This is a genomic window from Mycobacterium shunyiense (assembly GCF_058270035.1).
In genome coordinates this window covers 56574-114244 of record NZ_JBZDPT010000019.1, presented here as the reverse complement: position 1 = coordinate 114244, position 57671 = coordinate 56574, and the positions used below count along the sequence as shown (strand labels likewise).

General features: G+C 66.6%; 53 protein-coding genes and 1 tRNA gene (2 of these 54 cut by a window edge). 32 read left to right on the top strand and 22 right to left on the bottom strand.

All coding sequences use genetic code 11. The features are described from left to right. The 4 genes in view from AC4ELS_RS12620 to AC4ELS_RS12605 are tightly spaced (each overlapping or abutting the next) and all read right to left on the bottom strand, a layout consistent with a single transcriptional unit that may run on beyond the window. A protein-coding gene (locus tag AC4ELS_RS12620; protein WP_499047616.1) for an MCE family protein crosses the window boundary here: on the bottom strand, window positions 1-17 show its 5' end (the start). Its footprint begins 1036 nt before the window's first position; the window shows 17 of its 1053 coding nt (coding positions 1-17); its start codon is at window positions 15-17; the stop codon falls past the left edge of the window. Next, window positions 14-1435, bottom strand: coding sequence for an MCE family protein (locus AC4ELS_RS12615; protein ID WP_499047614.1), 1422 nt, complete (start codon window positions 1433-1435; stop codon window positions 14-16). The genes AC4ELS_RS12620 and AC4ELS_RS12615 overlap by 4 nt, the downstream gene beginning before the upstream one ends. Beyond that, window positions 1432-2289 (bottom strand): MlaE family ABC transporter permease, encoded by an 858-nt coding sequence (locus AC4ELS_RS12610; protein WP_088305613.1) that lies wholly within the window; start codon window positions 2287-2289, stop codon window positions 1432-1434. The genes AC4ELS_RS12615 and AC4ELS_RS12610 overlap by 4 nt, the downstream gene beginning before the upstream one ends. Continuing rightward, window positions 2286-3098, bottom strand: a complete 813-nt coding sequence (locus tag AC4ELS_RS12605; RefSeq protein ID WP_499047612.1) for an MlaE family ABC transporter permease — start codon at window positions 3096-3098, stop codon at window positions 2286-2288. The genes AC4ELS_RS12610 and AC4ELS_RS12605 overlap by 4 nt, the downstream gene beginning before the upstream one ends. Window positions 3099-3415: 317 nt before the next feature. Between AC4ELS_RS12605 and AC4ELS_RS12600 the strand changes: the two genes are divergently transcribed. From AC4ELS_RS12600 to ppnP, 3 genes are all read left to right on the top strand, one after another. Beyond that, window positions 3416-5200, top strand: coding sequence for a hydroxysqualene dehydroxylase (locus tag AC4ELS_RS12600; RefSeq protein ID WP_499047610.1), 1785 nt, complete (start codon window positions 3416-3418; stop codon window positions 5198-5200). Window positions 5201-5243: 43 nt separating this feature from the next. Beyond that, on the top strand, window positions 5244-6188 hold the full coding sequence (locus AC4ELS_RS12595; protein ID WP_498885825.1) for a CobW family GTP-binding protein: 945 nt from the start codon (window positions 5244-5246) through the stop codon (window positions 6186-6188). 61 nt (window positions 6189-6249) lie between these two features. Next, complete coding sequence (ppnP, locus tag AC4ELS_RS12590; protein WP_135359581.1) at window positions 6250-6531, top strand: pyrimidine/purine nucleoside phosphorylase; 282 nt, start codon at window positions 6250-6252, stop codon at window positions 6529-6531. 19 nt (window positions 6532-6550) lie between these two features. Here ppnP and AC4ELS_RS12585 read toward each other — a convergent pair whose 3' ends face one another. Further along, entirely contained in the window at window positions 6551-6877 is a 327-nt protein-coding gene (locus AC4ELS_RS12585) for a hypothetical protein (RefSeq protein WP_499047607.1), read from the bottom strand. Window positions 6878-7151: 274 nt separating this feature from the next. On the opposite strand from AC4ELS_RS12585, the gene AC4ELS_RS12580 reads away from it, so the two are divergent. Then, complete coding sequence (locus AC4ELS_RS12580) at window positions 7152-7634, top strand: TspO/MBR family protein (protein ID WP_499047605.1); 483 nt, start codon at window positions 7152-7154, stop codon at window positions 7632-7634. A 6-nt stretch (window positions 7635-7640) separates the two neighbouring features. Here the strand turns inward: AC4ELS_RS12580 and menJ are convergent, their stop codons facing one another. Further along, window positions 7641-8897, bottom strand: coding sequence for a menaquinone reductase MenJ (menJ, locus tag AC4ELS_RS12575; RefSeq protein WP_448443676.1), 1257 nt, complete (start codon window positions 8895-8897; stop codon window positions 7641-7643). A gap of 21 nt (window positions 8898-8918) precedes the next feature. Here menJ and grcC1 point away from each other — a divergent pair, with 21 nt between their 5' ends. Both grcC1 and htpX read left to right on the top strand, forming a co-directional pair. Next, window positions 8919-9926 (top strand): nonaprenyl/(2E,6E)-farnesyl/geranylgeranyl diphosphat synthase, encoded by a 1008-nt coding sequence (gene grcC1 / locus AC4ELS_RS12570; protein ID WP_499047603.1) that lies wholly within the window; start codon window positions 8919-8921, stop codon window positions 9924-9926. A gap of 74 nt (window positions 9927-10000) precedes the next feature. After that, complete coding sequence (htpX, locus tag AC4ELS_RS12565) at window positions 10001-10885, top strand: zinc metalloprotease HtpX (RefSeq protein ID WP_064886798.1); 885 nt, start codon at window positions 10001-10003, stop codon at window positions 10883-10885. 24 nt (window positions 10886-10909) lie between these two features. Here the strand turns inward: htpX and AC4ELS_RS12560 are convergent, their stop codons facing one another. Together AC4ELS_RS12560 and AC4ELS_RS12555 are read right to left on the bottom strand one after the other, a co-directional pair. Further along, window positions 10910-11713, bottom strand: a complete 804-nt coding sequence (locus AC4ELS_RS12560) for a HEAT repeat domain-containing protein (RefSeq protein WP_448443673.1) — start codon at window positions 11711-11713, stop codon at window positions 10910-10912. A 101-nt stretch (window positions 11714-11814) separates the two neighbouring features. Then, window positions 11815-13980, bottom strand: coding sequence for a SulP family inorganic anion transporter (locus AC4ELS_RS12555; RefSeq protein ID WP_064886843.1), 2166 nt, complete (start codon window positions 13978-13980; stop codon window positions 11815-11817). A gap of 476 nt (window positions 13981-14456) precedes the next feature. On the opposite strand from AC4ELS_RS12555, the gene AC4ELS_RS12550 reads away from it, so the two are divergent. The 4 genes from AC4ELS_RS12550 to AC4ELS_RS12535 all read left to right on the top strand — a co-directional run bounded on the left by AC4ELS_RS12550 (window position 14457) and on the right by AC4ELS_RS12535 (window position 17758). Next, entirely contained in the window at window positions 14457-15230 is a 774-nt protein-coding gene (locus AC4ELS_RS12550) for a response regulator transcription factor (RefSeq protein ID WP_003883610.1), read from the top strand. Between the two features lie 7 nt (window positions 15231-15237). Beyond that, on the top strand, window positions 15238-16752 hold the full coding sequence (locus AC4ELS_RS12545) for a sensor histidine kinase (RefSeq protein WP_064886799.1): 1515 nt from the start codon (window positions 15238-15240) through the stop codon (window positions 16750-16752). 122 nt (window positions 16753-16874) lie between these two features. After that, window positions 16875-17189 carry a hypothetical protein gene (locus AC4ELS_RS12540; protein WP_064886800.1) on the top strand — a complete coding sequence of 105 codons (315 nt, stop codon included), beginning with the start codon at window positions 16875-16877 and terminating at the stop codon, window positions 17187-17189. A 53-nt stretch (window positions 17190-17242) separates the two neighbouring features. Further along, a complete protein-coding gene (locus AC4ELS_RS12535; RefSeq protein WP_064886801.1) occupies window positions 17243-17758 on the top strand; it encodes a hypothetical protein in 516 nt (171 codons plus the stop codon). Between the two features lie 3 nt (window positions 17759-17761). Here AC4ELS_RS12535 and AC4ELS_RS12530 read toward each other — a convergent pair whose 3' ends face one another. Together AC4ELS_RS12530 and AC4ELS_RS12525 are read right to left on the bottom strand one after the other, a co-directional pair. Continuing rightward, complete coding sequence (locus tag AC4ELS_RS12530) at window positions 17762-19201, bottom strand: APC family permease (RefSeq protein ID WP_499047601.1); 1440 nt, start codon at window positions 19199-19201, stop codon at window positions 17762-17764. 18 nt (window positions 19202-19219) lie between these two features. Beyond that, a complete protein-coding gene (locus AC4ELS_RS12525; protein ID WP_499047600.1) occupies window positions 19220-20365 on the bottom strand; it encodes a zinc-binding dehydrogenase in 1146 nt (381 codons plus the stop codon). 116 nt (window positions 20366-20481) lie between these two features. Between AC4ELS_RS12525 and AC4ELS_RS12520 the strand changes: the two genes are divergently transcribed. Beyond that, window positions 20482-21111: a helix-turn-helix domain-containing protein gene (locus AC4ELS_RS12520; RefSeq protein WP_499047597.1), complete on the top strand. Its 630-nt coding sequence runs from the start codon at window positions 20482-20484 to the stop codon at window positions 21109-21111. Between the two features lie 54 nt (window positions 21112-21165). On the opposite strand, the gene AC4ELS_RS12515 is transcribed toward AC4ELS_RS12520, so the two are convergent. Further along, a complete protein-coding gene (locus AC4ELS_RS12515) occupies window positions 21166-22191 on the bottom strand; it encodes an NAD(P)H-dependent glycerol-3-phosphate dehydrogenase (protein WP_499047595.1) in 1026 nt (341 codons plus the stop codon). A 54-nt stretch (window positions 22192-22245) separates the two neighbouring features. Further along, complete coding sequence (locus AC4ELS_RS12510; RefSeq protein ID WP_499047841.1) at window positions 22246-23466, bottom strand: MFS transporter; 1221 nt, start codon at window positions 23464-23466, stop codon at window positions 22246-22248. Between the two features lie 97 nt (window positions 23467-23563). Between AC4ELS_RS12510 and AC4ELS_RS12505 the strand changes: the two genes are divergently transcribed. The 16 genes from AC4ELS_RS12505 (at window position 23564) to AC4ELS_RS12430 (ending at window position 40293) form a co-directional block, all read left to right on the top strand. Continuing rightward, entirely contained in the window at window positions 23564-23932 is a 369-nt protein-coding gene (locus AC4ELS_RS12505) for an ArsR/SmtB family transcription factor (protein ID WP_499047593.1), read from the top strand. Between the two features lie 477 nt (window positions 23933-24409). Next, entirely contained in the window at window positions 24410-25279 is an 870-nt protein-coding gene (locus AC4ELS_RS12500; protein WP_064886806.1) for an MlaE family ABC transporter permease, read from the top strand. Between the two features lies 1 nt (window position 25280). Continuing rightward, a complete protein-coding gene (locus AC4ELS_RS12495) occupies window positions 25281-26138 on the top strand; it encodes an ABC transporter permease (protein WP_064886807.1) in 858 nt (285 codons plus the stop codon). After that, a complete protein-coding gene (locus AC4ELS_RS12490) occupies window positions 26139-27656 on the top strand; it encodes an MlaD family protein (protein ID WP_499047591.1) in 1518 nt (505 codons plus the stop codon). It abuts the gene before it with no gap. Continuing rightward, window positions 27653-28708: an MlaD family protein gene (locus AC4ELS_RS12485; RefSeq protein WP_499047590.1), complete on the top strand. Its 1056-nt coding sequence runs from the start codon at window positions 27653-27655 to the stop codon at window positions 28706-28708. The genes AC4ELS_RS12490 and AC4ELS_RS12485 overlap by 4 nt, the downstream gene beginning before the upstream one ends. Next, window positions 28701-29774, top strand: coding sequence for an MlaD family protein (locus tag AC4ELS_RS12480; RefSeq protein WP_498885811.1), 1074 nt, complete (start codon window positions 28701-28703; stop codon window positions 29772-29774). Before AC4ELS_RS12485 ends, AC4ELS_RS12480 begins: the two co-directional genes overlap by 8 nt. Further along, window positions 29771-30889, top strand: a complete 1119-nt coding sequence (locus AC4ELS_RS12475) for an MCE family protein (RefSeq protein ID WP_499047588.1) — start codon at window positions 29771-29773, stop codon at window positions 30887-30889. The genes AC4ELS_RS12480 and AC4ELS_RS12475 overlap by 4 nt, the downstream gene beginning before the upstream one ends. Continuing rightward, a complete protein-coding gene (locus tag AC4ELS_RS12470) occupies window positions 30886-32151 on the top strand; it encodes an MlaD family protein (protein WP_499047586.1) in 1266 nt (421 codons plus the stop codon). Before AC4ELS_RS12475 ends, AC4ELS_RS12470 begins: the two co-directional genes overlap by 4 nt. Further along, window positions 32148-33398 carry an MlaD family protein gene (locus AC4ELS_RS12465; RefSeq protein ID WP_448443655.1) on the top strand — a complete coding sequence of 417 codons (1251 nt, stop codon included), beginning with the start codon at window positions 32148-32150 and terminating at the stop codon, window positions 33396-33398. The genes AC4ELS_RS12470 and AC4ELS_RS12465 overlap by 4 nt, the downstream gene beginning before the upstream one ends. Before the next feature lie 25 nt (window positions 33399-33423). After that, window positions 33424-34110 (top strand): Rv1363c family protein, encoded by a 687-nt coding sequence (locus tag AC4ELS_RS12460; RefSeq protein WP_499047583.1) that lies wholly within the window; start codon window positions 33424-33426, stop codon window positions 34108-34110. A gap of 9 nt (window positions 34111-34119) precedes the next feature. After that, complete coding sequence (locus tag AC4ELS_RS12455) at window positions 34120-34932, top strand: DUF3298 domain-containing protein (protein WP_499047581.1); 813 nt, start codon at window positions 34120-34122, stop codon at window positions 34930-34932. Between the two features lie 147 nt (window positions 34933-35079). After that, window positions 35080-36111, top strand: coding sequence for an ABC transporter substrate-binding protein (locus AC4ELS_RS12450; protein WP_499047579.1), 1032 nt, complete (start codon window positions 35080-35082; stop codon window positions 36109-36111). Then, window positions 36108-36926 (top strand): ABC transporter ATP-binding protein, encoded by an 819-nt coding sequence (locus AC4ELS_RS12445; RefSeq protein WP_498885800.1) that lies wholly within the window; start codon window positions 36108-36110, stop codon window positions 36924-36926. The genes AC4ELS_RS12450 and AC4ELS_RS12445 overlap by 4 nt, the downstream gene beginning before the upstream one ends. Next, window positions 36919-37776, top strand: coding sequence for an ABC transporter permease (locus AC4ELS_RS12440; RefSeq protein WP_499047577.1), 858 nt, complete (start codon window positions 36919-36921; stop codon window positions 37774-37776). The genes AC4ELS_RS12445 and AC4ELS_RS12440 overlap by 8 nt, the downstream gene beginning before the upstream one ends. A 7-nt stretch (window positions 37777-37783) precedes the next feature. Further along, window positions 37784-39127: an LLM class flavin-dependent oxidoreductase gene (locus AC4ELS_RS12435; protein ID WP_498885796.1), complete on the top strand. Its 1344-nt coding sequence runs from the start codon at window positions 37784-37786 to the stop codon at window positions 39125-39127. Continuing rightward, window positions 39124-40293, top strand: a complete 1170-nt coding sequence (locus tag AC4ELS_RS12430) for an MFS transporter (protein WP_498885794.1) — start codon at window positions 39124-39126, stop codon at window positions 40291-40293. The genes AC4ELS_RS12435 and AC4ELS_RS12430 overlap by 4 nt, the downstream gene beginning before the upstream one ends. Before the next feature lie 51 nt (window positions 40294-40344). Here the strand turns inward: AC4ELS_RS12430 and AC4ELS_RS12425 are convergent, their stop codons facing one another. Next, window positions 40345-40836 (bottom strand): YajQ family cyclic di-GMP-binding protein, encoded by a 492-nt coding sequence (locus AC4ELS_RS12425; RefSeq protein WP_463791023.1) that lies wholly within the window; start codon window positions 40834-40836, stop codon window positions 40345-40347. A 200-nt stretch (window positions 40837-41036) separates the two neighbouring features. Here AC4ELS_RS12425 and AC4ELS_RS12420 point away from each other — a divergent pair. Both AC4ELS_RS12420 and AC4ELS_RS12415 read left to right on the top strand, forming a co-directional pair. Beyond that, window positions 41037-41119, top strand: a tRNA-Tyr gene (locus tag AC4ELS_RS12420). A gap of 321 nt (window positions 41120-41440) precedes the next feature. Further along, window positions 41441-42649, top strand: coding sequence for an RtcB family protein (locus AC4ELS_RS12415; protein WP_498885792.1), 1209 nt, complete (start codon window positions 41441-41443; stop codon window positions 42647-42649). Window positions 42650-42665: 16 nt separating this feature from the next. Here AC4ELS_RS12415 and AC4ELS_RS12410 read toward each other — a convergent pair whose 3' ends face one another. Both AC4ELS_RS12410 and AC4ELS_RS12405 read right to left on the bottom strand, forming a co-directional pair. Then, window positions 42666-42890, bottom strand: a complete 225-nt coding sequence (locus tag AC4ELS_RS12410) for a hypothetical protein (protein WP_498885790.1) — start codon at window positions 42888-42890, stop codon at window positions 42666-42668. Between the two features lie 134 nt (window positions 42891-43024). Beyond that, window positions 43025-44926, bottom strand: a complete 1902-nt coding sequence (locus AC4ELS_RS12405) for a DUF7159 family protein (protein WP_499047576.1) — start codon at window positions 44924-44926, stop codon at window positions 43025-43027. Window positions 44927-45109: 183 nt separating this feature from the next. Between AC4ELS_RS12405 and AC4ELS_RS12400 the strand changes: the two genes are divergently transcribed. Further along, window positions 45110-46771, top strand: a complete 1662-nt coding sequence (locus AC4ELS_RS12400; RefSeq protein WP_499047574.1) for a DUF7937 domain-containing protein — start codon at window positions 45110-45112, stop codon at window positions 46769-46771. On the opposite strand, the gene AC4ELS_RS12395 is transcribed toward AC4ELS_RS12400, so the two are convergent. From AC4ELS_RS12395 to AC4ELS_RS12385, 3 genes are all read right to left on the bottom strand, one after another. Beyond that, on the bottom strand, window positions 46768-48426 hold the full coding sequence (locus tag AC4ELS_RS12395) for a PE-PPE domain-containing protein (RefSeq protein WP_499047572.1): 1659 nt from the start codon (window positions 48424-48426) through the stop codon (window positions 46768-46770). The genes AC4ELS_RS12400 and AC4ELS_RS12395 overlap by 4 nt on opposite strands. A gap of 206 nt (window positions 48427-48632) precedes the next feature. Further along, window positions 48633-50276, bottom strand: a complete 1644-nt coding sequence (locus AC4ELS_RS12390; protein WP_499047570.1) for a PE-PPE domain-containing protein — start codon at window positions 50274-50276, stop codon at window positions 48633-48635. A 268-nt stretch (window positions 50277-50544) separates the two neighbouring features. Next, complete coding sequence (locus AC4ELS_RS12385; RefSeq protein WP_499047568.1) at window positions 50545-51258, bottom strand: TetR/AcrR family transcriptional regulator; 714 nt, start codon at window positions 51256-51258, stop codon at window positions 50545-50547. A gap of 313 nt (window positions 51259-51571) precedes the next feature. Here AC4ELS_RS12385 and AC4ELS_RS12380 point away from each other — a divergent pair, with 313 nt between their 5' ends. Next, the gene (locus AC4ELS_RS12380; RefSeq protein ID WP_499047565.1) at window positions 51572-52492 is read left to right on the top strand and encodes a cutinase family protein; all 921 of its coding nucleotides are present in this window, start codon (window positions 51572-51574) and stop codon (window positions 52490-52492) included. Between the two features lie 4 nt (window positions 52493-52496). Here AC4ELS_RS12380 and AC4ELS_RS12375 read toward each other — a convergent pair whose 3' ends face one another. The 3 genes from AC4ELS_RS12375 to AC4ELS_RS12365 all read right to left on the bottom strand — a co-directional run bounded on the left by AC4ELS_RS12375 (window position 52497) and on the right by AC4ELS_RS12365 (window position 54513). Further along, entirely contained in the window at window positions 52497-52781 is a 285-nt protein-coding gene (locus tag AC4ELS_RS12375; RefSeq protein ID WP_064956997.1) for a hypothetical protein, read from the bottom strand. Between the two features lie 15 nt (window positions 52782-52796). Further along, window positions 52797-53900 carry an inorganic phosphate transporter gene (locus AC4ELS_RS12370; RefSeq protein ID WP_436971721.1) on the bottom strand — a complete coding sequence of 368 codons (1104 nt, stop codon included), beginning with the start codon at window positions 53898-53900 and terminating at the stop codon, window positions 52797-52799. A gap of 166 nt (window positions 53901-54066) precedes the next feature. Further along, window positions 54067-54513, bottom strand: a complete 447-nt coding sequence (locus AC4ELS_RS12365) for a hypothetical protein (protein ID WP_064887922.1) — start codon at window positions 54511-54513, stop codon at window positions 54067-54069. A 145-nt stretch (window positions 54514-54658) separates the two neighbouring features. Between AC4ELS_RS12365 and AC4ELS_RS12360 the strand changes: the two genes are divergently transcribed. Beyond that, window positions 54659-55801, top strand: a complete 1143-nt coding sequence (locus AC4ELS_RS12360) for a DUF7159 family protein (protein ID WP_499047561.1) — start codon at window positions 54659-54661, stop codon at window positions 55799-55801. Here AC4ELS_RS12360 and AC4ELS_RS12355 read toward each other — a convergent pair. Continuing rightward, window positions 55785-57671, bottom strand: the 3' portion of a protein-coding gene (locus AC4ELS_RS12355) for an SNF2-related protein (protein WP_499047559.1). Its footprint extends 60 nt past the window's final position; the window shows 1887 of its 1947 coding nt (coding positions 61-1947); the start codon falls outside the window, past its right edge; the stop codon is at window positions 55785-55787. The two genes, AC4ELS_RS12360 and AC4ELS_RS12355, sit on opposite strands and share 17 nt — an antisense overlap.

Below are 57671 nucleotides of genomic sequence, written 5' to 3'. Positions count from 1 at the left end.
CGTCCGTTCCGGTTCATGAGACCTGCACCTCCGTGCCGCGTACCAGCGGGCCCAGCATCAGTACCGTGGCGATGTTCGGTTGCGTAGAGGGGGCGCCGGCCGGGGGCACGAGTTCGTCCTGCAGTACTGCCAGGGCATGGGCCTGACCGTCGGCGTCGACGACCGCGGAAGCCGGTGCCGCGGCGACTGCCTCGGCGGGAAGCGGCTCCGTGGGTATCGGCGCGGACTGCGGCAACCCGGGTCCCGGCGGCAGATACGAGTGCGTCGGCAGGTGCGGAGCCGGGGCCGTGAACGGCGTGACCGGAAGGTCGGCGGCCGGGCGGGCCAGCACGTCGGCGGGCTGATCCGGAACCTGGCCCGACGGAGCCGATTCGGCGCAGCGGGCACCTTGGGTGGCGCCGTAGACCGGACAGTCCTGCATCGAGTACGGCATCGGTCCGGCGAAGGTCGCCACGGCGGTGATGCTGAACTTGCCCGTCGCGAACACCTTGGCGCCGGCCTCACCGAACGACTGCGCGCCGGCCAGGGTGTCGACCAACCCCAGCGGTTGGGCGGCCGTGGTCGCCATGATCTTGCCTGCCGCATCCACCACGGTGATCAACTGCTCGCGGTGATCGGCCATGAACGAGGTGAGCACCGAGGAGAACCGGGCGAAACCGTCGATGGCCGAAGCGAACTTCTTCTGGTCGTCGACCATCCGGTTGGACACCGACGTCGCTGCCGACAGCGTCGAGATGATGTCGGGGGTGGCGGTGTCCAGCGAGGCCATGACGTCCCGGAATTGCGGTGTGGTGTCGAGGAATCGCACCAGTGACGGCGTCAGCACCTGCGCGCTGGCGCTCAGATTGTCGATCGTGGAACCCAGTTCGGTACCGCGGTTGCGCAGCGACTGGCTGATCGCGGTCAGGGCCGTCTGCATGCGCTCGGGCTTGATCTGTGAGAACAGGTCGACGATCTTGGTGAACACGTCGTAGAGGGCCATCGCATCGGGGCTGTCGTCGATCGACACGACGTCGCCGGCCTTCAGTCCCGTCGCGGACCGGTTGCCTTTCGGGTCGACGAGTTGCAGGTAGATGTCGCCGAAAAAGGTGCGGGGCACGATTCGCGCGACGGCCGAGGACGGGATGATGCCGAGGCTGTCGGGCTCGATCGCCAGTCTGACCCGGGACGTGTGGGTGCCCGACTCGATCTCGGCGATGCGCCCGACGTTCACGCCGTGGTAGCGCACCGGGGATCCGCCGGTGATGAGTCCGGCCGACACCGGAACGCCCACGAACACATCGGCGCTGCGTTCCAGATGCCCCGATGCCCGGGCCACCAGCACCGACGCCACTGCTACCGCCACGGTGGCGGCGGCGAGGCCGCGCAGGGCCAGTCGGGCTCGGCTGGGTTCCGAATACCTGCGTCGCCTGCCGAATCGTTTGAGGCGCTTCACATTCCCATCCCGGGGATCTCGGGGACCAGGCCCCACAGCGCGAAGGTGAGCAGCACGTCGAGGATGCCGACCGCCAGGATCGCGGTGCGCAGGGCCCGGCCGGCGGCCTGCCCCACCCCGGCGGGTCCACCCGAGGCGAAGTAGCCGTAGGTGCAGTGCACCAGGGCGACGACGATCGCGAAGACGACGGCCTTGATCCCGGAATAGAGCAGGTCCCGGGGTCCGAGGGCCAGGTGGAAGAAGTAGTCATAGGTGCCGGGGGAGGCGCCGTTGAAGATCACCACCACGGTCCGGGTGGACAGGTAGCTGGCCAGCAGGCCGATCATGTAGATCGGGATGACGCAGACCACCGAGGCCAGCACGCGGGTGCCGACCAGGTAGGGGATCGACCGTAGTGCCATGGCATCGAGCGCGTCGATCTCGTCAGAGATCCGCATGGCCCCGATCTGCGCGGTGAAGCCCGTCCCGACCTTGGCCGCCAACGCGATTGCCACCACGACCGGCGCCAGCTCGCGGGTGTTGGCGATCGCGGCCAGCATGCCCGACAGGGTGTTCATCCCGACCAGGTCCAGGCCGCGCTGGGTCTCGACGCCCAGCATCATCGCCGCAGCCAGCGACATCGCGAACACGATGCCGATGGTGCCGCCGCCGGAGAGCAGGGAGCTGGTGCCGAAGGTGACCTCGCCGATCTGTCCGAGAGTGTGCTTGCGGTAGCGCACCAGTGCATACGGCAGTGAACCGAGGACCTTGGCGTAGAACGTGACGTGCTGACCGGCGACCGCCAGCGCGTCGTACCCGGCGACTGCGGGTCGCGAGATCCGGTGCAGGGCAGCGCTGCTGGAAAGCGCGGTCATCGGTAACTGCCCACGGCCGGAACCACCACGGTGTACAGCGCGGACATGGTCGTGTTCAGGATGAAGACCAGGGCGAAGGCCAGCACCACGGCTTCGTTCACCGCGTTGGCCACGCCGCCGGCACCGCCCTTGGTGTGCAGGCCCTTGAAGGTGGCCACCAGGGTTGCGGTGAGGCCGAAAACAGCCGACTTGATCAGTGCCATAACGAAATCCGACACCTGGCCGTACTGACTGAACGTGGCCAGGAACGTTCCGGCGGGCAGGTGCTGCACGCTGATGTGGTACAGGTAGCACGCCATCACGCCGCCGAAGGTGACGATCGAGCACAGGGCCAGGGCCACGATGACGGCGGCGACCAGGCGCGGTGCGACGAGGCGCTCGATCACGTCGAGACCCATGACCTCCATCGCGTCGATCTCCTCGCGGATGGTGCGCGATCCCAGGTCCGTGCAGATCGCCGAACCGGCCACGCCGGCCATCATCAGCGCGCACACCAGGGCCGCGGCCTGGCCGACGATGATGAACGCCACCACGGCGCCCGAGTAACCGCCGGCGCCGATGCGCCCGGCCAGCTCGCCGACCGACACGGCGATGAACACCCCGATCGGCATCATCAACAGCAGGGCCGGGCCGGTGCACACCCGGCCGATGAACAGGGTCTGGTTGACGACTTCGTCGAGCACCAGGCGTCGGTGTACCACCGCGGTGACGACGCTGACCAGCGCCTGCACCGAGAAGCCGAGCACGTAGCCGCCCTGGACCAGGACGTCCCGAACGGGGCCCTTGGACGCCGGTAGCTCGTAGGTCATCGAGTTCCTTCCCCGCTTGTCGTGGCATGCGCGGGGCCGACCGGTGACCACCGGCTGTGCTGGAGCACGTTTCGACCCCCCGGTCGTCTGTGGAGCATGTCACATTTCGGGACGCGTTCGCAAGAATTAAGTGAATGGTCATTCTCGAGTCGCGAGGGCCTGTCTTGTGAGGTCTCGAACGGTGAGAGGCCCGAGTTTGTGATCAAGAGATCGCCTTACTGTCGCGTGAATTCAACTCGGCGTGTCGGACGGGGCCCGCAGCAGAATCACGATTAACTTAGCGCCCACAGGGGTTGCCGAACTGAGGCGGTGTCGGTATGTCGGGTGGGGTTGGGGAACGTCACATATCGCGGAGGTCATTTCTGGCCGGAACGGCCACGGCCGGCGTGGCCGCGGCGGCGCTGAGCAGGCCGCCAACCGCGCGCGCCGCACCGGGTTCCACGGTCGCGATCTTCGGTGCCGGGGTGGCAGGCCTGACCGCCGCGCACGAATTGGCGGAGCGCGGGTACCGGGTCACGGTGTTCGAGCGAAAAGCGTTGGGTGGCAAGGCTCGGTCGATTCCGGCGCCGTCTCCGTCGGGCAGCCCGCTGCCGGCTGAGCACGGCTTCCGGTTCTTCCCCGGCTTCTACCGCAATGTCACCGACACGATGCGGCGCATTCCTTTTGCCGGCAACACTTTCGGTGTCTGGCAGAACCTGACCCGGGCCACGTCGTATCTGCACTCGGGGTTGGGGCGGGCGGATCTGACGATCCCACTGCCGTTTCCGATCCCGACCCTGCCCAATCCCATCACCCCCAAGGCCTTCACCGAGTCGGTGGCCGCTGTGTTCCAGACGTTGTTCCGGTTGCCGCCGTTGGAGGCGGTGTACGCCGCGCAGAAACTCGCGGTCTACGTCACCAGCTGCGACGAGCGCAAGCTCGGCCAGTGGGACAACATGACCTGGGAGAAATTCATCGGGGCGGACCACAAGAGCAAGGAGTACAACCGCTACCTGGCCGACGGCATCATCCGGAACCTGGCCGCGTCCAAGTCCAAGGACGCCAGCGCCCATTCGATCGGGCTGGTCGGCGAGGCCTCGGTGTGGTCGATCCTGCTGCTGGGCAACGACATCGACAACAAGGGATTCGACCGGGTGCTCAACGGCCCCACCAGCACCCAGTGGATCGATCCCTGGGTGGCCCATCTGCAGTCGCTCGGGGTGACGTTCCGGCTCGGGCAGGCGCTGGCGCGGCTGACTCCCAACGGCAGGCACATCGCATCGGCCACGGTCGTGGACGGCAACGGGGTGGCCCAACCGGTGGTCGCCGACTGGTACATCTCCGCCGTGCCGTGCGAAAAACTCGCGGCGGTGCTGACTCCCGACGTGATCGCCGCCGATCCCAAGCTGGCCTCGGTGGCGGCGTTGCGCACCGAGTGGATGAACGGTCTGATGTTCTTCCTGCGCGAGCGCGTCGACGTCACCAAGGGGCATGTCAACTACGTCGACTCCGGGTGGGGGCTCACCTCGATCAGTGAGGCCCAGTTCTGGAAGCGGCCACTGACGACCTATGGGGACGGCACAGTCAAAGACTGTCTGTCGGCCATCATCTCGGACTGGAGCACGCAGGGAAACTTCAACGGGCTCAGCGCCAGGCAGTGCACGCCGCCGCAGATCGCCGCTGAGGCCTGGGCGCAGATCAAGGCCCATCTCAACGACACCAGCATCGTGGTGACGGATCAGATGGTGCATTCATGGTTTCTCGACCCGTCGATCATCGACTCGGGCACGCCCAATGTGCGCAACGACGAACCGCTGTTCATCCAGGACCCCGGGTCGTGGGCGCGCCGGCCGGAGGCCGTCACCGGGATCGACAACCTGTTCCTGGCCGGTGAGTGGATCAAGACCGACCAGAACGTCACCACGATGGAGGGGGCCAACGAAGGCGGCCGCTATGCCGCCAACGGCGTGCTGCTCGCCTCGGGTTACGCGGGTCCGAAGGCCAACGTTCTCGGGTTGTTCCAGGCACCGTGGTGGGCGCCGTTCAAGGCCGCGGACAAGGCGCGGTACCGGGCCAGGCTGCCCCACGCGTTCGACATCGCCGACACCCGCTGGCCGACCTGACCCCCTTACTGAAAACAATTCTCAATAAACCTACGATGGCTCGGTGACGTCGTCCACCGGATCGGTACCCGTGCTGGCGGTCGCCGGGCATCTCGGCTCGGGCAAGACCACGCTGCTCAACCATCTGCTGCGCAACAGCCGCGGCGTCCGGATCGGTGCGCTGGTCAACGACTTCGGCGCGGTCAACATCGACGCCATGCTGGTGGCGGGGCAGGTCGATGCGATGGCGTCGCTGTCCAACGGTTGTATCTGCTGTGCGGTCGACGGCGAGGAAGTCGGCGAGATGCTGGGCAAGCTCGCGGCGGTCAAACCGCGGCTGGATCTCATCGTCGTGGAGGCCAGCGGCGTTGCCGAACCGGCTTCACTGGCCCGCACCATCGTCACCGTCGACGATCCCCGCTTCCATTACGCCGGCCTGGTTCTGGTCCTCGACGGCCTGCAACCCGACCTGAGTCACGGGCTGCCGGTCGCCGATCTGGTGGTGCTCAACAAGGCGTCCTCATGCACCGACGTCGACGGCCTGCTCGCACAGATCCGCCAGTTCAGTCCCCGGGTTCCGGTGCTGCCCACCGACTTCGCCCGCATCGACCCCGAGCTGCTGATCGACCCGCCGGAGCGGACGCCGCAGGCCCAGCTGTCCTTCGACGAGCTGTTGCACGACGAGCACGATCACGACCATGCCGAGTATCAGAGCGTCGATTTCCGCACCGATGCCGCGGTCAACCCACGCCTGTTCATGGAGTTTCTGCGGGACCGCCCCGCTGGTCTCTACCGCGTCAAGGGCTTCGTCGACTTCGGCGCCCAGCGCTTCCTGCTGCAGCTGGTCGGCAGCTCGCTGCGTTTCGAGAAGCGGCGGGCGAGCGGCACCGAGTTGGTGCTGATCGGCACCGGGATGGACCCGTCGGCGCTGCGGGCCGGCCTCGAGCGGTGCACCAGCGAGCCGGCCGACGAGAACGCGATGCTCGGGGTGCTCAAGTACGTGGTGTAGCCGGCGGCGACGGTTGTCCGTCCGGTTATCCTGGCCGCTCACCCGAATTCAAGGAGCCGCATTGTTCAAGGTCAACGAGTACTTCGGCGGCGACGTCGCATCGATCGCCTTCACCACGCCGGAGGGAAACGCGACCGTGGGCGTCATGGCCGTCGGCGAGTACGAGTTCGGTACTTCCCAGCTCGAGATCATGAAGGTGGTCTCTGGCGCGCTGACCGTCAAGTTGCCCGGCAGCGAGCAGTGGGAAACCTTCGCGGCCGGAACGAAATTCACCGTGGCCGCCGACAGCAAGTTCCAGGTCCGCGTCGAGGCGGAGACCGCCTACCTGTGTGAGTACCGCTGACGCTGGTTCACTCGGCCGCTCATCCGGTGCGGCCGCGGAATCTGCTGTGCAGCCTCTGCTTTGACACGCCGAGGACCCTGCCGATCTGTGCCCACGACAAGCCGGCCCGGCGGCCGGCAAGGATCGCCCGTTCATAGCGAGCCTGGGCCCGGGCGAGATCGTCGCGGGCAAGTCCCAGTGCGTGCACGCGTGTCCCGATCGACAGGTCCCAGACAGCTTCGGCTGGGCTGTCGGGTGCAACGGGTTCGTGTGCGGCCATCTCTCGCTCAAGCTGCTCCTGCGAGCGTCGGAAGTACTCCTTCAGCTCAGGATCGTTCGCCCACCACGGCGCGCTCGTGTCTCCCATGGCCGGAGTATGCCGAGCAGTGGGGACATCTTTCCCGCCCGTGCGAACGTCAAGTTTTTTGACGATCTTGGTGGGCACCATGTGTGGAGGGGGAGGCCGGGTGTGGTTGCCTCTCCGGCCGACACGTCTAGAGCAACTTCGTCAAAGTTTTTGACGTTCTTGGCGGGCACCATGTGTGGAGGGGAGGCCCGGCTGTGGTTGCCTCTCCGACCCACAGTTCCTAAGCAACTTCGTCAAACTTTTTGACGGCGGGGAATCCGGGTATGTACACCCCATGCGACCGATCACTCTGGCCAAGACGGCCACCGCGGCATTGACCACTGCGCTCGTCGGCGGCCTGGCCAGCCGGCCTGCCCAGTCGCATTGGTACGAGCAGCTGCGCAAGCCGTCCTTTCAACCTCCGCGACAAGCCTTTCCGATCGTCTGGCCGATCCTGTACACGGGTATCGCGGTGGTGTCGGCCCGCACGATCGACCGGTTGCGCACCGAGGGCCGCCACGACGAGGCTCGCGACTACACGGTGGCGCTGGCCGGCAATCTCGCCGTCAATGCCGCATGGTCGTGGGTGTTCTTCTCCCAGCGCAAGCTCGGCGCCGCGGCCGTCACCGCCGCGGCACTGACCGCCAGCAGCGCCGATCTGACCCGTCGTGCGGTGCAGGCCCAGGGTGCGCCCGGCGCCATCCTCACGCCCTATCCGTTGTGGTGTGCCTTCGCCACCGCGTTGTCCACGAGGATCTGGATGCTCAACCGCAAGTGAGCGCGATCAGCTGAACGGCTTGCGCTGATCCAGGCGCCGCGACGCCAGGCCCGCACCCCGCCACACCCGCGCGACCCAGTCGTCGTCCTCTTCGGTGACCAGGTTGCCCATCACCCGAACGGCGATGTTCATCAGGAACGACGAGCGCACCGCGAGCGGTCCGGACGCCGGCAGGAACCGGGGCAACGTGAGCAGCAGGGCCAGCCGTCGGGCGATTGAGAAGCCTTGGGCGTAGTGGTCCTGCAACAGTGCGGGCCAGGCATGTGAATAGTCGCCGGAGCCCAGCAGTTCGGCCGCCAACCGGCCGGTTTCCAGCCCGTAGTCGATGCCCTCGCCGTTGAGCGGGTTGATGCACGCTGCCGCGTCGCCGACGAGCATCCAGTTGGGCCCGGCCACCCCGGACACCGCGCCGCCCATCGGCAGGAGCGCCGACAGCGCGGCCCGCGGCTCCCCGGAGAATCCCCATTCCTTGCGGCGCAACTCGGTGTAATACGACAGCAGCGGCCGCAGGGCCGCGTGGGCGGGACGCTTGGCGGTCGCCAGGGCTCCCACACCGATGTTCACCTCACCGTTGCCCAGCGGGAAGATCCAGCCGTAACCCGGGAGCACCTGGCCTTCAGGGGAGCGCAGCTCCAGATGCGAGGTGATCCACGGCTCGTCGGCGCGCGGCGTGGCGATGTAGCCGCGGATAGCCGTGCCGTACACGGTTTCCTTGTGCCAGGTGCGGCCCAGCACGCGGCCCAGAGTGGAACGCGCGCCGTCGGCCACGATCAGATGATTGCAGCCGATCGTGGCTCCGTTGTCGAGCTGGACGGATTCGACGTGCCCACGTGAGTCATGGCTCACACCAACGACTTTGGCGCCCAGACGCATCTTGGCGCCGTCGTCGGCGGCGACCGATCGGATCCGGTCGTCGAGTTCGGTGCGCGGGACCGCGCTTCCGGTGGACGGGAACGACGGCCCGGGCCACCGCACTTCGACGTCGGCGCCGAATCCCGACATCCGCAGGCCGTGGTGCCGGATCCGGGTGTCGAGCCACGGCCCCATGCCGAGCCGTTCCAGTTCGGCAACCGCTCGCGGCGTCAGCCCGTCGCCGCAGGACTTGTCCCGCGGGAACTGCGCCGCGTCGATGACCAGCACGTCACGACCGGCTCGAGCCGCCCACGCGGCGGCCGCCGACCCGGCCGGTCCCGCGCCGACGACGACCACGTCTGCCTGTGTAAATCCCCGGGTCGCTGCGCTCCTGCCCGCCGGTGCATCCATGTCCCCCAGTATGTTGGACGAATGAGGACACCAGCGACTGTGGTGGCAGGCGTTGATTTCGGGGACGCGGCGTTCGCCGCCGACGTCCGGGACAGCGTCGCCAGGATCGAACAACTGATGTCTGACGAGCTGGGCAAAGCCGACGAGCTCATGGCAGAGGCGGTCCAGCATCTGTTCCAGGCCGGCGGCAAGCGGTTCCGTCCGCTGTTCACCGTGCTCTCGGCGTCGCTGGGCCCCCGGCCCGACGATCCGGACGTCGCAATCGCCGGTGCGGTGATCGAGCTGGTGCACCTGGCGACGCTGTATCACGACGACGTCATGGACGAGGCCCAGATGCGGCGCGGGGCACCGAGTGCCAATGCCCGGTGGGGCAACAACATCGCGATCCTGGCGGGTGACTATCTGTTCGCCACGGCCTCGCGGCTGGTTTCCCGGCTGGGACCGGACGCGGTGCGTGTGATTGCTGACACATTCGCCCAGTTGGTGACGGGCCAGATGCGTGAGACCCGCGGTGCGGCCGAGCATGCCGACTCCGTCGACCATTACCTCAAGGTGGTCTACGAGAAGACCGCCTGCCTGATCGCCGCCTCGGGGCGGTTCGGCGCGACGTTCTCGGGCGCCGATGCCGAGCAGGTCGAGCGGCTGCACCGGCTGGGCGGGATCGTGGGCACCGCGTTCCAGATCTCCGACGACATCATCGACATCGACAGCGATCCGGATGAATCGGGCAAGGTTCCGGGCACTGACCTGCGCGAAGGGGTGCACACCCTGCCGGTGCTGTACGCGCTGCGTGAGTCGGGTCCGGATTCCGACCGGCTGCGCGAGTTGCTGGCCACACCCGTCGAGCGGGAAGAGGACGTGGCCGAGGCGCTGACCCTGCTGCGCCGGTCGACCGGGATGGCGCGCGCGAAGGAGACGGTGGCCGAGTACGCGGCGCAGGCCCGTGACGAGCTGGCCAGCCTTCCATCCGGGCCCGGGCGTGACGCATTGGCCACCCTCGTGGACTACACGGTCAACCGTCACGGCTGATTCCGGAACCACGGACGGTAACTGAGCGTTTAATCAGCGATGGTTGCCGAGTAGTTGCCTAGGAGGAAACTGCGATGACGTGGAACCCGCACGCAAACCGAATCAAGACATTCCTGTTGCTGGTCGGTTTTTCGGCGCTGATCGTGTTCGTCGGTTCGTTGTTCGGCCGCAACGTGATGTACCTGGCGGTGCTGTTCGCCGTCGGCATGAACGTCTACGTGTACTTCAACAGCGACAAGATGGCGCTGCGCGCGATGCACGCGCAGCCGATCACCGAGGTGCAGGCGCCCGAGATCTACCGGATCGTCCGGGAGTTGGCCACCACGGCGCATCAGCCGATGCCGCGCCTGTACATCTCCGACACCGCCAACCCCAACGCATTCGCCACCGGCCGCAACCCGCGCAACGCCGCGGTGTGCTGTACCACCGGCATTCTGCAGCTCCTCAACGAGCGTGAGCTGCGCGCGGTTCTCGGCCATGAGCTCTCTCACGTCTACAACCGCGACATCCTGATCTCGTGCGTGGCAGGCGCGATGGCGTCGGTGATCACCGCCCTGGCCAATATGGCCATGTTCGCGGGGATGTTCGGCGGCAACCGTGAGGGTACGAATCCGCTGGCGATGCTGCTGGTTTCACTGCTGGGCCCGATCGCGGCCACCGTGGTGCGGATGGCGGTATCCCGCCAGCGCGAGTACCAGGCCGACCAGTCCGGTGCTGAATTGACCGGTGATCCACTGGCATTGGCGTCGGCGCTGCGCAAGATCTCCGGTGGCGTCGAAGCGGCACCACTGCCTCCGCAGCCCCAGCTGGCCGATCAGGCGCATCTGATGATCGCCAGCCCGTTCCGGGCCGGCGAGCGTATCGGCAAGCTGTTCTCGACCCACCCGCCGATCGACGACCGCATCCGTCGCCTGGAGGACATGGCCGGCTATGGCGGGTCAACTCCCGGCCGCTTCTAGTCCTTCGCCGTTGAGCGCCTGAAGCTAGGCGAGTCGCTCCATCGCGCGCCGTGCGTACTTGCGGACCTCTGCATGCTCGGAGCCGACATACGGTGCGACGAGGTCTCGGACCCCGGCGGCTTTCATCTGGATCAGGGCTTTGAGGGCGAATGCCGTGTACGGGCTGTCCAGATAACCGACCGCCAGAGCGCGAGCCTCATCGGTTTTCACCTTTCCCAGATAGCTCACCAGCCAGCTCCGGCCGGCCATGTCGATGGGTTCGGCCAGCAGTTCGACGATCTGGGCGAAATGCCTTGCCGTGGCGACGAATGACAACGTCGACAGCGCAGCATCCTGTGCCCCGCGGGTAAGCGGAGGTTGGTGGCGGATCTGGGTCAGCATCAAGTCGACGATGTGCTGCTTGCCCTGGGCGGCGCGGTCGTGCAGGTTCCAGATCAGCCCGATCCGGATGATGTTGCGGTGATGGGTTTCCTCACCCGGGATCCGGGCTTCCAGATGGGTGAGCCAGTCAACGAAGACCGGAATGGCGGACGGCGCGGTGGTCGCCTTGAAGTGCCCGATTGTGTAGCAGCGGACGCCGACTGCGGCCAGGTCTTCCATCAGCCTGTGGTCAAATCCGTGCTGCCCGTCGACGTATCGGGCAGGCAGGTGGTCTCGCCAGTCGTCCCCGTCTGGAACATCCCACCCCTTGAGGACGGCGGGGGTCGCGCGTGGCGGTGTCGGCTGGGGCCGCGGTGGCAGCGTCGGTGGTCGACCGTCACTCTTGGACTCGACCGCGCCGATGGCGTCGCGCAGCTGCGCGATGATGGCCTGCCGATCCGCCCCCATGAAGTCACGATAGCCAAGTCCGCAAACGCAACGAGCGTGCGCGAACTGCTGGTCGAACAGCAGACGCGCACGCTCGTTGCGCAAGCCGGAGAGAACGCCCCTTATGCGGCGTCGGCGAGGGTCTCGATGTGGGTGGGCGTCACCCGCAACACGCCGGCGCTGGCGATGTCGTAGAACAGGCCGATGACGTTGACGCGACGGGCCAGCGGGTGAGCTTGCAGCGTCTGCACCTGCACGGCGATGTTGACCATCGACAGCTGATCGACCATGCCGAAGCCTGCCTCTGCCGCTGACTGCGCCACCGGGTGGCGGCCGTCGTCAAACGCCTCGATCGACGGATTGCCATGGGCCAGCCACGATTCCAGATGCTTGTCGCCCGCGTCGGTCTTGCCGAGCATCGCGGTCATGGCACCGCAGCTGGAGTGTCCGCACACCACGATCGAGCTGACCTCGAGCTTGTCGACGGCGAAGGCGATGGCCGCCTCGATCGACGCGTCGGCTTGGCCGGCCGGGATCATGTTGCCGACGTTGCGCACGGTGAACAGATCACCCGGCCCGCTGCTGGTGATGACGTTGGGCACCACCCGCGAATCGGCGCAGGTGAGGAACAGCGTCTCGGGCCGCTGGGCGTGCACCAGCTCCTGCATGTGCGGGCGCAGCACCGGGGCGGTGCGACGGTGGTAGGCGGCCAGGCCGTGCAGGACTGAGGACACCTCCTCGCGCTGCCACGAGCTCCACGGCACCACGCCGGAACGCTTGTCGAACGGCGTGAAGCCGCGCATCGGCGGCCCGGCCACCGCGCTGGCCATCTCGACGGCGCCGACATCGTGGATGTCGACCGTGCCGCCGGTGGCCACGTGCTGGCGCTGCCACTCTTCGATCGTCTCGTGAGCGGCGTGGTCGATGAAGTCGACCGACAGCTCGACAGTCACCGACGAGCCTGTCGGCACCTTGCCCAGGGCGCTGGTGAGCGTCGGAAGGGACAGGAACGTGCAGGAGCCTTCGATGGCGACGCGCCAGGTGTTCTCGCCGGTGGATTCGGACACGATGTTGGTGCGCACCACCCGCCACACGGTCAGTGCGACCGCCAGCGCCAGACCGATCAGCACACCTTCGAGCAGGTTGAGGAACACCACACCCGCTGCCGTGACGGCGTACACCGCGAGATCACCTGTGCGCCTGGCAGTTTCGATGTGAGCACGCTTGACCAGCTGGCAGCCGATGACGATCAGGAGGCCGGCGAGTGCGGCGGTCGGGATCATCTGGGCCAAACCGGCGAACGGCACCGCGAAGATCAGGATCCAGACGCCGTGCAGGATGGCCGAGGCGCGGGTGCGGGCGCCGGCGGCGACGTTGGTCGAGCTGCGCACGATCACGCCGGTGACGGGCAGGCCGCCGATGGCGCCCGAGACCATGTTGGCCGTGCCTTGGCCGATCATCTCGCGGTCGAAGTTGGTGCGCGGTCCGGTGTGCATGCGATCGACCGACACGGCCGACAGCAGACTCTCGACGCTGGCGATCAACGCGATGGTGAGGACGCCTGCGGCGAACGCGCCCCAGTTGCCGTCGGGCAGGCTGGGCAGGGCCAGCGCGTCCAGCAGGGAGCCGTTGATCTGGATGCGGGTGACGTCACCGAACGTCGGCAGCAACGACAGTGCGGTGACGCCGACGATGGCCACCAGCGGACCGGGAACCTTCTTGATCGGGGCAGGCACCCAGCGCCACCCCACCAGAATCGCGATCACCAGTGCGCCCAGGATGACGCCGTGGCCGTGGGCGTTCATCAGCTGACCTGGCAGTTCGGTGACATTGGCCCAGGCGGAGCTGTTGGAGCTGCCGCCGAGCAGCACGTGGATCTGCTGCAGGGCGATGGTGATGCCGATGCCGGCCAGCATCGCGTGCACCACGACGGGGGAGATGGCCAGTGCGGCGCGTGCCACCCGGCTCAGTCCGAAGAGGATCTGGAGCACGCCGGCGCACAGGGTGATGGCGCAGGTGACGGCCCAGCCGAACTGCGAGATGAGCCCGGCGACCACCACGGTGAGGCCGGCCGCGGGGCCGCTGACCTGCAGCGGGGACCCGCCGAGGGCGCCGGCGAGGATGCCGCCGACGATCGCGGCGATGATCCCGGCGAGTACCGGGGCGCCGGAGGCCACAGCGATGCCCAGGGACAACGGCAGGGCGACCAGGAACACCACCAGCGAGGCGGGTAGGTCGTATCGCAGAACGGCCCGGGCCCGTTCTGCGAAATCAGTCGTTTGCTGCATTGCACTCCTCCGTGTGGAGATGGTCATGCGCGGACCCGCCGCGTTGCAGGTCCGCGCAAAGTTATTGACGCCGTTGTCGGTGAACAACTTCGAAAGGTGTTGGAGCACAGCGCGACACAAGCCGGCGGAGTTCAGATGTAGCTCGGCAACACCCAATTGCTATGGGCGAGAGTATTTATCGCTGTAAGCAGGCGCAAGGCAGTTTGTGCCATGCATAGAGAACCCAAATGTTTCATTGGTGTGTCATTCGGTGAATATGACTGGTGTGCAGGGAAAACCGTTTGTCGCATGAGGGGGTGCGGCACCGATTGTTCACCAAATTGTTTCGAAAAGATATGTATTGCACCGAATCTCGGCTGGATCACGATTTCATATGAAGGTGATGTGAGTCATAGGGGTCGGTGGGTGAACGGCATTCCCTTAGAACTCCATATGAACTCCGTGACAACGGTCTGTGTACTCCGCACAATGGAAACATGACGACGATGTCCGTTTCCCCCCGTGCCCAGCAACCGCGCCAGGCCATCCTCGGACAGTTGCCGAAGATCCATCGCGCCGACGGATCTGCGATTCGCGTACTGCTGGTCGACGATGAGCCGGCGCTGACCAACCTGGTCAAGATGGCCCTGCACTACGAGGGCTGGGAGGTCGACGTGGCCCACAACGGCCATGATGCCGTAGCCAAGTTCGACGAGATCGAACCTGACGTCGTGGTCCTCGACATCATGTTGCCCGATATCGACGGGTTGCAGATTCTGCAGCGGGTCCGTGAGGCCGACGGCTACACGCCCACGCTGTTCCTGACCGCCAGGGATTCGGTGCTTGACCGGGTATCCGGCCTCACCGCGGGCGCCGACGACTACATGACCAAACCGTTCAGCCTCGAGGAGCTGGTCGCCCGGCTGCGCGGGTTGCTGCGCCGCTCCAGCCACACCACACCGCCTGCCGACGAGACCCTCAAGGTCGGTGACATGGTGCTCGACGGGGCCAGCCGAGAGGTCACCCGGGGCGGTGAGCCGATCAACCTCACCGTGACGGAGTTCGAGCTGCTGCGCTACCTGATGCGGAATCCGCGCCGTGCGCTGAGCCGTGCCGAGATCCTCGACCGGGTGTGGAACTACGGGTTCGGCGGAAAGTCCAGCATCGTCGACCTCTACATCTCCTACCTGCGCAAAAAGGTCGATACCGACCGCGAACCGATGATCCACACCGTGCGTGGCGTCGGCTACATGCTGCGCCCGGCCTCGTGACCCACTGATGCCGCCCAGGCGTTGGGGGCCGCGCTCACTGCGCCGGCAATTGGTACTGGGCGTCAGTGCGCTCGTCACCGTGGTGCTGTTCGCCGTCGGCGCGTTGTCCGTGTACAGCTTGCACACCTATGTGACGACGATGAGCGACACCGAGGTGTCGCGGTCGTTGGCAGCGTTCAGCCATTCCCTTGAGAAATGGCGGGAGAGCCGTACCGATCACGAGCTCGCGTCAGACACCGAGGCGCTCACTGCGTTCGTCGGACAGGCTCCGGGCAACCTGATCGCGGTGCTGCACGACGGCGAGGTGATCCAGTCGGCGGTGTTCTCCGACGGTGAGCCGCACCCCGCGCCGGCAGCGGTGACCGCCGCACTCGACCAGTACGACTGGACCGACGAGCAGCCGCGCACGGTGAAGCTTCCGGTGTTGGGCTCCTACCGATTGGCCAGTCAGCCTGCAGGGAACGGCGACATGCTGGTCTCCGGGGTGTCGCTGGACAGCGCCAACATGGTGATCGCCCGCAAGACGGTGACCGTCGGGGTGATGATCGTCATCGCCCTGATCGTCACCGCGTTGGGCACGGTCGCGGTGGTGCGCTATGCACTGCGGCCGTTGAGCCGGGTGGCTGCCACTGCGGCCAAGGTGGCGAAACTGCCGTTGGACGGTGGCGATCACCGCATCACGACACGGGTGCGGGACAAGGACACCGATCCGGACACCGAGGTCGGCCTGGTGGGGGACACGCTCAACCAGCTGCTGGCCAATGTCGACAGCGCGCTGGCCGCGCTGGCCGAGTCCGACCGGCGCACCCGGCAGTTCCTCACCGATGCCAGCCACGAGCTGCGCACGCCACTCGCGGCGATCCAGGGCTATGCCGAGCTCACCCGGCAGGACAGCGCGAACCTACCGCCGACCACCGAATACGCCCTGGCCCGCATCGAGGCCGAGGCGCGACGGATGACCGGGCTGGTCAGCGACCTGCTGCTGTTGTCGCGGTTGAGTGAAGGACAGGAATTGGAGACCGACGACATCGACCTGAGCGATCTGGTGGTGGACGCGATCAACGACGTGGCGGTGGGCGCACCCGAGCATCACTGGGTGGCCGAGCTGCCCGACGATCCGCTCTGGGTGCGCGGGGACCTCGCCCGGCTGCACCAGGTGATCAGCAATCTGTTGACGAATGCCCGGATACACACGCCGCCTGGTGTGACGGTCGCCATCGCGTTGACCGAGGCCGGAGAATTCGCAGAATTGACGGTCACCGATGACGGCCCCGGAATTGATGCCGAATTGTTGCCGAATCTATTTGGCCGGTTTGTCAGGGCGGATAAATCGCGGTCGCGGGAATTGGGTAGCACCGGGTTGGGGCTGGCTATCGTGGCCTCGATCGTCGAGGCGCACCAGGGGACCGTCGCGGTCGCCTCAAAGCCTGGTCGCACGGTGTTTACTGTGCGGATCCCCCTCGCTACCGACGTCGCCCCGGAGACGGTCGCCGCCCATGCGAAAAATATGAATCGGGCCTGAATATTCTTTGACGGCCGAGCTGTATGCGGTAATTCGTATGTGTTCAATATGAGTTGATGGACCCTGGTGAAATGGCTCTTTAGGCTGGAACTACCTCAGCAAGAGAAAGGCCAGGTAATTCAATGGTGAACATCTGGAAAACTGTTGCCATCGCCTCCGTGGGAGCCGGTCTGGCATTGGGCGCGCTGGCAGCCCCGGCCGCCGCGGCGCCCGGCGGCACAGGGTCGGCGCAGCAGACGATCAAGCAACTGGAGGACGAGGGCTACCGCGTCATCCTGTCCCGCGTCGGCAGCGGGTCGATCAATGACTGCAACGTCAAGGCGGTCCGTCCCGGCCGCGACATCACCGAACTCAAGGCCGCGCCGCGGGGCAACACCGAGGAGCGTGTCCGCTACACCACGGTCTACGTCGACCTCGCCTGCGGTCAGGACAAGTAGCCCCCAGCCCCGGAGCGGTGGACCGTTCTATCGCCCCGGGTTAGGGTGGCGGCGTGCTGAGCAGAGTGGTGATTGGCCTGGTGAGCGCCGCGGGAGCGGCAGTGATGAGCGTGCCCGGTGCCGCACTCGCGGAGCCCGATCCCGCGCCTGCCGCCCCCAACGTCAACGCGTACGCACCGGTCAAGACCTCCGAATACGCGGTGATGGACAAGACCTGGTACGCGTTCAGCGTCCCTGAGGGCATCACCTGCGTGATTCAGCGCAACGGCAGCTACGGCTGCAGCGGACCGATCCCCGCCGCGCCCAACGGGGCCAACCTGGTCAGCGGCGGGCCGGGAGTACCCGGGTTCGCCAGTTCGCCGGCCCCCGTCTTCGCCGTCGTCGAGAACCCCAAGCCGTTGCCGCCCAATTCGCGGCTCAGCTATCAGACGGTGAGCTGCGGCACCGACGGGGTGACCACCTCATGCATCGACGGGCGCAATCAGGCGGGCTTCGTGATCAGCCCGGCGGGCAGCTTCGTCATCGGTGAGCAGGAGTCGGACTTCAAGCCCACCTTCCAGATCGGCTGAGGCTCAGCCGATTCCTTCGAGCGTTTCCATGTCGCTGGTGCCGATCTTCGCGATCACTTCCGGTGACCGTCGGCTCAGAATCCAGTACCAGGCCAGTGCGGCGGCAACGGTCGCCAGGAACAACCACGGGATCACGTTGAGCGGGTAGGCCGGCACCGGATACACGTTGGCGTAGAACACATATGCCATTGATCCGATGGCCAGCGCGGCGGCCGGCCAGACCAGCGGAACACGGACCTTGATGCTGCGCAGGAACACCACGGCTGCGATCGCAGCTGCGGCGTAGGCCACCATGTAACCGTAGGTCCCGTAGGTGTCCACCCAGGTCACGACGTCCATCGCGTCGACGCCTGCCAGGTACAGGACCACCGGCACCGCGATCACCAGGGGGCTGACTGAGATCAGCGCACGGTGCGGGGTCAGGTGCGTCGGGTGGGTCCGGCCGATCGCCGACGGAACCACACCCTCCTTACCCATCACGTACAAGATGCGGCCGATGACGTTCATCGGAGCGACCACCACGGCGAAAAACGATGCGGCGATACCGAAGTTGAGGATCGGATTGAACCAGCCGGGCATGCCGACCAGGGTCGCGAGATCGTTGAGCGGTTGGGCGGATTCGCCGAGGTCGGGTCCCAGCGCGGCCACCTGGGTGTAGGCGGCGAAGACGTACAGCACACCCACGCCTGCGGCGCTCCACATGATGGCCCGCGGCACCGCGCGGTAGGGATCCCTGGCTTCGCGGGCCAGGGCGTCGGCGCTGGAGAATCCGACGAAGCCCAGGATCGCCAACACCATGCCCACCGCGATACCCGACGGTTTGGCGCCGGTCAGGTCGAACTGGTCGGCATCGAAAGCGCGCGCCCCCAGGTGCACCAGGGTGAAGATCAGCAGCAGGATGATGATGGACACCGAAACCAGTTCCAGCACAAGCGAAACCCGCGCCGAGAGCCGGATGCCGCGGATGGTGAACAAGGTGGCCAGCGCACCCAGAACGGCGGCCAGCACGATCTGCGCGGCCACTCCGTGGATCGGAATACCGAGTTGGTTGAGCAGGGTGGCGGTGTAGGCGACTGAGCCGCTCAGTGAACCCGCGGCGATGCCGAAGCATCCTATGATCAGGCTGACGCCGGTCAGGTAGGCGCCGAACGGTCCCAGTGCGGTCGCGGCGTAGCTGTACAGCGAACCCGCGCTCGAACGGCGCTTGGCGAACTGCGAGATGCAGTAGCCCACCGAGAGGATGACGACGGTGGCCAGGGCGAAAGAGACCCAGGTGCCGTTACTGGCGGTGGTGTAGATGGCGGCGGCGGTGAACGCGATGACGGCGCTGGGCGCGATGTTGGCGATGGCCTGCGCGGCCAGTTCGCCGCCGCCCATCACCCCGCGGCGCAGGCCCGCATCCCCGGTCGGGGTCTCGGCCCGGGTCTGAAGATCTTCAGTCACTTGGGATCTCGATTCTTCTCAGGCGTTCGGGACGAGGAGTTGGCGCAGTGCGTGGCCGGCGGCCAGATCGTCGAGGGCGTCGGCGGCTTCGGCCAGGGGGCGCCGGGCGGAGATCATCGAGGCCAGGTCGAGGTTGCCCGCCATCACCTCGTCGACCAGCTGCGGGATGTCGTGCTCGGGAACCGCCGAGCCGTAGTTGGAGCCCAGGATCCGTTGATCGGCCTCGGCCAGTGCGAGCGGGTCGAAGCTGGCCCGCTCACCGGCAGGCGGGAGCCCGACGATGACGGCGGCCCCGCCGAGGCCCAGTGCCGCGATGGCCTGCTCGGTGGTGGCGATCTTGCCGATGGCGTCGAAGATGTAGTCGTATCCGTCGGGCAGCACCTCGCGCAGGGCTGCCACGACGTCCTCGACCGCCGAGGCGTCGACAGTGTCGGTGGCACCGAGTTTGCTTGCCAGGTCCAGCTTTTCGGCTACGACGTCGACCGCCACGATGCGTGAGGCGCCGGCCAGCCGGGCGCCCTGGACACAGGCCAGACCCACCCCGCCGCAGCCGATCACCGCGACGGTCGAATCGGGTTGCACGTCGGCGGTATTGCGCACTGCGCCCACTCCGGTGGCGATCGCACAGCCCACGATCGCGATGTCTTCCAGTGGCGCATCGTTGCGGACCTTGATCGCGCCGCTGCGGGGGACCACGACCTGCTCGGCGTAGGAGGACACCCCGAGGTAGTGGTGGATCTGGCCGCGCTCGTTGGACAGCCGGGTGGTTCCGTCGTACAGGGTGCCGCGGGTGGCCACGACCGATGCCACCAGCGCGCACTGGGCCGGGCGGCCGGCCTGGCAGGCGCGGCATTCGCCGCAGCCGGGTACCCAGCTGAGCACCACATGGTCGCCGGGTTCGAGGTCGTCGACGCCGGGGCCGACGGCGGTGACCACGCCGGATCCTTCGTGTCCCAGAACCACCGGCGCCGGGACGTCCCAGGCTCCGGTGGTGACGTGCAGGTCGGAGTGACAGACTCCGGCGGCCGCGATCCGGACCTGCACCTCGCCGGGGCCGGGGGCGGCGAGGTCGACATGTTCGATGCTGATCGTTCCGTTGCCGTCGAGGACGGCGGCCTGGATGCGCGTCGACTCGCTGGTGGGTTCGGTTGCAGGTGCAGACACCGCGTGCCTTTCTGTGCTTTGGGGGCACCGCCTACGTGTAGGGTTCAATGCCATAAAACAATGGCTGTGTTTTACACCACTAAACGAACGGTCGTCAACAGGAAGGGGGAGCCTCAGTGGCGGACGGGGGCCAGACCGGCACGGAGACCGGTATGGGGCGGGCCGGGGCACGGCTGCGTGAGTTCCGCGGTCAGCGCGGATTGAGCCTGACCGAGGTGGCCGCCCGGGCCGAGGTGACCAAGGGCTTCTTGAGCCTGGCCGAGCGGGGGATGACCAACGTGTCGGTCCCGGTGCTGATGCGCATCTGCGATGCCTTGGAGATCGGCATCGGTGATCTGTTCGAGTACCCCTCGGCGCCCGTGGTGCGCAGCGGAGCCGGTGCGCCGCTGGAGATGGGCGGACACGGGGTCAGGGAAGAGTTGCTGACCCCGAAGACCGAACACCATGTGCAGGTGATGCACACCATCATGCGGCCGGGCGGTGGTTCGGGAGGGGCCTACCGGCTCGATGCCGCAACGATTTTCGTCTACGTGCTCAAGGGCGGGCTCAGCATCACCGTCGAGGGCCAGACCACGTTGCTCGACACCGGCGACAGCATGACCTTCGGTGCGACCCAACTGCATGACTGGCACAACCCGACCGACAACGAGGCCGAGGTGCTCTGGACCATCGCCCCGCCGGTCGGGGCCGAGGACTTCCGCGCAGCGGTGCGCGGCGTCGAGCCTGGTTCCGCGAAAGTGACGTAGAGGTCGAAGGCAAGCGACCGAGAGCGACCACGGCGTCCCTCTCGGCGCAGAACATCAGAACCCGGACCCGTGCACCTCGTGGCCGGGCTTCTCGATCATCAAGCCGTAGTAGGCGTCCTCGACCTTCGCGCCGTGGTTGATCACCGCGTCGACCTCGCGGGCGATCGGCATGTTGAGCCCGTATTTGTCGGCGAACTCCATGATCACGCTGGCGGCCTTGACGCCCTCGGCGACCTGATTCATCGACGCGATGATCTCGTCGACGGTCTTGCCCGCGCCCAGCTGCTCGCCGACGTGGCGGTTGCGGCTGCGCTGGCTGGTACAGGTGACGATGAGGTCTCCCATGCCGGCCAGGCCGGCGAAGGTGTCGCGGTGCCCGCCCATCGCCTCGCCGAGTTTGGACATCTCGCGCACCGCGCGGGCCATCACCATGGCGCGGGTGTTCTCGCCGATGCCCAGTGAATAGCCCATGCCGACGGCGATGGCGTAGACGTTCTTGAGCGCCCCGGCCATCTCCACGCCCACGACGTCGTCGGTGGTGTACGTGCGAAACCGCTTGGTGCGGAACAACTGCGCCAGGTTGGCGGCCAGGTGCTGATCGGGCATGGCCAGCACGGCGGCGGCGGCGTAGCCTTCGGCGACCTCGCGGGCGATGTTCGGCCCGGCAAGGATCCCGGCCGGATGTCCGGGCAACACCTCGTCGACGATCTCGCTCATCCGTTTGTTGGTGCCCTGCTCCAAACCTTTGACCAGGGAGACCACCGGCACCCAAGGGCGCAGTTCACGGGCCAGTTCGGTGAGTACCCCGCGGAAGCCGTGCGACGGCACGCCCATCACGATCACGTCGGCACAGTTGGCCGCTTCATTGAAATCGTTGGTGGCCTTGAGGCTTTCGGGCAGCGCCACCTCGTCGCCCAGATACCGCGAGTTGCGATGGTTGTCGTTGATGTCCTTGGCGGTGTCCTCCGAGCGCACCCACTGCAGGGTTGGTCCGCGCCGTGCGCAGATGGAGGCGACGGTGGTGCCCCAGGATCCTCCGCCGAGGACGACGACGTTGGGTTCGCGTTGCGCAGGTGCCATGGCGATCAGCGTATTGCCGAGACGCGGTAGCTGAGCGCAAGTTGCCGAACTGGGTCAGCCGGTGCCGGCGCGACGACGACTCAGTGCGCCGACGGCCGCGGCGGCCAGGCAGGCCACCGACACCGCGGCGGCGAACCACGGGAAGACCGTGGCCAGGTCCCAGCGGGTGGCGGCCCAGCCGGCCAGCAGCGTCGGGACGGCCATCGCGGTGTAGGCCAGCAGGTAGAACGCGGACATGGTTTCGCCGCGCTGGTCGGCAGGCACCACGTGGGACAGGTGCCGCAGCGATCCGCCGAACCCGAGCCCGAACGTCGCGCCGAGCATTGCTGCCGCGACGAACACCAGGGGCCAGGAGTGGGTGACCAACACCGGAACCGTCAGGGCCAGGGTGATCGCCATGCCCACGTCGCCGATGATCGCGGCGCGATGGGCCGGGACACGGGTGGCGGCCAGCTGGGCCATCGCCGCGGAGAACGCAGTGATCGCGACGACTCCGCCGCCGAACACCAGGTTCTCGATGTGGGTCTGGTGCGCGGCCAGAGACGGATACAGCGAGAGCAGCACGCCCAGCACCGACCATGACGCCATCGCGCCGAGTGCGGCGAACCAGAAGTCCGACCGGATCTCCTTGGCCACAGCGGGTTTGGAGATCCGGATCGGTCCGGTGGAGCGGGCGGTGTGGGTTTCGCGCAGCGCGAGCACGCCGACGCCGACCAGAACGCAGATCACCGCCACCACGGCGTAGGGGGTGCGTAGCGGGTGTGGCGCGTATTGCGCCAGCACGGCGGATCCGATGATGGCCACGGTCATGCCGATGTTGAATGCGACGCCGCTGAGCTGTCCCGAGCGCACGCCGCGATGTGGCCGCAGGTCCAGCAGCGCGGCGGCGGAGACCACCACGATCGAGCCGACGGCTGCGCCGTGGATGGTGCGGGCCAGGAGGAGCAGGGCCATGTTGTCGGCCACCAGGAAGACGCCGAGTCCGACGATCATCGCGATGAGGGCGGCCACGAGCACCGGCTTGCGGCCGATCACATCGGAGATGCGGCCGGACACGAGCACTGCGGCCAGGGCGGCCAGCGCGTACACCGCGAAGACGATGGTGGTGGCCAGCGGGGTGAGATGCCAGGCGGTTTCGTAGATGCCGTACAGCGGGGCGGGGAGGCCCGAGACTCCCAGCGCCACCCCGCTGAAGATGAGCAGCAGTGGATAGGCCCAGCGTTGGCCGTGCTCGACTTCGCGCCCGAGGGCGTTCTCCGCCGAAATCTGCGCCATCGCCACTCCCCGTCCGGTAGGTTCGATGCTCATCGAACCTGGCCGAGCCTACGCTGGGTTTGACGTTCATCAAACTTGTTTCTGGCGGGGGACACGCATGGCAGATGCTCCGACGGTCGAGGCGCCGTGTCCGGTGGGCACGTTGCCTCAATTGCTGGCTGCTCTGCAGGACCCTGTGCGGCTCGAGATGGTGCGTCGGCTATACGACGCCGGTGAGCCGGTGAAATGTGCGGGGCTCTATGACGGCATCAACAAGTCGACGGCCACCCACCACTTCAACATCCTGCGCGACACCGGCCTCACCGAGCGGGTGATCAGTGAGGGTCACGTCTATCAGCGGTTGCGCGCGCATGATGTGGACGCCGCCATGCCCGGTCTGCTGTCTGCGATCGTGGCGCAGGCGAACCGGGAAGCCGGTACGGCCGAGATGTTGCGAAACCCGACTGACATCGCCCGTAGTCAGTAGACTTCGGCGCGGGCGGTGAGCCAGGCGGCGGGACGCCCATCGTCGGCAAAAATCCGACAGCATTTCCACCCTTTCGACACGATCGGCAAAGTTAACGGCCATACCGGACACTGATTCCGCAGCGAGTTCGTTTGTGCGGCGCGAATCCTCGGTCGGTCAGAGCGCGGCACTTGCGTCGGCGTCAATGCCGATCGCCCTCGCAATGGCCTGAATGCACTGTATTTACACGTGATACAGGAAGTGACAAGGCATCGTCCGCACGTTCGAGTGGTGGTGGCTGCGTGACGTCGGCGGCGGGTGGTTTGCCGGAAATTGATGAGCCCATCTCGCTAAGTGAATGATAATTCGGCAAAACGTTGACGGGGATCGAGTCTCGACGTTACGGTGCCATCCAATGCGAGTTATTCGGCCGAGAGCGGCCGTACCTCGGTTTGGGGAGGGTTGATCTTTGCTGGTTCTGCTGCTTAATGAGAGAGGATGACGGCGCCGCCTGAGAGCGTGACCGATGGGGTCGAACCGGAGCGGGGAATCGACGCCATCGAGAATTGGGCCACCGGTTATGCCCGGCGTCATCCGCTGGCGTCGCTCGCCACGGTCGGGGACCAGTTCGTGCTCGGCGTCCGCACCGTCCAGATCCTGTTCCTCGACCTTGTGACGGGCCGCTTCCAGTGGCAGGAGTTCATCCGGCAGGGCGCGTTCATGGCCGGCACCGCCGTGCTGCCCACCGTGCTGGTGGCCTTGCCGATCGGCGTCACCCTCTCGATCCAGTTCGCGCTGTTGGCCGGACAGGTCGGCGCGACGTCACTGGCCGGCGCGGCCAGTGGCCTGGCGGTGATCCGGCAGGCCGCGTCACTGGTCGCTGCGGTCCTCATGGCGGCTGCGGTGGGTTCGGCGATCACCGCCGATCTGGGCTCGCGGACCATGCGTGAGGAAACCGACGCCATGGAGGTCATGGGTGTCTCGGTGATTCAGCGGTTGGTCGTGCCGCGCTTCGTCGCCGCCATCATGATCGGCGTGGCGCTGACCGGGGTGGTGTGCTTCGTCGGCTTCCTGGCCAGCTTCCTGTTCAACGTCTATTTCCAGAACGGCGCCCCCGGCAGCTTCGTGGCAACCTTCGCCTCGTTCGCCACCACCGGCGACATGATCGTGGCTCTGGTGAAGGCGGTGATCTTCGGCGCCATCGTCGCGGTGGTGTCGTGTCAGAAGGGATTGTCGACCAAAGGTGGGCCCACCGGTGTGGCGAACTCTGTGAATGCGGCGGTAGTGGAATCGATTCTGTTGCTGATGGTGGTCAACGTGGCGATAAGCCAGCTCTACATCATGCTGTTCCCCCGGGTCGGGCTGTGACGTGACGGCCTCGGCATTCGTTCCGCCGCTACTGGCGCCGTGGGTCCGGCTCTACCGGCGGGCCTCCAAGCCGGTCATGCGGCTGGGCCACATGATGGTGTTCTTCGTCCGGGCGCTGACAGCGGTACCGATCGTGCTGCGGCACTACCGCAGTGAATTCGTCCGGCTACTCTCCGACATCGCCTGGGGCAACGGCTCACTCGTGGTCGGCGGCGGCACCATCGGGGTCGCGGTCGTACTGGGCATCACGATGGGTGCACTCGTCGGTATCGAGGGCTACAACTTTCTCGATCTGCTCGGGCTCGGTCCGGCCACCGGCATCATCTCGTCGTTGGTGAACACCCGCGAGCTGGCACCGATCGCGGCGTCGCTGGCCTTCGCGACGCAAGCCGGTTGCCGGTTCACCGCGCAGCTGGGCTCGATGCGCATCGCCGAGGAGATCGACGCACTCGATTCCATCGCGATCCGTCCGATCCCGTATCTGGTCACCACGCGGCTGATGGCTGCGGTGATCGCCGTGATCCCGCTCTACGCGCTCTGTCTTGCCGTCAGCTATCTGACCACCCAGTTGGTGGTCTTCCTGATCAGCGGCGGTTCGACCGGTTCCTATCTGCATTACTTCAGCCTCATGCTGTCCGGGCAGGACATCCTCTACTCGGTGCTGAAGGCAGTCATCTTCGTGTGGATCGCCTCCACGGTGCAGTGCTACTACGGGTTCTACGCCTCGGGCGGACCGGTAGGGGTGGGTGTGGCCGCCGGTCACGCCATGCGCGCCAGCATCACCGTAGTGGTGATCGTCAACATGCTGCTCACCATGGCGCTGTGGACGGTCGATTCAGGAGCGAGGTTCGGCGGCTAGATGGGTAACTCGCTGGAAATGGATGGTCGGGGTCCGTCCGACCGTCAGTTGCTCGGCTGTGGAGCCGCGGTACTCGTTGTGGCAGCGCTGGTTTCGACATTCCTTCTGGTGAAGGCCACCGGGAAGCTGGACGACCGGGTGCCGGTGGTGGCGGCGCTGGTCAACGTCGGCGACGGTCTACCGCAGCGGTCCGACGTCAAGTACCACGGCGTGCTCGTCGGGATGGTCGACGACGTCGTCCCCGCCGCCAACGGCGACCCGAACTTCGTCCACATCGACCTCAAACCCGAGTACGCCGGGTCCATCCCGAACACGGTGACCGCACGCGTGGTGCCCAGCAACGTCTTCGCGGTGTCGTCGGTGCAACTCGTGGATGGCGCCGGCGGGCCGGCAGATGGTTCGAGTCCGGGCACCGCCATTTCCGCGGGCGCCCAGATCCCCGAGGACACCGAGCTTCCCACGGTGTTGTTCCAGACCACGATCAGCAAGCTGCGCGACGTACTCGCCGCCACCGGGCGTGGCCGTGAGGACAAGACAGTGGGGATCTTGGCGGCGGTGAACGCCGCGACCGAGAACCGCCGTAACGAATTGCTCACCAGCGGGGCGCAATTGAACCGGTTGATCGATCAGCTCGACGCGGTGGTCGCGACGGAGCCCGGCCCCACCACCGTCTCCGCTCTGATCGACGCCACCCAGGGCCTGCAGCAGACCGCGCCGGATCTGCTCGACGCCCTGCACAAGGCGGTGGAGCCGATGCGCACGCTGGTCGAGCAACGCTCGCAGCTGAACACGATGATCAACGGCGGGATCCACACCGTGGGGACCACCCACACCGCGCTGGACAACCACACCGATCAACTGGTCAAGACCACGTCGAACCTGACCCCGGTACTGGGCGTGCTGGCGGACACCTCGAACAACTGGGTGCCGGCCTTCGTCAAGCTCAACCAGCTGTCGGGCAAGTTCTTCGATCACGTGTGGATGCCCGAGAACGACTTCGGCAACATGCGGGTGAACCTTTCGCTGACACCGAGCTACGCCTACACCCGTGCCGACTGCCCGCAGTACTCCGGGCTCAAGGGTCCCAGCTGCTTCACCGCCCCACTGGTGCCGACCCGCCCGTCGCTGCCGGATGTGTTGCTTCCGGAGAACTATCAACCGCCGGCGGATCTGCTGCCGCCGCCCGGAACGGCGTTGGGCGCCAACGGGAATCTGGTTGCGGTCGGCCCGCCGTTGGTCAACCCGAACCCCGACCTTTCGGATCCGAATCCGCCGCTGCCACCGTGGATGCCGCCGGCCGGGCCGGTGCCGGGGACGGCGAACCCCGCACTCATGCCGACGCCGCCTCCGCCGGTGCCGCTGTCGCCGATCGCGCCGGTGGCACCGCGACCGCCCGGTTCACCGCCGGCGGCGTCGGTCCCCGGGTCGGCTCCCGCACCCGGTGCAGCGTCGGCACCTGACGGTCCACTGCTGCCCGCCGAGGCGCCGCAACCAGTTTCAGGAGAGGGAGGCCGATGAAGTACCGCGGGGCAATGATCGGCCTGTCGCTTTTCATGGTGGTCGCGCTCGGGTTGACGTGGCTGGTGTACGTCACGCTGCGCCGTGATGTGGCCGGTAAGACGGTGCCGTACGCCGCACTGTTTTCCGACGTGTTCGGCCTGCGTGAGGGCGACGACGTCCGGATGGCCGGCGTGCGGGTCGGGCGCGTCGAGAAGATCGAACTGCAGGGCGCGTTGGCCAAGGTGTCGTTCGTGGTGCAGGACAACCAGCCGATGTACGGCCGGACGGTCGCCTCGGTGACCTACCAGAACATCGTCGGGCAGCGGTATCTCGGCCTGTCGCTGGGCAATATCGGTGATCCGGGCCCACTTCCGGCCGGCAGCACGATCCCGGTCGATCAGACCGATCCGTCGTTCGACGTCGGGGCCCTGCTCAACGGCTACGAGCCGCTGTTCAGCGTGCTCAATCCCCGCGACGCCGACAATCTCACCAAAGGCGTCATCGCCTCGCTGCAAGGCGACAACTCCTCGATCGTCGCGCTCGTCGACCAGACCTCGCAGTTGACCGATTCCTTCGCCGGCCGGGATCAGGAACTCGGAGAGGTGATCAACAACTTGAACGCGGTGGCCAAGAACCTGGCGCAACACAACGACAGCCTGGACGAGGTGATCACCCAAACCCGCGGCATGGTAGCCACATTCGATGCTCGCCGGCCCGAGATGGTGGACTCCCTGGGTTCCATCTCCAAGGTGGTGCAGCAGCTGTCGTCCATCAGTGACCAGGTGTATCCGTCGCTGAACGAACTAGTGACCCGGCAGCCCGGGTTCGCCGCACACATGGTGGGGATCGAACCGCAGCTGGCTTTCACCGGCGCCAACTTGCCGTTGCTGCTCAAGGGATTCGCCCGGATGACCAACGAGGGTGCCTACGCCACCACCTATGCATGCGATCTGAACGCGACGGGATTCTTCCCTGGTCTCAACGACGTCACACCGATCATCGTCGACGCGGCCACCCCGGGGAACAAGGCGCAGTACACCCCGAAATGCAGGAACATGGCCAATGGTTGATCAGCTGACGAAGACCGAGAATCCGCCGGCGCCGAAGAAGCCGAAGAAGAAGCGGCGTCCCCTGGAGAGCTACAACCGGACGTGGCTCGGGATGATGGCGATCGCTGTGGTGACCGTGCTGATCGGGGCGATGCTGATCGTCAAGGTGGCTGATGTCGGTTACCGGCAGTACACCGCGCGCTTCCAGCAGGCTGCTGCGCTCAAGGCCGGCAACCCGATCACCGTCGCAGGCATGCCGGTGGGCGAGGTGAGGAGCATGAAGCTGGCCGGTGACCACGTCGAGGCCAAGCTCAAGGTGCGCGACGATGTTCCGCTCGGACAGGACTCCCGGGCAGTCATCAAGATCACCACGATCCTGGGATCTCGCTATCTGGCCCTGCAGCCGGCGGGCACGGGTTCCTTGCCCGACAACACCTTCGACCTCACCCATACCGAGGTGCCCTACGACCTGCAGGAGGCGTTGGGCGATGTCACGACCACCTTCGAACAGGTCGACTCCGACAAGTTCGCGCAGACACTGGGCATCCTCGGCAAGCAGATGGAGGGTCTGCCTGCGGTGGTGCCCAAGGCACTGGAGAACACGCACACGCTGGCGACCATCATCGCCGACCGACGCGACCAACTGGGCTCCCTGCTGGAGACCACGGATCTGGTCGGTAACACGCTGCGTCGCCAGCAGGCCACGATCGGCAACCTGGTCGACCAGGGCAACGACCTGGTCGGCGAGTTCGTCATGCGCCGGGCCTCATTTCAGGCCATGCTCGCGGCCCTGACCAATCTGGTCCAGACGCTGACCGGCATCGTGATCGACGACCGGCCGCAGCTCGAGCAGCTGCTCACCAACCTCCGCGACCTGTCCAACATGCTGGGGCAGCATGACGATCTGCTACGCAGCACGCTGCAGTCCGGCCCGGTGGCCCTGCGCGGGCTCGCCAACGCCACCGGCAACGGCAACGCCGGGGAGATGCACGTCGGCAACGGGCTGCTGATCGACTCCTGGATGTGTGCGATCAGCGGCCGGGCCAAGCAGTTCAACATGATCCAGTACTACAAGGACTGCCAATGAGCGTGTTCAGGAGCAAGATCGCCGCGCTGTGCGTGGCCGGTGCCGTGCTGGTCGCGGCGGTGGCCGGCGCGGGCTGGTGGTTTCTGAAAAATCGGACCGGCACCATCACCGTGACGGCGCAATTTGACAGTGCTGCAGGCCTTTACGAGGGAAACACGGTAGCGGTGCTCGGTATGCAGGTGGGTCAGGTCACCAAGATCACGCCCAAGGGCAATTACGTCGAGGTCGAGTTCACCGTCGACAAGGACGTTTCGGTCCCGGCTGATGCGCAGGCGGTCACCATCTCCAACTCGATTCTCACCGACCGCCAGATCGAGCTGACCCCGGCTTACCACGGTGGGGCCACGCTGCAGAATCACGACACGATCGGCCTGAACCGAACCAAGACACCCGTCGAGTTCGCCCGGGTGCTGGATGTGTTGGACAAGTTGTCCTCGTCGCTGAAGGGCGACGGCAAGGGCAACGGACCGCTGGCCGATGTCGTCAACGCCAGTGCGGCGATCGCCGACGGCAACGGGCAGCAGATGAAGGACGCCCTCGGTGAACTGTCGGACGCGCTGCGGCTCAGTTCGGATCGCGGAGCGGTGACCCGCGACCAGCTCACCACGATCGTGCGGAACTTGAGCTCGTTGTTCGAAGCCGCCTCCCGCAACGACGCCACGTTGCGGGAATTCGGTTCGTCAGTGCGCCAACTCAGCCAGATCCTGGCCGACGAGAACTTCGGCAGCGGCACCACCGGCAAGAAGATCAACGAGGTGATCACCCAGGTGGGCGAGGTATTGCAGACCCACCGCGAAGAGGTGAAACAGATTGTCCTCAACGGCAATACCGCGCTGACCACGACGGTGGACCAGCGGCGCGACCTCGCGGAGTTCCTCGATCTGGCCCCGTTGACGCTGGACAACATCTACAACATCGTCGATCAGAACAACGGCTCGGCGCGGGCACACGTCCTGGTGGACAAGGTGCTGTTCGACTCGCAGACCGTCAAGGAGGTCTGCAACATGATGGGACTGCGGCAGCTCGGCTGCAGCACCGGAACGGTGCAGGACTTCGGTCCCGACTTCGGGCTTTCCTACATGCTCGACGGCATGGCGGCGATGGGGCAGCGATGAAACGACCGTGGCGTAAATACGTTCTGCCGGTGGTGATGACGGCATGTCTGGCCGTGTCGGGATGCGCGTCCGAAGGCCTGGCCAGCCTGCCGTTGCCGGCACCCGGTGTCGGTTCTGGCGGCTACCGGCTGACCGCGGTGTTCTCGAACGCCTTGAACCTGCCGGCCAACGCCAAGGTGAAGTTGGCCGGTGCCGACGTGGGTGAGCTCGAGTCGATGGTGGCCAAGGACTACACCGCCGTGACCACCCTGCGCATCATGGACGGGGTCCGTCTGCCCCACGGCACCACCGCCGAATTGCGTTCGGCGACACCGCTGGGCGACGTGTTCGTCTCGGTCAGGCCGCCGAGCCCAGTCGACGCGAACGCGCCGCTCCTCAAGAACGGCGACACCATCGGTCTGGACGACACCCGCGCCGCCGCGACCGTGGAATCACTGCTGGGCTCGGCGGCGATCCTGGTCAACGGTGGCGCCGTGCGCAACTTCACCAACATCATCAACGGGATGGGCAAGGCCACCGGTGATCAGGGTCAGGCGTTCGGCAATCTGATCGCCAAGACGAACCACACGCTGGGCACCCTGAATGCGCGCTCCGACCAGCTGTCGACCGCCATGACCGAGACCTCGCGGCTGTTGAAGCAGATCGACGAGAAGAACCAGACCGTCAGTGAGTTGATGGATGCCGCCGGGCCGGCCACCGACACACTGGCCGAGCACACCACCCAGATCGCCGACCTGATCACCCAGATCGGCGACACCTCTGCGCAATTGCGCAAGTTCCCGTCGATCGCGGGTACCGACACCAGCGGGCGCAGCGTGATCGCCGATGCCAACAAGGTGGCGGGCGCGTGGAACGATGTCGCGCTGTCCCCGGACGCCTCGCTGTACGCGCTCAACCGGCTGATGCCGCCCCTGGTGAAAGCGACGTCCGGCAGCGGCCTTTCGGTGCGCGCCAGCATCGACCGGCTGGTTCTGGGATCGATTCCCGATATCGGGTTCGGCGGTGATCCCGGATTGCACGGCCCCAAGCGTTACAACTGGCATCAGCTGGTCGGCTCGCTGCAGTACACGTTGTTGCGGCTGCAGGAGCGCGTCGTGGGTCGTGGCCCTTCGGTACCGCAGATGCCGGTGATTCCCAGCCCGACCGAGCCCGGTGAGATCGTCCCGGCACCCGCGGCTCCTCCGGAGCCACCCCCGGGTGAGCCGCCGGCTGCTCCCGCTGAGCCACCGGCGCCGGTGCCGGCGGCGGAGGTGCCGCGATGATCAACTCACTGGCCGACTTCGTCGTCGGCGTGGTCCGGGCCGGGTATCGGCGTCGCGCCTGGCTTTCGGCCGGCGCGCTGGTGATGACCCTGGTGGTGGCCGGCGCCTACCTGATGATCGGGGCGCTGCGGGTCAAGCCGTTCGACTCGAGTTACCGCATCACCATCGAGCTTCCGGAATCCGCCGGCCTGCTGCCCAACCAGGACGTCACGTTGCGCGGCGTGCGGGTGGGGCGGGTGGAGCGACTCAACATCACACCCGCCGGGGTCAGCGCGGTCGTCAACGTGAATTCGGCAGTCTCCATCCCGAAGTCCAGCGATGTCCGGGTGTCCGGATTGTCACCGGCCGGTGAGCAGTACATCGATTTCGCGGCCAACACGGCAGACGGCCCGTTCCTCACCGACGGCAGTGTGATCGGTCTGGGCAAGGCCACGGTGCCGGTCAGCCTGGCCCAGCTGCTCGCCGACGCCGACGGCGCACTGGCCCAGGTCGATACCGCCAAGCTGGAAGTGATCCGCCGGGAACTGAGCATGTCGCAGGCTGGGCCGGGCAAGCTCAAAGACGTCATCGACGGCGGCACATTCCTGCTGTCCACCCTGGATTCGGTGCTGCCCGAGACGGTGAGCATGCTGCGCAACAGCCGCGTGGTGTTCAACCTGATGTCGGAGAAGAACGCCGGGATCGCCGTCGCGTCGGACAACCTCGACTCGTCGTTCGACGGGATCAACAAGATGCGTGAGGGCTTCCGCCGGCTGACGAATCAGACCCCTGGAGCGTTGAACTCGGTCGACAACCTGTTCACCGACAACTCCGACACCATGGTGCAGTTGCTCGGGAGCCTCGCCAGCACTTCGCAATTGCTGTATCTGCGGGTGCCCGCCTTGAATGCACTGTTCCCGAACTACCGCACCTCGGTGCTCGACGCGCTGGGCAGCGTCATGCACGACAACGGGCTGTGGGCAACGGCTGACATCTATCCGCGCTATACGTGTGACTACGGGACACCGCGCCGGCCACCGGCGTCGGCCGACTATCCGGAGCCCTACATGTACACGTATTGTCGCGACGACCACCCCGGTGTGCTGGTTCGTGGCGCCAAGAATGCGCCGCGTCCGGCAGGTGACGACACCGCGGGCCCGCCGCCCGGGGCCGACCTCGGGCGCACCACCGACCCGACACCCAAGGGGCGCTACACCATTCCCACGCCCTACGGCGGCCCGACCCTGCCGATCGAGCCGCCCCGCTAATCCACCCAACCTCACCCCAAAGGAGATGACGGTGACTGTGACCACGGACAAGAAGACCGACGACGATCAGACCGAGACCGTCGACGACGCGATCGGTATCGAAGAGACGGCCGAAGAGGTCGCTGATTCTGACACCGAGTCAGACGCCGAGACGGAGGCCGACGAAGAAGCCAAGGACGAAGACGAGGCAGAAGAGGCGGCAGAGCCCGAATCTTCGGACGCGACGTCACGGGGCCGGCGCCGCTGGGCGCTCGTCGGGGTCGTGGCCGTCGTCGTCGCTGCATCCCTGGCGCTTTCGGGCTTCCTCGGGTGGCAGCTGTGGCAGACCAAGCAGGTGGCACAGGCCGGCCAGCAGGCGCAGGATGCCGCGGTCAACTATGCCCAGGTCTTGACGAGTATCGACTCCAACAAGGTCGACGAGAACTTCAACCAGGTCCTGGCCGGTGCCACCGGTGAGTTCAAGGACATGTACTCGCAGTCGAGCATGCAACTGCGCCAACTGCTCATCGACAACAAGGCCACCGCACACGGCGTGGTGGTGCAGTCGGCGGTGCAGTCGGCGAGCAAGGATAAGGTCGTCGTGTTGTTGTTCGTCGACCAGTCGGTGGCCAACAGCACCGTGCCCGATCCGCGGATCGACCGCAGCCGCATCAAAATGACGATGGAGAAGGTCGACGGGCAGTGGCGGGCAAGCAAAGTGGAACTTCCCTGAGGTATTGACATGTTGCGCATCGGCAAGCTGATCGGCGCGGTGGCCGTGGTGGCAGGTTCGGCGGTGGCCATCACGGTCGCCCCGTCCGCCGCGGCCTCGGCGGCAACGTTCTGTGACGAACTGGCCGGACAGTGGGACGGGCAGGCCTGCCACACGTCGGTGACCTCGGACCGGAAGGCGGTTCGGGACATCAAGCTGGCGCTGCCCGGCGACCTGGTGGAAAACCCCGTCATCCGGCAGTACCTGACCAACCTGATGAACAACTGGCGCAACGCCGCGCAGAAGATGGCCCATGACAGCTTCGGTGAGGAGCAGTTCGAGATCTTCCAGCACGGCGACGCGACGACGGCTGTTTTCCACGAGATGTACTCCGGCACGGTCGGTACCGACGCGCTCTCACACCCGAACGCGCCCATCGTCAGCGACGCCTACCGCACCTTCACATTCGCCGGTGGGAGGCAGGTGCAGCTGGCCGACCTGTTCAAAGCGGGCATCGACCACCGGGCTGAGATCCCGCGCCTGGGTGAACCGTTCATCGTCGCGGCGCTCGATGCCGCGCCGCCGCCGCACCAGCCCGGCACCTACCCGTTTACCCCGGACCGCTGGACCCCGAACAACGTGTACTCGGGCGGCTACAAGGCCTGGGCGCTGACCCAGGACGAGCTCATCCTCTACATGCCGGACTATCCGGTCGGCCGTGACTCCCCGGTCGATTTCACCCCGGGCCGGATGCAGTGGTCGATGGACGGCGGCACAGTGCAGGCGCACATCCCGCTCTCCGCGCTCGCCCCGGTGCTGCAGCCGCAGTACGGCGGCGCCTGACCGTCAGGCCGGAAGCCGTCGAGCCTTTCGATTCTTCGCGAGGCTAAAGGGTTACCCGACCCCGATTTGTTGCCACCATGAGCCGCACCAATCAGTGCGACTCCATGGGGGGCAACGGCCATGCGCCTAATCAGTTCGGTACTCGCGATGCTCAGTGCACTCGTGCTGGTACTGACCGCGTGTGGCTCGTCCGGTGAGTCCGCGCGCACCGAAGACGGCAAGACAGTGGTGCGCTATCAGGGCTGGGCCGGAGAGGTTCGATTCCAGGAACTGGCCGAGGACCTCGGCTACTACGACAAGATCAAGCTCGATTGGGTGGGGAACACCACCAGCGGACCACAGGACATCCAGTCGGTGGCCACCGGCGACATCGACGTGGGTGAGGCGTTCAACGGCGCGGTGGTCAAGCTCAACGCCGCCGGCGCCCCGATCACCTCGGTGCTCAGTTCCTACGGCGCCGACGAGGGCGAATACACCGGGTACTTCGTGTTGGAGAACAGCCCAATCCACTCGGCGCGCGACCTCATCGGCAAGAAGGTCGGGATGAATACCCTTGGTGCCCACCATGAATTCCTCACCCGGGAATGGCTGGCCAAGGAGGGGCTGACCAACGACGAGATCAAGACCGTGACCCTCACCGTGGTGCCGCCGGTCAACACCGAGCAGGCACTGCGCGAGAAGCAGATCGATGTCGCGGCGCTCAACGGGATCTGGCGGGAGACCGCCCAGGAGCGCGGCGGGATCCGGCCGCTGTTCACCGACAAATCACTGTTCGGGGCGTTCAGCTACGGCACCTATGTGGTCCGTGACGATTTCCTGGCCAAGAACCGGGACGCAGTGGCCGATTACGTCCAGGGCACCGCGCGGGCCATCCGGTGGACCCAGGTGACCCCGCGTGACGAGGTGGTCGCCAAGTTCCGCGAGATCATCGACAAGCGCAAGCGCAACGAGGACACACAGTCGATCGAATACTGGCGCAGCTCAGGTATTCCGGTGCCCGGCGCGGTGATCGCCGAACGTGAGCTGCAGACCTGGATCGACTGGCTCGTGCGCAATGGCGAGCTCAAGGAGGGGCAGTTGAAGGCCAAGGACCTCTACACCAACGAGTTCAACCCGTACGCCAACGGAACCTATCCCGACGGCAGCGGTCCTGATGGGAAAGCGTTGGCGCACAAGTGAGTACCCACTCCGAGGATGCGTCACCCAAGCTGAGCCTGCGGCACGTGACCAAGCAGTTCGCGATCCGTGGTGAGAAGACCCACTTCACCGCGATCCAGGACATCAGCATCGATGTGGCGGACGGTGAGTTCCTGGTGCTGGTCGGCCCGAGCGGCTGCGGCAAGTCGACGCTGCTGGACCTGTTGGGCGGACTGACCCGGCCGACGTCGGGGGAGATCCTGCTCGACGGCACACCGGTCACCGGTCCCGGCCTTGACCGCGGCATCGTCTTCCAGCAGTACGCCCTGCTGCCGTGGCGCACTGCCCGGAAGAACATCGAATTCGGCCTGGAGGCGAAAGGGTTACCGACGGCCGAGCGTCGGCGGCGGGCCGAGGAGTATCTCGAGCTGGTCGGGCTGCAGGGCTTCGCCGATCGCTACCCGCACGAACTGTCCGGGGGGATGAAGCAGCGCGTCGCGATCGCCCGCAGCCTGGCGTTCGACCCCGAGGTGCTGCTGATGGACGAACCGTTCGCCGCGCTGGATGCCCAGACCCGGGAATCCCTGCAGGATGAGCTGCTGCGGATCTGGCAGGCCACCGGCAAAACCATCCTCTTCATCACCCATGGAATCGACGAGGCGCTGTATCTCGGCCAGCGGGTCGCCGTGCTGACGTCGCGGCCGGGTCGGATCAAGAAGATCGTCGACGTCGACATCGACCGCAGCACCGACGACATCCGTTCCAGCGAGGGATTCCGGGCGCAACGCCATCACATCTGGTCGCTACTGCACGACGAGGTGGAACGCGCCCGGTCCGAGGAGGTTCAACATGTCTAGCGCCATCGCGGTAGCCCCAGCCGAGTCGCACGTCGAAACTCCAGCCCCGGCACCGACCGCGCCGGAGCCCGAGCGGCGCGGCCGCCGGCTGCAGACCCTCGCGTGGCGCCTGTTGCGTCCCACCGTGGTCGTCGCCGCATTCCTGGGTCTGTGGGAGGTCGCGCCACGGATCGGGCTGGTGGACAAGGTCTTCCTGCCGCCGTTCTCCGAGGTCGTCAGCGCCTGGTTCACCCTCCTGGGCAACGGCCAACTGGCCGAACATGTTTCGGCCAGCCTGTCGCGTGCTCTCATCGGCCTGGCCATCGCGATCGTGATCAGCATCCCGCTCGGCGTGGCGATCGCCTGGTACCGGCCGGTCGCGGAGTTCCTCAACCCCATCCTTGAGTTGTTCCGCAACACCGCCGCACTGGCGCTGTTGCCGGTGTTCATCCTCATCCTGGGGATCGGGGAAACCTCCAAGGTGGCGCTGGTGATCTACGCGGCGTCGTTCCCGATCCTCCTCAACACCATCTCCGGGGTACGCACCGTGGACCCCCTGCTGATCAAATCGGCGCGTTCCCTCGGACTTTCCCCGGTCCGGCTGTTCCAGAAGGTGATCCTGCCCGCGGCAGTGCCGACCATCTTCACCGGCCTGCGCATGGCGGCGGCTTCCTCGATCCTGGTCCTCATCGCCGCCGAGATGGTCGGCGCCAAGGCCGGATTGGGCTACCTGATCACGGCATCGCAGCTGAACTTCCAGATTCCCAACATGTACGCAGGGATCGTCACCATCGCCCTGGTGGGCGTCATCTTCAACGGCATCGTCGTGGCCATCGAAGGGCGGCTGTCGGGCTGGCGGGCCACCAATTGATCAAAGGATGTTCATGACGCGACAATTTCATCTCAACGCCTTCCTCATGGGTGTCGGCCACCATGAGGCAGCGTGGCGGCACGACCGCACCGATGTGCGAAACCTGACCGATGTCAAGCACTTCCAGCGCCTGGCCCAACTAGCCGAGCGCGGCAAATTGGATTCGGTCTTCTTCGCCGATGGGCTCGCGGTGGGGCCGCGGGTGAAGCACAACACCCAGGCAATCTTCGAACCGATCACATTGTTGACCGCGATGGCGACCGTCACCGAGCACGTCGGACTCATCGCCACCGCCACCACCGGCTACATCGAGCCCTACACCCTGGCCCGTAGCTTTGCGTCGCTGGATCACATCAGCGGCGGGCGGGCCGGCTGGAACATCGTCACCTCTGCCGGTGAGGACGAGGCGGCGAACTTCGGTGTCCAGGGCATTCCGGACCACGCCGGGCGTTATCGACGTGCGGCTGAATTCGTCGACGTGGCAACGGCATTGTGGGACAGCTGGGAGGACGATGCCCTTGTCCTCGACGAGTCCACCGGAATCTTCGCCGACCCGGACCGGGTGCACCGGATCGACCACGCCGGCGAGCACTTCACGGTGCGCGGCCCGCTGAACTCGCCGCGGTCGGAGCAGGGACGTCCACTGCTGGTGCAGGCCGGGTCCTCGGAATCCGGCAAGGATTTCGCCGGCCGGTACGCCGAGGCGATCTTCACCGCGCAGCGCTCGGTGGAGGACGGCAAGGCGTTCTACCGCGACGTGAAGGCCCGGGCGGTGAAGTTCGGTCGCAGCGCCGACGACGTGAAGATCCTGCCCGGCATCGTGCCGTTCATCGGCCCCACCGAGGATGCGGCCCTCGAACTGGAACAGCAGTTCACCGACCTGATCTCGCCCGAGTACTCGCTGCGTCAGCTGTCACAGATGCTCGGCGTGGACCTGACCGCGCACGCGCTCGACGCACCGTTGCCCGCGCTGCCACCCATCGAGCAGATCCAGGGCAACAAGAGTCGCTACCAACTGGTGAAGGATCTGGCCAGCAGCGAGTCGCTGACCGTGCGGCAACTGATCGCCAAACTCGGTGGCGGCCGCGGACACCGGACCTTCGCCGGCACTGCCGAGCAGGTGGCCGACAACCTGGAGCTGTGGTTCGCCGAGGATGCCGCCGACGGTTTCAACATCATGCCGCCGTATCTGCCCGGCGGCCTGGAGGATTTCGTCGAGCAGGTGGTGCCGATCCTGCAGCGGCGCGGTCTGTTCCGGACCGACTACACCGCGACGACGCTTCGCGGACATTACGGGCTGGCGCACCGGCCCAGCCGTTACACGGCGACGGCGGCTGAAACCAGCGCGTGAGCGAGGGCGTCCCGCTGCGCTCTCTGGCCACCACGGTCTTCCTGCCGTCCGCGATCTTCGGGATCGGGCAGGGCGCTGGCGCACCCGTGATCGCGCTCGTCGCACGGGATCTGGGCGCATCGGTGGGAGTGGCCGGGTTCATCGTCGCGCTCGTCGGCCTCGGTGCAGTGTGCGGCGACCTGCCGGCCGGGCGGATGGTCGCCCGGTTCGGCGAGCGTAGTTCCATCATCGTCGGGTCCTCGCTCGGCACCGCGGGCGTGCTGCTGTGCCTGATCGCCTGGAATCCACCGGTCCTCGGCATTGGCGTGTTGCTGACCGGGTTCTCCAGTGCGGTATGGGGTTTGGCGCGGCAGAGCTATCTGGCCGAGGCTGTGGGTGTCGAGCGGCGGGCCCGCGCGATGGCGCTGTTCGCCATGACGTGGCGGCTCGGCTATTTCATCGGGCCGCTCATCGGGGCCGCGGTGATCCTGGCCGTCGGAACCCATGGTGGCTTCCTCGTGCAGCTGGTCGGCCTCGTGGTGTCGGGGTATCTGATGGCCCGGCTGGCCGATCCGCCACGCGCCGAGGGAGCGGTGCCCGGCGGTGCCCGGCTCGCCGAGATCGTGCGTACACACCGCGCGCTGCTGGGCACCCTCGGCCTGGGCGCGCTGATGATGGGGGCGGCGCGGTCGTCTCGGGATGCGGTGCTGCCGCTGTGGGCCGATCACATCGGGCTGAGTGCGGCCACCGCCTCGGTGGTGTTCGGCATCGGGGCACTGGCCGACCTCTTGTGCTCGTATCCGTCCGGTGTGGTGATGGACCGCTACGGGCGGCGGGCGATGGCGGTGCCTTCGCTCGTGGTGATCGGTGCGTCGCTGTTCGCACTGCCGTTCGCCGCCGGGGTCATCGGCATGACGGCCGTGGCGGTGCTGATGGGTGTGGGCAACGGGCTGGGCAACGGCGTCATCATGACGCTGGGTGCGGACGTCGCGCCCACGGCAACCCGGGCCGAGTTCCTGGCCGCCTGGCGGCTCATGCACGACAGCGGCATGTTCCTCGGGCCGCTGGCGGTCGGAGGGGTGGCGGCGGTGGCGCCGCTGGGCGTTGCGGCGGCCGTCCTGGGCGCGGTGTCGTGCGCCGGGGCGGCCACCATGCACCGGTTCATCCCCGTCTGGCGCCCAACGTGAACAAGATCGCGAGATATCTCGAAGATCTCGCGATCTTGTTCACACTCGACCTCAGCGGTAGTTGACGAACTGCAGCGCCACGTCGAGGTCGGAACCCTTGAGCAGGGCGATGATGGCCTGCAGGTCGTCGCGCTTCTTCGAGCTGACCCGGATCTCGTCGCCCTGGATCTGCGCCTTGACGCCCTTGGGGCCCTCGTCGCGGATGATCTTGGTGATCTTTTTCGCCTGCTCGCTGGTGATGCCCTGTTTGATGTCGCCGGACACCCGGTAGGTCTTGCCGCTGGGTTGCGGGTCGCCGGCGTCGAAGGCCTTCATCGAGATGTCGCGGCGGACCAATTTCTCCTTGAACACGTCGACCGCGGCCTTGACGCGCTCCTCGGTGGAGCTGACCAGCTCGATGGACTCCTCGCCCTTCCAGGCGATGGTGGTGTCGGTGCCGCGGAAGTCGAAGCGGGTGGACAGTTCCTTGGCGGCCTGGTTGAGCGCGTTGTCGACCTCCTGCCGGTCGACCTTGCTGACGACGTCGAAGCTGGAATCCGCCATTGGACGCCTCTCCTCTTCCCTCGGTGAATGCTGCCGGTTTGTAGCTTAGGTACATCCTCGTCGCACCTTGCTGCCCGCACCACACGCGGGCTGCTGTGGCGACGCGCTCGTCACACCTGGCCTGCCGGTTTGTAACTTGGGTAGGTCCTCGTTGTACCCTGCTATTCGCACCAAACCGGAAACGGGGCGGGGCGAAACCAGGCAGATTGCCCGAGCGGCCAATGGGAGCGGACTGTAAATCCGTCGGCTTACGCCTACGCAGGTTCGAATCCTGCATCTGCCACCCTGATCAGGCCCCCTTTCGAGGGGGCCTGTTTGGTTTCTGGCTGCGCCGCGGAGCCATGAGCCCCGTGCGCACAAACTACTTGTCAGTTCGAGTTCATCGGGACTCGCTGTTCGTACGCCTGCCTGACGGAGGCGAAGAAGTCAGCATTGTGACGTTCCCCGACGGAAGTCCACTTCGGCGCGGTGCCGTCACCACGTGGGGGCCTTATTTGCATTACTTCGAGGATCTGAATTGGTACATGCTCGATGTGTTCGCGACGTGACCTGCCAGTGAGCGAGGACAAACAAAGCATTCGACAGCATCGGCAGAATCGACGTCATGACTACGCATCGCGTCGTCGACCACAAGCTGTTGAACTTCGCCAGCCACATCGACGACAACACCATCGAGCAGGCGAAGCAGACCGCCTCGATGCCGTTCGTGCATCCTCATGTCGCCTTGATGCCTGATGCCCACAGCGGCAAGGGGTCGGCCGTCGGCACCGTCATCCCGACGATCGACGCCGTGATTCCGGCGGCCGTCGGTGTCGACATCGGCTGCGGGATGATCGCGGCCCGCACCGAGTTCACCGCTGCTGACATCCAGGGTCGTGATCTGGCGGCGCTGCGGACGGCGATCGAGACGGCGATCCCGCTGTCGCCGGGCAACTACAACGACACGCTCGCCCGGTTCCCGTTCACGGCGGGCCGCATCACCGACCTCGAGCACCTGGCCAAGGACGGCGGGATCGATCTGTCGCACTCGCCCAAGTGGCGTGAGCAGCTCGGCTCCCTCGGCGGCGGCAACCACTTCATCGAACTGTGCCTGGACCAGGCTGACCGGGTGTGGCTGTTCCTGCATTCCGGCTCCCGTGGGGTCGGAAACAAGATCGCGCAGAAGCACATCAGGATTGCGCAGAAGCTGATGAAGCGGTGGTGGATCGACCTGCCCAACCCCGACCTGGCCTACCTTCCTCAGGGCACGCCGGAGTTCGGCGGCTATCTGCGGGATCTCAACTGGGCGCAGCGGTTCGCCTTCGAGAACCGTGCCGAGATGATGGACCGCTACATGTGGGTGTTCGCCGCGTGGATGGGCTATGCCCATCTGGACCAGCCGAAGACGGCGGGCGATTTCGAGGTCGAGCGAATCAACACTCATCACAACTACACCCGCAAGGAACACCACGGTGGGCGCGAGGTGTGGTTGACCCGCAAGGGGGCGATCGACGCGCACACCGGGGTCATGGGCCTGATCCCGGGCAGCATGGGAACGCGGTCATATGTGGTGCGCGGCAAGGGAAATCCCGCCGGGTTGTGCTCAGCTCCGCACGGCGCCGGCCGGCGGTTCTCCCGGAACGAGGCACGTCGCCGGTTCACGGCCGACGATCTCGCGCAGCGGATGCAGGGCATCGAATACCGCCACGGCGAGGCGTGGGTCGACGAGATCCCCGACGCGTACAAGGACATCGACGTGGTGATGGCTGACGCCGCGAGCCTGATCGAGATCGAACACGAACTCCGTCAGGTGCTCAACGTGAAGGGCATGTAGGTCCTGGTCTCGGGGTTCAGGACCTACGTCCGACAACGAGATAGGCCACGGGCAGCACGCCGGAGGTGGTCAGCATCCCGAGGGCGCTGCCCCACAACCACTTCGGTCCGTTGATCCGGCTCGCGTCGCGGCCGGCGAGGTCACGCAGCGCCCAGGCCCGCAGGCCGGCGTCTACCGCCGCCACCGCGATCACGGCCGTCTTGGCTCTAGGGGTCAGGTCATTCCACCGCTTCTTGGCCACGAGCGCGTTCCTTTCGGGTGAGGGGCATCGGAGTCCAAGGTAATCGCTCAATCCCGCCAATCAGGAGCCCGGCCCGACGACCTTCGTCACCGTCGACGTCGACGTCGCCTGCCCGAGCCACGACTACTGAACGGCTATGGGCTGGTGGGCATCGTCGTCACCGGCGAGCCACCGTAACTGCCGCTCCCAGAACCACTTCCACCACCGAAGAGGCCGCCGCCCGACGATCCGCCACTGGATGACCCGCCACTGGACGAGCTACCGCCGGACGACGAGCCACCCCCATATGGGGACTCACCTCCACCAAACGGCGACTGCGGCGCCACCGTCGTCACCGGAGCCTGGTAGGTGGGCTGTTCGACCGGTGCCGTGTAGGTCGGCACGGTGTGGGTCGGTACCTCGATGGGAGGTTCCGACGTACGGGTCGGCGCCACCGTCGTGGTCGGCGGAGCCACCGTCGTGGTCGGAGGCGCGGTCGTCGTAGGTGGTGCCGTGGTGGTGGGCGGTGCCGTGGTGGTGGGTGGCGCCGTAGTCGTCGTCGGCGGTGCCGTGGTGGTGGTCGGGGGAGCCGTCGTTGTTGTGGGCGGCGCGGTTGTCGTGGGCGGTGCCGTGGTGGTCGGCGGGGTCCAGGTCGGCACCGTCGGCCATACGACCGGTGGAAGCGGGATCGGAACGGGCACCGGAATCGGGATGGGCACCGGTGCGGGTGGAGCGATCGGCGCGGGAGCGGGCTGGACCGGGGGCGCGACGGGTGGGGCTACTGGAGGAACCTGGTTGACCGGCTGGTTGCCGGTGTCCTGGCGCACCTTGGGCGCGGCCGGAGCAGCGGGCGGCGGGGTCAGCACCGAGACGGGCAGCGCCACCGGATCCGGCTCGTGCGGGACCGGCGGAAGGTAATTGCCGGGCACCGTCGCCGCCTGCTCGGTGGGCGCAGGCTGTGCGCGTACGTCGGCCGTCGGCCGGACGTTGATCGCGACCGCGGTGGCCAGCGTGGCGAAGCTCACCACGACGAAGGCCAGGGCGCTGCCCATCAGCAGCATCCGTGGCGGCGGCGGTGCGATGACGGTCGTGTAGTCGGGGTCATCCTCCTGCTCGGGGATGAACTCGTTGACCGCGTCCATCGGCATCTCGTCGGCCCATAGCTGGTCCTCGGGGTCCTGCGAGTACGCCAGATCAGGTCCGACGGCCGCGGAATCTGCGGGGGCAGGTGCCATCTGGGTGGCCTCGGCGGCAGGAGCCATCGGTGCCATCTGCGTCGCGTCCGAAGCCGGTGCCATCTGCGTGGCATCCGAAGCAGCGGGGGCCATCTGGGTGGCATCCGAAGCAGCGGGGGCCATCTGGGTGGCATCCTGTGGCACCCCGACGACGGGCGCCATCTGGGTGGACGCACTTGCCGGTGCGAGGTCGTCGACCAACTGGGCCGCACCCCGGGCGATGGCATAGCCCGCATCCGGTGCCACCTCGACCGGTGCCGTCGAACGAAGCTCTGCCGCAACAGAATCAAGATCGAGTCGCTGTCCGACCAACAGCACCCGGCTGGGGGCGTCGTCGGCTGACACCCGCTTGAGCACTGCCGCGCACGCAGCGGCGGCCCCGGCGGTGCCGATCGGGATGGTGGCCAACGTCGAGCTCGGCGCGGCATCCTCTTCGCCGACCACGGTGAGCGACACCGTGTCATCGTCGGCCACCAGCAATGCGGCGTCAGCGCCCACACTGCGGGCCAGGGCCGCGGCGGCCTCGGCTTCCGCCACCACCTCGACGTTCGGCACTCCGGCGTCGAGCACGGTCTGGCGCAGCGTGTCGGCGGCCGTCTCGTCGGGCAGGCACAGCCGGGTCGCGGCAACCTGGTTGCCCGACTCGGTCACCGCGCGGTAGGTGCCGATGATGGTCTCGGCAAGCTCCGACATCTCGGCCACGAAGTCATCGGGCAGGTCGAGCGCGTACTGATCCAGAACCTGGCCGCCGCTCGCGGGCGATCCGATCATGGCCAAGCGCGCCACACGCCCGGTGACCGCCACCCCGAGGACTACGTCCACGGTTCTTCTCCTTGCTTTGTGCATGTTGTACGGGCCCCGACAGACAAATCCAAGCTACCGCACAGCCAGGGCCTACCTTGGTGGCCGAACGACCGCGGCTGCCAGCACTGCTTGTGCGCCGGAGCAAAAGTGAGCACGCTGGTTGGGTCCGTTGCGATGTCACTCATAGAGAGGAATCGGTACGTGAGCGACGAGCGTTACGACGCGTCCGCCACCGTCCAGGTGGCGACCACGGCCGCGCCGGCGGCGGAGCGTCCTGGGCGGGTCGGCTACGTACCTACCCGGACCAACCGGGTACGTGACGGCCTCGCCGTGGCATTGCTCGTCATCGCGATGCTGCTCCCGTGGAACCTGGAATTCGGCGTCGGCGTGCCCGGCAGCGCCGGGTCGACGTTTGTGATGTTGGCCATCGTGACGGTGCTCGCAGTCGCGGCCGCGCTGGCGCCGCACGTGGGACCGTTCCGCCTCGGCTCAAGCCAATCCGACGTGGGGCGTACCAGTCGCGTCCGGTTCGTGCTCACCGCCGCCTACCTGGTGGTGGTCATCTGTTTCGCCGGCTATCACGTGGTGCAGACGGTGAGTGGTGGGGGCACCGGGGCCGTCCCGCCGGGGGTCGGCCCGGGCATGCTGCTCGGCGTCGCGGGCGCTCTGCTGGCCGGACAGCCACCCATCACGTCGATCACCGTCGAGGACAACAAGTTTCGACGCTGGTATGCCATTGCGCGGGTGATCGGTTTTCTGTCGATCGCGCTGGCGACGCTGTCGGTCGCGTTCAATCTCTACTGGCGGTTGCGGTACCTGTTCGTCGCCCAGGTCGAGTTCGGCGGGCACGACATCGCCGTCATCGTCACCACATTGCTCTACGGGGCGGAGGCGATGATCGCGCTCGTGATCGCCTCACGGTGGCTGACCGAGCGGACCGGGGCAGCCCGGCTGGCCACGACGGCCATCGGTGTCTCGGGCGCGGTCGCCGCCACCCTGGTGTGGCTGGCCGGTATCGGCCGCGACATCGATGCGTTTCACGGCATCGCCCAGAACACCTCGACGGCGGCGGTGGGCTACGAGGGTTACCTCGCCTGGGCCGCGGCCGCCGCGATCGTGGCGCCGACGACGCTGTACGCCGTCTTCCTGATCAGGCCGCCGACCATCGGCGCCTACCGCGGTGCCGCGCAGAAGTGCCTGACGCTGATCGCCTTCTGGGCGTTCGCGGCGGCGGCACTGCGGGTCGTCGATTTCCTGATCGCCCTGTCGCTCGACCTCCCGCGCGCGCTGTACGACACGGTCGCGATGACGGTGTTCAACCTGGTGACCGCGCTGGTCGCGCGGTGGCTGCACCGCCAGCTCGACAGGGGGCTGACGTCGACGACCGTGGCCGCGGCCTTCAGCGCGGTGTTGTTCGTCTTCACCGCGGCGAACGTGGCCATCGGGGTGGCCCTGGCGCCGCGCTACTCCGGGCCGGCGCCCGCGGCGATCTACGGCAACAACCTCGCCCAGCAGATCACCAGCACTTTCGACGTCGCGGTGTGCGTGTTGAGCCTGCTCGTGTTGGCGGTCATGGTGTTCACCGGGCCGTTCGCCGGCTACCTGGTGCGCCGCCAAACCCGCGCGGCCAAGCCGGTGACCCCGGAACCGCCCACAGAGATCGTGCCGTCAAAGCCCGCCGCCGAGGTATCCGCACCGCCGACCATCGTTCGGCAGCCCCGGGCGGCGTCGGTGCCGAGAATTGTTCGTCTGAAAGAGGATTCGACGACCACGCTCGCCGCCCCGCCGACCACCGATCTGCAGGTGCCGACACAGGCGCTGCGGATCCAGCGTCGTCCGCAGCACCCGCCGTCGCAGGGCTAACCCGCGCGGTCGCTCCGGTGCTGTGAGGGGCGATGGCGCTGAGAGTGCGGGGATTTCGGGGCCTTCTTGGCCGAGCCGACCGTTGAACGGATCGCCGAGCGAACCGAATCCCGGTCGGAACCCTTCGCCCCAGGGACCGCCTTCAACCGTGGCGCCACACCGGTGCGTGGCGCGTCCGGTTGGGTTCTTGTGGGCCGACCGACACGGCTGGGGGCGGTGGACTTCGGCGCAGCGACGGGACTGCCGGTGTCTCCCTTGTCGGCCTGGTCGGCCTGGTCGGTCGCAGCGGGCGCAGCGTTGGGTGCGGCCTTGGGCGGAGTGTTGGGCGGAGTGTTGGGCGCGGCCTGGTCGGCATCACTCGGCTCAACGACCTTCTGCTGCGTCGGCGTCCTGGCACCGAGAGCTTGGAACACCTTCGCCAGCGGCCTGGTCGCGTCTGTCAATGCCGCCCCCACATCGACCACCACCTGTCGCAGCGCTTGTTCGAACGGTGAATCGCGCACCGGATCGGCCGGGTGCTCGGGCAGCGGGGTGTCCGGATCGGCGTCGGAGACGACGGGCTGGGGCAGGGTCGGAACATACTTTTCGCCGGCCAGGATCGCCAGTGACTGCTCGAACGCACCGACCAACGCGTTCAGAGCTTCGTGGAACTTCTCTTCGGGGGCGATCCAGCTGAATTCCTTCACCCGGCTGGGGTCTGCGGTGCGGTCGTATCCCATTTCGACGAACACCCGCAGCACCGGGTCGATGGCATCGACGAAGCGTTCCGCGCCGATCAACGCGGCGGGTATGCGCAACGGCGCCAGCAGCGGAAGGTACTGGGGCAGCGTCACGTAGGTGGTGTTGCCGACTTGGGTGGTGACGGCGTTGGGGGCGTCCGGGTACTCCAGCACGTAGCCGGGGAAGGCGTGCTCAAAGACCTGCCCGGCAAGGGCGTTCGCGATGGACAGCACGTTGAAATAGGCCGGGAAATCGGCGATGCCGTCGTATTGATTCTGGTAGAACGTGGTTTTGAACGGGCTGTCCGACGGTCCCGGCCGGCCGAACGGGAAGATGTCACCCAGCACCGGCAGATCGCTCCAGGACGCGAAGCGGGCGAGGATGCCGCCGTTGGGCTGATACGGATCACCGAGCAGGATGAACTCGTAATTCTCGGCATTGGCCACATAATTCGGAATTTTGGCCATCTCGGTACGCGCGATCTCGAGGACCTGCGTGCCCTGCGATACGCCGATGATCGTCACCTTGTCGCCCGCCGGCGTCCTGGCGATGTCCTGCAGGAGGTAACCGGCACCGATCGCCTCGGACCGCTTCAAAGACTGTGTCCAGTACGGCAGGTCGGACCAACCCGGCAGATCCGAGATCACCGGGATGCTGATGCTGATCTGCGCCGGATAGGGGACTGTGCGGTACGAGTCGCCTTCGGGAACGATGCTGCCGTAGAAGAACATCGGGATGCTCAGACCGAACGCGTCGTAGGACGCCCCCACACCGAGGGTCGTTCCGGCCAGTTGCACCGCGGCACTGTAGGTGGCTGTCGGGGTGCTGACGGTGACCCCCGCCGATACCGCGACGACGACGCCGCCGGCGAACACCATCACTCCCCACCGGCGTGCACGGCGCGGCGGCACCCCTCGTCGACCCCGACCCTTCATAGCCTGCACCTTTCCCCGATGTGGTGCTTACAGGGACCGGAAGTTACCAGCGAAAACAGCGGTCCACTGCAAGTTCGCGGCAACTTCTCGAACGGGGGTTGTGCCGTTCTTTCGGGAAATGACGGCCAAGAGTTGTTGCGGCAAACGAAGATTCGTCGACGGTGCTGGCAACACCGTCGACGAAATCCTTCAGGAGGCGGTGACGGCTAACTTGCGTGCGCGTTCGCGCGCTTTGAATTCCCTTCGCGCTGACCGTCTGCCGGGTGCGCGGGCTGCTTTGCGGCGCGCCTCGCTGATCGAACCGACGCCCGGTCGGAGCGATCGGTTCCCGACACCGCGCTCGCTCCCCGCTCACGGGTCGACGTGCGGTCGGGCGTGGTGCTCGGGTCGCGCTTCCCGGAACCGTCGGCATCCGGGACCGCTCTCAATCGTCGCTGCGCCGAATCGGTTTGGGGAGAATCTGTTCGCGCCCGCTGGTGCCGACTCAGTGGGCTGGGCTTCGGAGTGGTGTCGCTCTCGGTCTTGGCCTCGGCGTCGTCTTTGGCTTCGTCCTTCGCCACGGGGTCCGACTCGGCGGCCACCTCGGCCGTCACCCTGGCGGTCACCGGAGTGGTGCCGTCAGCCGGCTTGACGGTCTTCGGTGCCGTTGCCTCGCCGATGGCCTGCAGTACCTTCGCGAGCGGTCGGGTTGCATCCGACAAGGCCGCCGCCACGTCCTCCACCGAGTGGCGCACACCTTGCTCGAACGGCGAGGTGCCGACCGGGTCGATCGGATGTTGGGTCACCGGGGTTTCGGGTTCGGTGCCGGAGACGACGGGTTGCGGCAGGGTCGGGGTGTACTTCTCGCCGGCCAGGATCGCCAGTGACTGCTCGAACGCACCGGGCAACGCCTGCAGAGCTTCGTGGATCTTCTCGTCAGGGGTGATCCAGCCGAATTCCTTGACCTGGCTGGGATCTGCGGTGCGGTCATAGCCCATCTCGACGAACACCCGCAGCACCGGATCCATCGCGTCGACGAAGCGTTCCGCGCCGATCAGGGATGCGGGTATGCGCAGCGGTGCCAGCAGTGGAAGGTACTGGGGCAGCATCACGTAGGTGGTGTTGCCGACCTGGGTGGTCACGGCATTGGGGGCGTCGGGATGTTCCAGCACGTAGCCGGGAAAGACGTGCTGGAACAGAATCCCGGCGACGGCGTTGGCAACGGACAGCACGTTGAAATAGGCCGGGAAATCAGCGAAGCCGTCGTATTGGTTCTGGTAGTAGGTCGTCTTGAACGGGCTGTCCGACGGTCCTGGTCGGCCGAGTGGGAAGACGTCGCCGAGCACGGGCACATCACTCCACGAGGTGAAGCGGGCCAGGATGCCGCCGTTGGGCTGGTACGGATCGCCGATGAAGACGAACTCGTAATTGTCGGCATTGGCAACGTAATCCGGGTCTTTGGCCATCTCGGCGCGCACGATCTCAGCCACCTCGGTGCCCTGTGACATGCCGATGATCGTGACCTTGTCGTCGGCCGGTGTCTCGGCGATGTCCTGCTGGAGGTAGCCCGCTCCGATCTGCTCTGACCGTTTGAGCGAGTGCGGCCAGTACGGAATGTCGGACAGCCCGGGCAGATCGGAGATGATCGGGATGTCGACGTTGATCTGCGCAGGGTAGGGGACGGTGTGGAACGAGTCGCCCTCGGGCACCGTGCTGCCGTAGAAGAACAGCGGGATGCTCAACCCGAATCCGTCGAACGAGGGCCCGACGCCGATCGTGGTGCCGACCAGCCGGACCGCCGCACTGTAGACGGCGGATGGAGTGCTGACGCTGACCCCGGCTGATACGGCGACGACCACTCCGCCTGCCATCAACATCGATCCCCAACGACGTGAACCGCGCTGCCGGCGCGCACCGCGCGACGACTCCCCCCGACCCCTCATCTGTTCCCGCTTTCCTCATGGTGGTGAGCGGCCGCCCGGATGGCACGGCCGAATCTCGGGCCCGCGACCAGCGTGTCAACAGGGAAATGTGACGGGCGCCACTTCGCGTGCTGCGGGAAAGTTACCAGCGGGTAGCGAGTTGTGACAAGAGCCATTTTTTGAAACAAGAACTCTTGTTGCAATAAGGGGTGCGGTTTCAGCGGGCCGTCGCTGCGATCCCGGCGCGAACCACCGAGACGAACGTCGTCATGGTGCCGATCAGGGTGTCGATGGTCGGCGGCGAGTCGCTCATGGTCTCTCTTTGGTGCAACCAGTCGGCCACGCTCTCGAACAAACCGCCCACGGTCGACACCGCCAGGTCGTGGTAGTCCACCGCGCCGTTCTCGGGTAGGCAGGGAAACTCGCGTTGCCGCCACAGTTCTTCGAGAAAGGCAGCGGTCCAGCGCCGATTCTCGCGGCGGGCCCGTTCGACCCGCGGCGAGATCCCGGCGCATTCACCGAATGCCACCACGGCCACTCGGGGATCGTCGACAAGTGCGTGGGCGAACGCCGACAGCAGGCGATGGACGGTTACGTCGGGATCATCGGGGGCGTCGGCCAGCGCTGCGACCGCCTGCTCCTCGATGCGCTCTGCGATCTGGGTCAGCAGGGCCAGGTAGCAGTCCTCTTTGCTGTCGAACACCTCGTAGAACGCCTTGTTGCCGACATACGCCGCCTGGCAGATCTGCTCGATCGAGGTGTTCGGGTACCCGTCGCGGGCGATCAGCTCGAAGGCCGCCGTCAACAGTTGTTCGCGGCGATGGGCACGACGTTGCTCGGCATCGAGTCCGCGGATCGTGCGCTGCCCGCGGGGCTTCGCGGTGGGCTCCGGCGTTTCGTGCGCACCGGGGGCCACCGGCGGTCTACCCATGGGTTGCAGTGTAGTGGCGTCACCGGCACGCAGACCTTCGATGTGGACCTTCTGATGCCCGGCTCTGGTGACCGGCAGACGATGACCGCCCGGGTCGGCGGGTGTGCCGGCGGACCGCTGGGTTGCCGCATCGGGCGACAGTCGAGAGTTGTTGCGGGAAAGGCAATTCGGTCGGATATGCCGAACAGGATGAGGCTGAGTGGATGCCAAACGTCTTGGCCCACTTATTGAGAGTTCTCTTTGGTTCTTGAGGGAACTCTATGCTTCACATTCTCGGAGCGCGCCAACAGCGCTGCTATGCCACAGTAAATCGGTGGGAAAGTTCGGAAGTGCCGGTTTGGTTGCCGTCATGGCGGGGGCGGCTTCCGTGATGGGCAACATGGCGATGCCGTCCGCCGCTGCGGCACCGTGTCCGGATGCCGAGGTGATATTCGCCCGCGGCACGATGGAAGCGCCCGGAGTAGGCGATACCGGCGACGCATTCGTTAACTCGTTGCGTGCCAACGTCGGCGCGAAATCGGTGGATGTCTATCCCGTCGATTACCCCGCCACGACTGACTTCCCGACTGCCGTCCAGGGGATCGCCGACGCACGAGCGCGCATCATGACCACCGCCGCCACCTGCCCCGACACCAAGATGGTGCTCGGCGGGTTCTCTCAGGGCGCGGCGGTCATCGGCTTCGTGACGGCCAGTGTTGTGCCCGACGGGGTTTCAGTGGCCGACGTGCCTGCGCCGATGCCGCCCGATGTGGCGGATCATGTCTCGGCCGTGGCCTTGTTCGGCAAACCATCGCCGCGTTTCATGAAGGTGCTGAACAACCCCTCGGTGGTCGTGGGCCCGCGTTACACCGCGAAGGCCATCGACCTGTGTGTCGACAACGATCTGGTGTGCGATCCGCAGGGCAGGAGCTTCGGTATCCACACCCAGTACGCGGAAGCCGGCCTGGTGAACCAGGGGGCAGCATTCGCGGCGAGCAAGCTTCAGGACGACTGGGCGCAGGAGGCAGCTCAGCCGGTGCCGCCGGCCACGCTGGTGGGTACCGGACCGTCGCAGCCGTCGCGGGTGCAACCGGCCCAGCCCGCGCAGGCTCCGCCGCCCGCACAGCACATGGGCCCAGCCCCGCAGAACCTTCCAGGCCCGGCACCGGCGCAGAGTCCCACAGCGCCGACGCCTGCCGCACCCGGGCCGGTCGCACCGGGGCCGGCGGCACCGCCCCCGATTGCGCCGGTGTAGCCGACTAGTGGTGCGCGTTGTTGCCGAATAGGTAGACGCCGGTGTGGTGGCCGATGAAGTTGTTCGCGATGTAGAGCACTCCGACAACCACCACGACCAGCACCAACGCGAACATCACCCAGCTGAGGCCCACCAGCAGACGGCGCCGAGCCGAAGTCGCGGGCCCTTCGGCCACGCCCGCGATGTGTAGCCGGACGCCGATCGCGAACAGCGTGGGCACGGATGCGCCGACGGCCAGGCCGAAGAGCAGGATCTTGCTGACGGCCACGAGGTTGATCCAGTTGTTCATCTGATTGTCCCGTCCCTACTTGCCTGCGGCCGTGCCGTCGACCGCGGTGAGGCTGCCCTGCCACGCGTCGTTGACGTTCTTGTGGTCGATCGGCGGTTTGCGTGACTTGAGCCAGATGGGCACTGTCGCGGCGACCAGGGCCAAGAACCCGACCAGTGCCCCGGCAAAGCCGCCGATCCCGTGCACCAGGAAGTAGGTCAGCGCACCCACCAGACCGGCCGCCGGAAGGGTGATCAGCCAGGCGGTGGCCATGTTGCGGGCGACGCCCCAGCGCACCTCGGTGCGCCGGCCCAACCCGCTGCCCAGGATCGACCCGGTGGCGACGTGTGTGGTGGACAGCGAGTAGCCGAAGTGGCTGGACAGCAGGATGGTCGCCGCCGAGGAGACTTCCGCGGCCATGCCCTGAGGAGCTTCGGTGTCGACCAGGCCCTTGCCGAGGGTGCGGATGACGCGCCAGCCGCCCGACAGTGTGCCGAGGGCGATGGCGACGGCGCAGGCCACGATCACCCAGAACGGCGGCATGGTCGCGGATTCGTCGACGGCGCCGTAGGAGATCAGGGCCAGGAAGATGATGCCCATCGTCTTTTGGGCGTCATTGGTGCCGTGCGCCAGCGAGATCAGCGATGCCGAGCCGATCTGTCCGTAGCGGAACGCGGCGATCGTGCGGTCCTTGGGCAAGCCGCGGATCAAGCGGTAGACCAGCCAGCTGGCGATGCAGGCGACCACGCCGGCGATCAGCGGCGAGAGCACCGCGGGCACCATGACGGTGGAGACGACGCCGTGCCAGATCACGCCATGGCCACCGACCGCGGCGATCATCGCCCCGACGATGCCGCCGATGAGGGCGTGAGACGAGCTGGACGGGATACCGAGTAGCCAGGTGAACAGGTTCCACAGGATCGCCCCGACGAGTCCGGCGAACACCAGCTCCAGGGTCACCAGATCGGCATCGACCAGGCCCTTGGCGATCGTTGCCGCCACGGCAGTGGACAGGAAGGCGCCGACGAGGTTCAGCAATGCCGAGAGTGCTACGGCGGTACGGGGTTTGAGTGCGCCGCTGGCGATCGATGTCGCCATCGCGTTGCCGGTGTCGTGAAAGCCGTTGGTGAAGTCGAACATCAATGCGGTGAAGACGACGATGCACAGCAGCAGAAACTGTAACGACACGGTAAACAATTCTTGAACACAATCGCAACGAAAACCTAATTAACTGGCTGAGTTTTCGGTCACGTTTGGGCGCTCCAGGTAGAACCCCGGAGATTGCGGTGGCGTGGTAGCGACCCGGTCAGCGCTTCGGGATGTCGATGCCGAGGAGTTTGAGCCCCTCATTGATGTGCAAGTGGGCCTCGTCCATGGTGGCGCCCAACTTCGTCAGCCGGGTGGAACTGTTTGCCGGTGTCAATGCCTCGCACTGGTCGGCCATGCTGCGGAAGCCGTCGAAGCCTTCCCCCAGGGCGTTGTTCACCGCGACGTCGGGTCCGGGCAGGACCTTGGGTTGGACGGAGTCGACGTATTTACGCAAATCGGTGCACGCGGTGTGCAGTGCGCCGTAGTTGGTGACGGGCGCCGTCATCGCATCGCCGATCGGGCCCAGTTGAGTGCCGAGACCAACGACCGCGTCGATGACGGCCTGCCGCCATTCATCGGTCACTGGGGCTGCGGTGGGCTTGCCTGCGACAGTGCAACCGGCGAGCACAGACGTGGCGGCCAGGAGGGCAGCGATGTACCTCATATGCAGCGAGCTTATGGGGTGCAACCGTTCCCGCGCGGCACGATGCCGCACAGGGGAGTTTGCGCGGAGATCGCCGCACCCACGTGTAAGCGCCGTCACACCGGTAACCTGGGTGACGACTGACTAGGCAGATCGGGGGATCGGTATGGATCTCGTGCTCGGCCTCGCGATGACTTCGAGAGCCGTTCGATGGGTGCTCGTCGAAGGCACGACGGGCGAGGGGCGCCCGTTCGACCGTGGCGCGATCTCTCTCGACGACGCCGGCAGTTACGACCCCGACGGCCTGCTGCGCGGACTGGTGGACGACACCGAACTCGACGGCGGACACCGCATTCACGCGATCGGCGTCACCTGGACGAATGACGCTGCGCCACTGGCGGGCCACATCATGCAGTCCCTCGACACCCGCGGCTACGGAAATGTTTTCGCGGTGTCGGAGATCGAGGCGGCCGGCATGCTGGCCAGCGGCATCGCCGAGATCACCGAGCACGACGACATCGCCGTCTGCATCGTCGAACCCGACGCCGCGGTGGTGGCGATCGTGACGCCCGACGACGTCAGCGCCGACCGCATCGATCGTTCGGACACGTTCGTTGCCGACATCGCCGGCCTCCTGGCCCTCACCGGACGGCCGATCAGCGCGCTGTTCATCCTGGGCTCCGACGCGCATGGTCCGATCGTCGCCGATCTGGCCGAGTCCATTCCGGCCGCGGTGATCACCGCCAACGAATCCGATCTCGCGTTCGCCCGCGGTGCGGGACTGGCCGCGGCGCTCGCGGTGAATACCGTTACCGCGCCGGTCAAAGCGGTGCACTGGACCAAGGTCGGCGCGCTGTCGTCGGTGGTCGGCGGTGCCTTGGTGACGCTCGTCGTCGCGACCTCGGCCGCGATCGGGCTGCATCTGCATCCCGGAGCAGTGTCGGAGACGGCGCAGGCTTCCAGCATCCACGAGTCGGCCCCCGAGGCCGGGCCGGCACCGAAACCGGTGCAGAAGCCGGTGGACAAGGCTGCGAGCAAACCGGCGCCGCCGGCTCCCGCCGCCCCGCCGCCGGCTCCGGCCGCCCCGCCGCCGGCCCAAGCGGTCGAGGCTGCCAATCCGCCGGCACACCAGCCGCCCGCCCAGGTCCCGGCCGCGCCGGCACCCGCACCCGCTCCGGTCTATGTGCCGCCCGCACCGGCTCCGGTGTACAGCCCTCCGCCGTATGTACCGCCGCCGGTGACTTATCCGCAGCCGCGGCTGCGGGACCGGATCATCGAGCGCATCCCGATCATCAACCGTTTCCACTGAACTTGGCGGTGAGCCCGGCTCTGGCCAGTCGCGCCTGCTCGGCGCGCACCACCTCGTCCTGATGCGGGGGAGGCTGGTCGGGATGCTGCGCCAGGCGGCGGATCGGCTCGTCGACCGTGCCCCTGGCCAACAGACGGTAGACGCGCACGGTGTGCAGTTCGCTGAGCCGCTGGGTACGTCCGATCACCTGTCGTTCGGTGCGCGGCTGCCACTGAGGTTCGGCGATGATGAATACCGCCGGGGCGTTCAGCCGGCGCAGGTCCAGCTTGCCGGCACCGATGTGGGCCAGCAGGGTTGCCGAGCCGCGGTCGGTGGCGAATGCGTCGACGACGGCCTGCTGATCGGGGACTGACGCGTCGATGGCGCCGAAGATGTTGCCCGGCAACGTTTTCCGAATCACCTCGAGCACTGCGGGAAAGTGGGAGAACACCACCACCCTGGCTCCGTTGATGTGGGCCTCGTTGGTGAGTTCGACCAGTCGGTCCAGCTTGGCGCCCGGCGTCGGTGAACCGGATGGCCAGGCGCCCTGCCGGATTGCGCTGAAGTTGCCACTGGTGACGGCCTGGCGGTAGCGCTCTCGGTCAGCCCGATTGAGCCGCACCCATTCCTCGGTGGCGATCCGCGCCGGCAGCTCGTCGACCACGTCCCGGTAGTCGCGTCGTAGGTACACCCGGTCCACTGCGCGGCGGAATGCGATCGACCCGCGATCGCCCGCGTTGGGCGCCACCTTGCCCGCCACGTCGGGCTGCAGGAAATCGGCGAGGTGGCGAAAACCGCCGATCCGCTGGTGCATCGGCACGCCGGACAGGAACAGCACGCGGTTGTCGGAGGTCAACACGTTGCGGACGGCGCGGGCCCGGTCCGATTTCGGGTCACGCAGCAGGTGTGCCTCGTCGACGATGACCAGGCCGGGCCGCTCGGGCAGTTTGATGCGCTGCAGGGTGTCGTAGGAGACGATGGCCACGCCGCCGGAAGTCTTCCAATTCTCCAGGCGTGCATCGCGTTCGCTGCCGCGGATCTCGACCGACCGCAACACGGTGTGCTTGGCTATTTCTGCGGCCCAATGGATTCCGGTGTTGGGCTGGCAGATCACCAGGGTGTGACGCAGGTGCTGGGTGGCGGCCAGGTGCGCGGCGACGGCGAGCGCCTGCAGGGTTTTGCCGAGGCCAAGGTCGTCGCACAGCAGAACCCGCTCGCGCGCCACCGCATAGCGGGCGCCGAACTCCTGGTATCCGCGCAACTCGGTCTGCAGTAGGGAACGGTTCAGCGCGGTCTGTTCGACCTGCGCGGCCACCTCTGCCCCGACGAAACCCTGGGCGGCATCAACATCTGTTGTCCCGGAGGCGAACTCGCTGAGAAACTGGTCGATCAGGTGGGGGTCGGCACGGTAGGACGTCCACGGGTCACCCTGGGAGTGGTGGGCCTCCTCGATCTGGTCGAGCAGCTCTGCGACTGATTCGCGCAACTGATCGGAGGCGGTGTGGCTGCGCAGGCGAGGCATCAGCCGGCGCAACTGTTTGACCGGTGCATCGGCGTGAGCGAGCGTGAGTAGCGACGTCAGTAGCTCGGTGTCTTCTTTGCGCAGCCGGGGTCGAGTGGTGGTGCGGATGTGGTCGGCCATGGCCTGCGCCGCGGCCTGGACGGATTGGGCGGCCTCGATGTCGACGCCGGGTACCTGGGTCAGCACCCGGGCCGGCACCGTGTGGATGTCGGCGACCGTCCGATACTCCGAATTGGTGAGCCCGCCGAGGCGGGCGCCGCGGGCGAGATATGGGCGCAGGTGCTCCAGCGGTGCAGCCTGCAGCGTTCGGGTCACCACCTCGTCGGTGCCCGCCTGGACACGGTCGACGATGTCGGCGCGAAGTTTGCC

Coding starts and splice junctions, on each gene's coding strand:
- AC4ELS_RS12610 (WP_088305613.1), bottom strand. CDS start 2,289: ATGACCGCGCTTTCCAGCAGCGCTGCCCTGCACCGGATCTCGCGACCC.
- AC4ELS_RS12605 (WP_499047612.1), bottom strand. CDS start 3,098: ATGACCTACGAGCTACCGGCGTCCAAGGGCCCCGTTCGGGACGTCCTG.
- AC4ELS_RS12600 (WP_499047610.1), top strand. CDS start 3,416: ATGTCGGGTGGGGTTGGGGAACGTCACATATCGCGGAGGTCATTTCTG.
- AC4ELS_RS12585 (WP_499047607.1), bottom strand. CDS start 6,877: ATGGGAGACACGAGCGCGCCGTGGTGGGCGAACGATCCTGAGCTGAAG.
- AC4ELS_RS12580 (WP_499047605.1), top strand. CDS start 7,152: ATGCGACCGATCACTCTGGCCAAGACGGCCACCGCGGCATTGACCACT.
- menJ (WP_448443676.1), bottom strand. CDS start 8,897: ATGGATGCACCGGCGGGCAGGAGCGCAGCGACCCGGGGATTTACACAG.
- grcC1 (WP_499047603.1), top strand. CDS start 8,919: ATGAGGACACCAGCGACTGTGGTGGCAGGCGTTGATTTCGGGGACGCG.
- htpX (WP_064886798.1), top strand. CDS start 10,001: ATGACGTGGAACCCGCACGCAAACCGAATCAAGACATTCCTGTTGCTG.
- AC4ELS_RS12560 (WP_448443673.1), bottom strand. CDS start 11,713: ATGGGGGCGGATCGGCAGGCCATCATCGCGCAGCTGCGCGACGCCATC.
- AC4ELS_RS12555 (WP_064886843.1), bottom strand. CDS start 13,980: ATGCAGCAAACGACTGATTTCGCAGAACGGGCCCGGGCCGTTCTGCGA.
- AC4ELS_RS12550 (WP_003883610.1), top strand. CDS start 14,457: ATGACGACGATGTCCGTTTCCCCCCGTGCCCAGCAACCGCGCCAGGCC.
- AC4ELS_RS12545 (WP_064886799.1), top strand. CDS start 15,238: ATGCCGCCCAGGCGTTGGGGGCCGCGCTCACTGCGCCGGCAATTGGTA.
- AC4ELS_RS12540 (WP_064886800.1), top strand. CDS start 16,875: ATGGTGAACATCTGGAAAACTGTTGCCATCGCCTCCGTGGGAGCCGGT.
- AC4ELS_RS12515 (WP_499047595.1), bottom strand. CDS start 22,191: ATGGCACCTGCGCAACGCGAACCCAACGTCGTCGTCCTCGGCGGAGGA.
- AC4ELS_RS12510 (WP_499047841.1), bottom strand. CDS start 23,466: ATGGCGCAGATTTCGGCGGAGAACGCCCTCGGGCGCGAAGTCGAGCAC.
- AC4ELS_RS12505 (WP_499047593.1), top strand. CDS start 23,564: ATGGCAGATGCTCCGACGGTCGAGGCGCCGTGTCCGGTGGGCACGTTG.
- AC4ELS_RS12500 (WP_064886806.1), top strand. CDS start 24,410: ATGACGGCGCCGCCTGAGAGCGTGACCGATGGGGTCGAACCGGAGCGG.
- AC4ELS_RS12490 (WP_499047591.1), top strand. CDS start 26,139: ATGGGTAACTCGCTGGAAATGGATGGTCGGGGTCCGTCCGACCGTCAG.
- AC4ELS_RS12485 (WP_499047590.1), top strand. CDS start 27,653: ATGAAGTACCGCGGGGCAATGATCGGCCTGTCGCTTTTCATGGTGGTC.
- AC4ELS_RS12480 (WP_498885811.1), top strand. CDS start 28,701: ATGGTTGATCAGCTGACGAAGACCGAGAATCCGCCGGCGCCGAAGAAG.
- AC4ELS_RS12475 (WP_499047588.1), top strand. CDS start 29,771: ATGAGCGTGTTCAGGAGCAAGATCGCCGCGCTGTGCGTGGCCGGTGCC.
- AC4ELS_RS12470 (WP_499047586.1), top strand. CDS start 30,886: ATGAAACGACCGTGGCGTAAATACGTTCTGCCGGTGGTGATGACGGCA.
- AC4ELS_RS12465 (WP_448443655.1), top strand. CDS start 32,148: ATGATCAACTCACTGGCCGACTTCGTCGTCGGCGTGGTCCGGGCCGGG.
- AC4ELS_RS12460 (WP_499047583.1), top strand. CDS start 33,424: ATGACGGTGACTGTGACCACGGACAAGAAGACCGACGACGATCAGACC.
- AC4ELS_RS12455 (WP_499047581.1), top strand. CDS start 34,120: ATGTTGCGCATCGGCAAGCTGATCGGCGCGGTGGCCGTGGTGGCAGGT.
- AC4ELS_RS12450 (WP_499047579.1), top strand. CDS start 35,080: ATGCTCAGTGCACTCGTGCTGGTACTGACCGCGTGTGGCTCGTCCGGT.
- AC4ELS_RS12440 (WP_499047577.1), top strand. CDS start 36,919: ATGTCTAGCGCCATCGCGGTAGCCCCAGCCGAGTCGCACGTCGAAACT.
- AC4ELS_RS12435 (WP_498885796.1), top strand. CDS start 37,784: ATGTTCATGACGCGACAATTTCATCTCAACGCCTTCCTCATGGGTGTC.
- AC4ELS_RS12425 (WP_463791023.1), bottom strand. CDS start 40,836: ATGGCGGATTCCAGCTTCGACGTCGTCAGCAAGGTCGACCGGCAGGAG.
- AC4ELS_RS12415 (WP_498885792.1), top strand. CDS start 41,441: ATGACTACGCATCGCGTCGTCGACCACAAGCTGTTGAACTTCGCCAGC.
- AC4ELS_RS12395 (WP_499047572.1), bottom strand. CDS start 48,426: ATGAAGGGTCGGGGTCGACGAGGGGTGCCGCCGCGCCGTGCACGCCGG.
- AC4ELS_RS12390 (WP_499047570.1), bottom strand. CDS start 50,276: ATGGCAGGCGGAGTGGTCGTCGCCGTATCAGCCGGGGTCAGCGTCAGC.
- AC4ELS_RS12385 (WP_499047568.1), bottom strand. CDS start 51,258: ATGGGTAGACCGCCGGTGGCCCCCGGTGCGCACGAAACGCCGGAGCCC.
- AC4ELS_RS12375 (WP_064956997.1), bottom strand. CDS start 52,781: ATGAACAACTGGATCAACCTCGTGGCCGTCAGCAAGATCCTGCTCTTC.
- AC4ELS_RS12370 (WP_436971721.1), bottom strand. CDS start 53,900: ATGTTCGACTTCACCAACGGCTTTCACGACACCGGCAACGCGATGGCG.
- AC4ELS_RS12365 (WP_064887922.1), bottom strand. CDS start 54,513: ATGAGGTACATCGCTGCCCTCCTGGCCGCCACGTCTGTGCTCGCCGGT.
- AC4ELS_RS12360 (WP_499047561.1), top strand. CDS start 54,659: ATGGATCTCGTGCTCGGCCTCGCGATGACTTCGAGAGCCGTTCGATGG.